The organism is Clostridioides sp. ES-S-0010-02, assembly GCA_020641055.1.
GTDB lineage: Bacteria > Bacillota > Clostridia > Peptostreptococcales > Peptostreptococcaceae > Clostridioides.
In genome coordinates, this window is record CP067345.1 from 4,176,440 (window position 1) to 4,234,110 (window position 57,671).

Genomic DNA, 57,671 nt, shown 5'->3' on the forward strand with positions numbered 1-57,671 from the left:
CTTTTTTTGTATTTTGAATTCTTATATATTGCTCAGGTGCAAACTCTCCACACACTTCACATTTAAGAGACTTAAATATTCTTGCCTTTTCTGGAAGTCTTAATTTTGTGTCTGTAATTTCAAATATATCTTCAAATTCACTTTCCAATAAGTATTTTTTATACCCTTCTCTATCCATATCAAATGGTTTTGACTTTACATATATTCTTATAGACTTTCCATTTTCCCTATTAAAAAAATGGTATACTGATTTCCCTGTCATTCTAAGCAGCAAATTCCCTTTACCCATTGTACAACTTAATACAACTTGTATACCATCTATTCCACATGCATCATTTTCAGAAATACATACAATTTCCTCATCTCCTGATTGTTTACATCCTAAATATTCTCTTGCTGCAAGTGCCGCTTTAAATCCTATAGCTAAACCTGGACATTCATGACCATGAAATTCAATTGCTTTTTTCCATAATTCCTCCACAAAACTCACGCTCCCTAATATTATTTATTTGCATACATTATTTAAACTTTTATCCTAATATTTTAAAAAGCCAGATGATTTAATATTAAATCTTCTGACTTTCTCAATACTCTTCATAGTTACTTATTATTAATATGTTTAAGTTGTCTACTTTCCTTCTTTCATCAAATATGATAAAGTAAATAAGCTTTCTGTTAGGTTTACATTTTCAACTATAACACCTTTCGGAACTTCTAAATCTAATGGTGCAAAATTCCATACACCTTTTATTCCAGCTTTTACAACTCTATTAATAACTTCTTGTGCTCCATTTTTAGGTATACATAATACAGCAATATCTATATCATTGTTTTTTATAAACTCTTCTAAAGTGTCTGAATCTAACACTTCAAATTCTCTTATCTTTAAACCTATCATTCTAGGATTTGCATCAAATAAAGCTTTTATCTCGAATCCAGCTTTTCTAAATCCTGCATAATTGGCTATAGCTTGTCCTAAGTTACCTGCTCCTACAAGAACTGCATTATATGGTCGGTCTAATCCAAGTATTTTACCTATCTCAGTATGAAGGGCCTCTACATTATAACCATACCCTTGTTGTCCAAATCCACCAAAGTTGTTCAAATCTTGTCTTATTTGAGAAGCAGTAAAACCTATTATATCACTCAATTCTTTAGAAGATATTCTTTGTATATCCCTATCTAATAAGTCTCCAAGATATCTATGATATTTTGGGAGCCTTCTTATAACTGCCATTGATATATTTTTATTTCCCAACATTTTCACCTCCTAAAAGTGTCCTCTTTTTTGTTTGATTCACAATAAAATATTTCTTTTTCAAAACTAATACATATAACCTTGATTATATTATATCAAAACATTATAATTTTAGATAGTTCAAGGAGGTAGAAATTTATGATTGTTTTGTCATGTAACAACTTAAATAAAAGTTTTGGTATAGATTCTATATTGGAAAATATTAGTTTTACAGTAAATGAAGGCGATAAAATTGGTATAATTGGCATTAATGGTACTGGAAAAACTACTTTATTTAAAATAATATCAGGAATTTATGGCTATGATAGTGGAGATATTTACACTTCTAAAGATTGTGAAATCGGATATTTAGAACAAAATACCAATTTTTATTCGGATAATACCATTTTAGAAGAAGTGTTGGAAGTTTTTAAAGATTTGATAGATATGGAGTCCTATTTAAGAGAATTGGAAGTTAAAATATCTGAGGAAAGCACAAAAACAAGCTCTCCAATTTTAGAAAAAATCATGGATGAATATTCACATAAGTTGGAATTATTTTCAGATTTAAATGGATATGGATATAAGTCTGAAGCTAAGGGAGTTTTAAAAGGATTAGGATTTAGTGACAATGATATGGATAAACCAATAAGTATACTTTCTGGTGGTGAAAAAACTAGGGTTCTTTTAGGAAAATTACTTCTTAAAAAACCAACTTTATTATTACTTGACGAGCCTACTAACCACTTAGATTCTGAAGCAATAGAATGGTTAGAAGTATTTTTAAAACAATACAAAGGTACTGTTATGCTAATATCTCATGATAGATATTTCTTAGACCAAGCTGTAAATAGAATTTTTGAAATTCACAATAAAAGACTTAGAGTATATAATGGTAACTATTCTAAATTTGTTGAACTGTCTAAAATAGAAAAAGAACTAGAACTAAAAAAATTCGAAGACCAACAAAAAGAAATAAAAAAACAAGAAGAATCTATTGAAAGACTAAAAGCGTATGGTCGGGAAAAGCACCTAAAACGTGCAAGAAGCAAAGAAAAAGCATTGGATAAAGTGGATGTTTTAGATAAGCCTGAAGCTTATAGAAAAAAAGCTCGTATACAATTTACTCCATCTGTTCAAAGTGGGAATGATGTCCTTCAAATTAGAGACGTCTCTATGGGATATGGAAAAAGAATACTTTTTAAAGATTTAAACTTAGACATATATAGAGGAGAAAAAGTTGCTCTTATAGGTGCAAATGGCATTGGTAAGTCTACATTATTTAAAATAATAACTAATGAGCTACAACCTATTAATGGTAATATTAAATTTGGAACTAATGTCCATGTTTCTTACTTCCATCAGGAACAAAAAACTCTTAATTTGGATAACACTATAATTGATGAAATTTGGGAAAACAATAATCATCTTACTCAAACCACTTTAAGAAATATGTTAGGAGCATTTTTATTTGTTGATGAAGAAGTTTTCAAGAAAATTTCTACATTAAGTGGTGGAGAAAGAGCTAGAGTGGCTATACTTAAACTTATATTATCAAATGCAAATTTCTTATTGTTAGATGAGCCTACTAACCATCTAGATATTGATTCTAAAGAGGTTCTTGAGGAAGCATTAACTAATTATGATGGTACTATATTTACAATATCACATGATAGATATTTTCTAAATACTGTTGTAGATAAGATTCTTGTTTTAGATGAAGATGGAGTTACTGAATATTTAGGTAACTATGATTATTATATTGATAAGAAAAGACAAGTTCAAGAAATGAGTATTGTTGAAGAGAAAGAAGAAAAAACAAGGACTCAAATAAAAGATGAAAAAAGAAAAGAAAGAGAGCAAAGAGAATCAGAAAAGAAAAATAGAATAAAAAGGCAAAGTATAGAAAAAGAAATTGAAAAACTAGAACTTAAAATTGAAGAATTAGATGTGCTATTGTGTCAAGAAGAAGTATACTCTAATCCTGAGAAAGCTAAAGAAGTCAGTCAAGAAAAAATCAGTTTAGAAAATGAACTTTCCTCTCTATATGATGAGTGGGAAGAGTTTATGTAAAAAGGAGAGGATTATTTGCAAGCATTGTTTTCTTTAAAGGATGAAAATAAAAGGTTTTACAAGATACTTCTATCTTTATGTATACCTATTATCATACAAAACTTAATTTCTACATCTGTAAATGTAATAGATACAGTTATGATAAGTAGTTTAGGTGAAGTATCTGTAGCTTCAGTTGGAGTTGCAAACCAATTTTTCTTTCTTTTTAATATGTCTCTGTCTGGTATTACAGGCGGGGCTGGAGTTTTTATTTCACAGTTTTATGGAAAAAAAGATATTAGTAATATAAGAAAGGTTACAGGTCTTACCTGTATATTAGCACTTGCTTTAAGCTTTGTATTTGTTATCCCTGCTCTACTAACACCAAAACCAATAATACACATATTTTCTTATGATTCAGAGGTTGTAAGACTTTGTATAGACTATTTTAGTATCGCAGTATTTAGTTATCCATTGATAGCTATAAGTACAGTGTTTAGTACTGGTTCTAGAGGTGTTAGGAATCCTAAGTTGGGTATGATTTGCAGTGCATTTGCTCTTGTAACAAATGTTATTTTAAATTATGGATTTATATTTGGTAATTTAGGGCTTCCTGCATTAGGCGTAAAAGGAGCTGCTTTAGCAACTGTAATTGCAAGAATATGCGAATTAATTTTAATGCTTACTTATGTGTATTTTTATAAAAAAGACTATATATTAAAATTTGGGTTGAAAAATCTAAAGGCTATCGATAGGATTTTTATCAAATCTTTTTCATCAAAGAGTTTCCCTATATTTGTAAATGACTCTGCATGGGCAGTTGGAACTGTCCTATATTCTGTTGCTTATTCAAGAGCAGGTACATCTGCTATAGCAGCAAGTCAAATAGCAACTAGTACAGGTAACTTCTTTATAATGACTGCTGTATGTATTGCATCTGGTGCATCTATTATGCTTGGTAATGAACTTGGTGCTGACCATATCAAAAGAGCCATTGAATATGCTAAGAAATTTTCTATACTAGTGTTTTTAGCTGGTTTAATACTTGGAGTTATTTTAATTTTAAATATCCCATTATTATTAAAGATGTTCAGTGTTTCTGATAGCTTGTCTTCTGATATAACTAAAATATTTTTTATAATGGGTATACTAATGGCTCTAAAATCATTTAATACATTAATTATAATTGGTATTTTGAGAAGTGGTGGAGATACTAAATATGCTCTATTTTTAGAATTAGGATGTATGTGGTTAGCTTCACTTCCTTTAACTTTTATAGCTGCATTCAAAGGTGCACCTATATTCATCCTTGTTCTACTCACTTACAGTGAAGAAGTTGTAAAATTTATATTTGGGGTACCTAGAGCATTATCTAAAAAATGGGCTATTAACATAGTTAAGGAAATTGATTAATAACAATAGTGTATTTTAGTAGTATATAATACTTTAAAATAGTATCACTGAAAACAGCTAAATTATTTCTAGTTTTCAGTGAAGCTATTTTTTATTTTTTATATAAATTATTATATTATATTTTAATTAAATAATAATAATATTAATAACTATTTATCTTCTAAAAATTCCTTTACTTCAAAGGCTAATCTATGTAATTTATCATAATTCAAAACTTCATATGTGCTATCTATTTTTTTAATTATACCCTTTTCAATTAAATTCAATAGGGAGTGGTATCTACTTTTTCTACTGATTGAATAAATTTCACTAAAATTACGAATATGCTTTGCTTTACATATACTATGCTCTTGTTTTTTTAAGATACAATAAGCAATAACTTCCGTACAAGAAAATAATTCTCTTACCATTCTAGTTTTGTACAACTCATATATTCTTCTTGTACATTTACTGTGAAATAATTCAATAAAATCTCTTTTAAGATATAACTCATCAAATACATCTTTTTTAAATCTAAATAATCTTATATTAGTTTTTGCAAATATATCACATTTCAAGTTATGTTCATATATATAACTAATTTTACCTATAAATTCATTTTCTGGTACAATATCAACAAGAAATTTATTTCCTCCTCTAGTGGAACATTCTACTAATGCAACTCCCTCTATTATAAAAAAGACTTCTTGCAAATCTTCATCTGATGCTACAAATCTTTGCCCTTTTTTATATTCAACAATGGATACTTGATTTAAATTATTTTTAATAATTGGGTATATGCTCGTCTCTTCTGCTTTCATTAAATTCTCCTTTTATGATATATTGTATAAAATATTCTATTCATATATTTTAATTTAGATTAATTTTTAACAAAAGATAATATAACAATTAAATTAATCTTGACAAATCTATTCTACTCAAGCAGAATAAACTTATACATATATATTTTCATATATTATTTATTTTAATATAATTCTATATTTATGAAATTGTATTATCAATAGAATTTGTTAAAATAAATTTTTTAGATGTATATTATAATTTAATCGAATAGAAATGAAAAATATACATACATTTTGAATTTTAAGCAACAATTAGGGGGATTTGGTGACAAGATTTAATTATAAGGAAGAAGGTTTCTATGTATGATTCTCAAAAAATCATATCTAGGCACCTTCTTTTTTGTATAAAACGCTATTAAATTTAAAATGTTATATATAAAGTTATTGATGTTATATAAAAAAGATATTAAAATTAAATTATTTTATAGTATTAATAATGTTTAATAGTTTAAGTATTAATATTATATAAGTTTTGTACAATTTTAGATACAATAAGATATATTGATTATGGAAATAACCTTCCTGTAAATATTATTAAAAACTATTTATTATATAAATAAGGAGAAATCAATGAAAAAATCAGTAGCTTTGGTAAATGATAGCAGAAAAGATTTAATAGATTTTTTGGAAAATAACTTAAAGTTAGTTTTTGGAGATTACATAAAAATTAACAGATACTTTATAGATGAAATAAATAATGATGATATTATAAATGATGATGTAATATTGGTAATGTCTGTAGAAAGATTAGACAAAATTATAAATAATATATTAGACAAGAAAAAAGTTATTGTAATAAGAAGAACTTTTAAGGAAGATAAAGTATATGATTTATTATCCTTACCACAAGGTACAAATGCTTTAATTGTAAATGATTCTGATGAAACTACTTTAGAGACTATAAGCTTATTTTATAAGATTGGAGTAACTAATATTAGACCAGTTCCATATATGAACGAAAATAATTATAAAGATATAAAGATAGCTATAACTCCAGGAGTTCCAGAAAAAGTCCCTAGTTCTATCTCAGATATTTTTGATTTAGGTCATAGATATATAGATATTTCTACCTTTATAGAAATAATAAACTTATTACAAATCGACTCAAAAGAAATACAATCTAATCTGGTTAAATACTCAGAAGAAATAATAAGTTTAGACACAGGTATAAAAGATAAATATAAAGAACTGTTTTTAAAGATAGAAGAATTAGATACAATATTGAACTTATCAAAAGATGGAATATTATTTACTTCAAAAGATGGTGTAATAAATACATATAATAGTAAAGTAAAAGACATCTTAAACATAAAAGAGGATATCTATGGTAAATATATTCAAGAAGTGTTTATAGATAGTTTAAAGGTTTTATTAAATGAAAAAGAGATATTGGACAAGGTTATTATATTTGATAAAAAGTATATAAATGTAAATAAAAAAAACATATACAATAAAGATGAAAAAATGGGTACATATTACAGTTTACAAGAAATAACATACATAAAAAAGCTGGAACAAAATTTAACTAAAAAATTAAGAGAAAAAGGGCAAATAGCGAAATATACATTCAAAGATATAAAAACAAATAGCCCAAAGATGCTTGAATGCATAGATTTAGCTAAAAAAGTTTCTAAATCTGATTTAAGTATACTTATTAGAGGTGAAAGTGGAACTGGTAAAGAACTCATAGCCCAATCTATACACAATAATTCAACTAGAAAAAATCAGCCATTTATAGCAGTAAATTGCGCAGCTGTTCCTGAAAACTTACTAGAAAGTCAGTTATTTGGATATGATAAAGGTACTTTTACTGGGGGTCTAAAAGAAGGAAAACAGGGATTATTTGAATTAGCAAATAATGGAACTATATTCTTAGATGAAATTGGCGACATGCCCTTAGAACTACAAACAAAGCTACTTAGAGTTCTCCAAGAAAAACAAATAATGCCTGTTGGTTCTCATAATATAATTAACATAGATGTTAGAATCATATCGGCTACTAATAAAAACCTAGAACAAATGATTGATAATAGTAGATTTAGAGAGGATTTATATTATAGATTAAATACAATTCCAATAAATATACCTCCTTTAAGGGAGAGAAAAGAAGATATCTTAATTATTATGGAAGATTTAATTAATAAAAAGTTATTTATTACACCAGAGGCAAAAGAACTTATACAAAACTATAAATGGAAAGGTAATATAAGAGAACTCCAAAATGTAACATCTTACTTAAATATTATGTGTGATGATATTGTACTTGAAAAGGACTTACCTCCAAACTTAAGGACTTTAGATAATAAGAATTCCCCATTAAAACTAAAGTATAATAAAAATGATATTTTAAATATACTAGAATTGTTGATTTTAAATAAAGAATCAGATGTTGGTATTGGTAGAGGACTAATTTTGCAAAGATTACTAGATAAAAATATTCAAATTACTGAAGGTAAAATAAAAAAAATATTTGAATATCTAAAAAAAGAAGAATTTATAATTTGTAATTCGGGAAGATATGGAAGTAAAATAACTCAAAAAGGAGAAATCTTTTATAGTAAATTAAAGTATGAAACTCTATAAGTTTATCAACTATTAAATAAAAAATCTATTAGGGAATAGTTTGTCTCCTTAGTAGATTTTTTTGTTTGCTAAATACATCAAAATTATAGTCTATTTTTATCTAATTAATAGGAATTAATAGGAATAGGATAAATAACAATTTTCCTATTTTTTTTATAAATACTCATATATAGTGCAATCTTTATCCAAAACAAAATTTTTTACTGAAAATTGCAATATAATATTTATTTTTCATACTTTTCATACAATGTAATGATTTTTTTTATTCAATATTTTTATAAAAAACAAAATTCTTAAGTAAAAAAACATGGCATAATAATTGCTTAACTATATTAACAAGACAATAAAAAGTAATTGGAGGAATAAAAATGCAACCAGCTTTAAAATTAAAAAATCAAGTTAAAGAATTAGAAAAAGATTTTGTAATAGAAAGTTGTAATTCTATGAAACCTTGGTTAATAGATGTTAGAAGAGAATTACATAGAATACCAGAATTAGCTCTTGAGGAAAATCTTACAAAACAAAAAGTCATTTCTTATTTAAAAGAAATAGGAATTGATTATATGGAATTTACAAAACACAATGGAATTATGGCATACATTTTAAAAGAAAATGCAGATAAAACTATTTGTATAAGAGCAGATATGGATGCGCTTCCTATAGAAGAAGAAAACGATATACCTTATAAATCAATACATAATGGAAAAATGCACGCTTGTGGTCATGATGCGCATACAACAATGTTACTTGGAGCATGCAAAGTACTCTATTCAATGAAAGATAATCTAAATGTAAATGTAAAATTTTTATTTCAACCAGCAGAAGAAGGTTTTGGTGGAGCAAAGTTCTTGGTTGAGGATGGGTGTTTAGAAAACCCTAAAGCTGATTATATATTTGGGCTTCATGTCATGCCACACATTAAAACAGGATTTATTGAAACGAAATACGACACATTAAATGCAAGTGTTGATACTATAGAAATAAGTGTTAAGGGTAAAAGAGCTCATGGTGCGTATCCTGAAAATGGTATTGATGCAATAGTCACAGCTTCACAAATTGTTACATCACTACAAACCATAATAAGTAGAAACCTAGAACCAAATAATGCTGCAGTTTTGACTATAGGCAAAATATATGGTGGTGATGCACATAATGTAATATGTGAAGATGTAAAATTAGAGGGTACATTGAGAACTTTAAATAGTGAGACAAGAGATTTTGTAATTAATAAGATTACTAAAATTGTTGAAGATACAGCATCTGCATTTGGATGTATTGGAACATTACACGTGAGCGATGAAAATTACCCTGCTGTTATAAATGAAAGGGAATTAGTAGATACTGTTATTTCAAGTACTAAGGAATTACTTGGAGAAGAAAAATTTATACTGAGAGCAAACCCTTCATTAGGTGGTGAAGATTTTTCTTTTTATACAGAACATTGCAAAGGAGCATTCTTCCATTTAGGGTGCAAAAACGAGGAAAAAGGACTGACTTCACCTCTTCATACCTCTAAATTTAATGTAGATGAGGATTGTCTTCCAATAGGAGTTATGATGCATGTAATGAATACTTTATATTTTAATTAATATGGTAATTAATAAAAGAATAGGAGATAAATTAATATGGAAAAAGCTAAAAAATTAGGGTTATTTAGTATGATATTATTAGGAATTAATAGTATCATAGGTTCAGGTATATTCTTACTACCAGGTAAAGTTTACAATCTAGCGAGCCAAAATAGTATATTTATATATATTTTTGCTACACTTCTGGTTCTATCAATACTTTTATGTTTTGCAGAGGCTGGAAGTATGTTTGACAAAAATGGAGGTGCATATTTATACTCCAAAAAGGCATTTGGTGATTTTATAGGTTTTGAAGTTGGTACAATGTCTTGGGTTATTAGAATCATATCATGGTCTACACTAGCAGTAGGATTTGCAACAGCTTTAGGTGCATTTTGGCCAGAAGCTGCTACTGAATATAAAGGATATATCGCAGTGGCATTAGTAACATTACTTTCAATAAACAGCTTATTTGGAATTAAAAGTACAAAGATAATGAATAATGTAATAACCATAGCTAAATTAGTACCATTAATAGTTTTTGTAATAGTAGGAATATTCTTTATAAAATTTGGTAATGTTGTTCCTTCAGGCAATGTTGTAAATTCTAGTATAGGACCAGCTATAATATTAGTATTTTACGCGTTTACTGGATTTGAATCATTTGTTGTAGCAAGTGGAGAAATGGATAATCCTAAAAAAAATCTTCCAATAGCATTAATAACTACAATATTTATATGTGCAATAATTTATATCTTAATTCAAGTTGTCTGTATGGGTATACTTGGAGACAAATTATTTGAAAATAGTATTCCAATCGCAGACGCTTCAAGCGTATTTTTAGGCAATTATGGTAAAGTATTTATATCTGTAGCAACATTAATATCTATATTTGGAATAAATATAGGTTCTTCAATAGTAACTCCCAAGTGTGGTTCTGCTCTAGCAGAAGAAGGCTCTCTTCCAGCATTTATAGGAAAAACAAATAAATATGATGCTCCATATGTAGCAATAATAATATCTTTAATCTTCTGCATACCACTTGTATTAACTGGAAGTTTTGAACAGCTTGCAGTAATGAGTGTAATTGCCAGATTTGCTCAATACATACCAACTTGTTTAGCAGTAATAGTTTTAAGAAAAAGAGCAGATATCCAGGCTTCATTTAAAATTCCTTTTGGCCCTGTTATACCAACAGTAGCTATATTAGGTAGTATATGGTTGTTACAACAAGCTTGGGTTGAAGATATGTCAAAACCTATAACTCAAAATAGAGTTTTGATAGGATTAGGAGCAATGTTATTGATAGCACCTTTATATGTACTTATGAAAAAAAACAAAAAAATTGAATGTGAGTGCAAAGATAAGTCAGAAGATTCAAAATTATATGTTCCAAGAGAAAAAATTCAGTAATATTTTATAGATTGCTTGACATTCTTTTTTATTTAAAATCTATAGAAAAAGTTAATAAAGACCTAAACTTTATTATTTACACAAAGTTTAGGCCTTTATTTTTTCTAATAAGTAACATATATCAAATACTATAATCAAACATCAAAATTCAAACAAGTTTCAGGTTCATCTTCTATTTTTGCTATTTTAAACTTACATGCAATTAATGCTAGAGATACCAATGGATTTATGATATTTAATAATGCATATGGACCATACGTTAATGCAGATACACCTAATGTTGCTGTTATATACGCTCCACATGTATTCCATGGTACCAATGGAGAACTTAAAGTTCCACTATCTTCTAAAGCTCTTGATAACATCTTAGGATGTATACCTCTCTTTTTATATTCCTTATTATACATTCTTCCTGGTATAACTATAGACAAGTATTGTTCTCCTGCTATTATGTTAGTAACTGTGCAAGTTACCATTGTACATAATACTGTTCCAAATACACCCTTTGCTAACCTTAGTAAAGAAGAAGCTACTGCTTCAAGCATGCCTGTTTTTTCTAAAATACCTCCAAGAGATAAGGCACATATTGTTAAAGATACAGTAGACATCATATTCATAATCCCACCTTTAGACAATAAAGCATCTACCTCTTCTACTTGTGTTGATGAAACATATCCATTTTGTGCTGCATCTAATATTACATTCATAGATTCTCCTTGGAAAACTACTGCAAACAATACTCCTAATACAGCACCTACTATAAGCCCTGGTATAGCAGGAACTTTGAATATAACCAATCCAATTACTATTGCTGGAGCTAATAATAATACTGGTGATAAAGTATTAAATGTAGAATCTAATGTAGACCTAATTAGCTCTATCTGTTTTATATCTAATGCTTGACCTGAATACTTCATTCCGATTACACCATAAATTACTAGGCAAATTAATAATGATGGTATAGTTGAATATAACATATATTTTATATGTGTAAACAAATCTGTTCCTGCCATTGCTGGTGCTAAGTTAGTCGTTTCAGATAAAGGTGATAGTTTATCTCCAAAGTAAGCTCCAGATATTATAGAACCCACTATTAATCCAGTTGGCATACCTAAACTTTGCCCAATTCCTAAAAGTGCCACGCCTACTGTACCCATTGTACTCCAAGATGACCCTGTTGCAAGAGACACTATTGAGCAGACTAATGTGGATGCTACTAAAAAAATATTTGGTGATAAAATTTTTAGTCCCCAGTAAATCATACATGGAACTACTCCACTTACTATCCAAGTTCCTATAAGCACACCTATTATAATTATGATTAAGATTGCTTGCATTGCCATCTTTATACTATTAAACATACTTAATTCTAGGTCTTTCCATTTAAATCCAAGCCTATATACAGCTACAAGGCCTGCTACTGCTGCAGCTCCTATTAGTGGTACATGAGGTGATGAGCCATACATTAATACCCCTAAACTTAAAAATAATATCAAGCAAGTAATTGGTATCATTGCATCAAACAGATTTGCTTTTCTACATTCTCGCTCTTTCATAAAATAATTTCCTCCTAATTATTTGAACACTATACTATAATTTTCTTTGAAACATATTCGCTTGTACTAGATGACATGATACCTCCATAAGTTAATAAAAAATCTACATTGTCGCCTAATTTATAATCACATTTTGTATTACTTACATCTAATATCATGTGGTCTGAACTTGCCCCTAATATCTCTATATCAGTGTCTATTGGAATTAAAGAGTCAATATTTATGTCCTGCTTACCTATGGCTATAATTGCCCTTTTTAAGATTCCTTTATCTTCATAAACAGGTTTATTTCTAAACGCATCAACTCCTATTTCTCCAATAGGAACTGATGGTTTTTCTTTACATTCAACTATTTGACATATTAATTTGAATACATCTTGATATGTCCCATTTATATTTTTACCGTATGCCGTTTCTCTACCAAGTAAAATAGATTCACCTATTCTCAAATTATTAATACCTTCTGGCATATTATTACTTGTCATTAAATGTATAGAACTTGAATTACCTCCTGATACTATTTCTAGATTTATTCCAAATTTACCTTCTATCTTTTGAGCTATACTTACTAGCCTACCTGTATTTTCTTTAGATGGTATAATAGCTCCATAACAAGTTAAGTTTGTAGCTATACCAATTATTTTAATATTTTTTAGTTTTACTATCTCTTTTATACTATTAAAGAGGTCTTCTTCATAAAAATACCCTTCTCGTAAATCTCCTAAGTCAAACATAAGAACTATATTATGAATAATATTTTTACTTTCACATAATTCATTTAATTTCTTTATAGTTTCTAATTCTGAGTTAAAACTTATATCACAATAATTGATAACTTCTTCTAGTTCACTTATCATGGGTATTCTAATTAGTATTTTAGGTAAATTTATATTTTGTAACTTTTTTAAGTTTTGTATTCTTGAATCTGCTATATGATCTATTCCTTCATTATATACTGCTTCTACTATTTCTTTTCGTGCACAAAATGATTTAGTTACGAAAGATACTTTAATGTTTCTTTCATGACAACTCTGTAAAATTACTTTAGCATTATGTCTTAATTTTTCTATATCTATTTCTAATCTAGGGTACATAGTCTTTCCTCCTTGAAGTTTAAACTTTTTAGTAGGAGCTTAAGAGATGCTTCTTCGTATTTTTTAGATAAAACCCCCATAGATGCCATAATATAGTCATTATCTATCAATATCTTTGTTTTTTCCTTTGGAAATAGTAATTCTTTATTTTTATTGTATTTAGTTATACCATCTAATATTTTAATTCTACTAGGGAGCCTAGTAAGTGCTCCCCCTGTACCCACTATATATCTTACTTCTGTTAAATCTTTTCCTTCTGCAATTTTGGTTTTTCCAGTTGTTCCATAAATATTTCTTATTTTCCCTGAATGCCTTAACATAGCTTTAATAACAGCTTCTTTTGTCAATCTCTCCACAAATAATATTTCTTCTTTTGATTTTGGTATTGGTGGATAATTATCTATTACTTTATCAATATCTATAGATAATTCATTTTGTAAATTTTCTTTGCCTATAACTTCTACTATATTTTTCATATTTACATATACACCTAAATCTCCCTCAACACTTCTCTTAGCTACAGGTTCAGGATTAACTAATATTTTATTAATATAGTCACTTCCATATGTAACAGAATGCACATCAGTAGTTGCTCCACCTACATCTAAAGTTAATAAATCTCCAATATTTTTATATAAAAGTTTAGAAGCTTCCATTACAGCCCCTGGAGTTGGAGTAATATTTTCATTAACCATTTCTTTAATATACTTCATTCCTGGTGCTGTAGTTATGTGGTCTTCAAATACACCTTGAATAATTTTTCTTGTAGGTTCTATATTCAATAAATCTATTTTAGGATATACATTTTCTGTTATATAAAGCTTATAATTCGTATCTTCAAATATTAACCTTACTTCTTCTTGATTTTCAACATTACCAGCATATATAACTGGTATACCTAAACTCATAGAAGCTATCATTTCAGCATTATAAATAGCTGTATCTCTTTCTCCATAGTCAACTCCACCAGCTATTAAGATTATGTTGGGATTTATTTCTTTTATTTTCTTTAAATCAGTTCTTTTAATTCTACCTGATGTTACTTGACGAATAACAGCTCCAGCTCCTAGAGCAGCTTCTTTAGCTGCTTTTACTGTCATATCATACACTAATCCATGAACAGTCATTTTTAATCCACCAGCTGCACTAGAAGTTGCAAACATATCATTATACTTTATATCATCTACAGATAATTTATTAGCTAAATCTTTAATAGCACCCGATAAGCCATTTCTTACATCGCCACCTTCAAACACTGTTGTTGGAGCCTGACCTTGACCCGAAAATACAGGATTATCAGAATCAATATTATGGAAAGCGTTTACTACAGTGGTAGTACTTCCTATTTCAGCTACCAACACATCTATTTTTAAAGAAACTTTTTTATTCTCCATTATTTATTATTCATTTCTCTTCTTTTTTCAACTAAGAAAGTGGCTACATGTATACCTTTGCTGTTTCTTCCAAATCCAGCATCTATTCCTTGTTCAATGGCTATTTCAGGTGTTACCTGTGTTCCTCCACAAGCAATCATTACTTTATCTCTTATACCTTTTTCTACACAATAATCGTGTAATTTCTTCATATTTTTATAATGAATATCATCATGACTTATTATTGTAGATGCAAGTATTGCATCTGCATTTAGCTCTATTGCTGCGTCTACTAATTTTTCTACAGGTACAGAAGTTCCCAAGTAATGACATTCTATACCATATTTTTCAATACCACCATGTTTTATATCTATTATTTCTCTTAAACCAACTGAGTGTTCGTCTTCTCCAACTGTAGCTGAAACTATTTTCATAGGCTTTTCTTCTATATCTGCTCTTATTTCTTCATCAGTTAGTACTTTAGGTTCTTCTGGTATTACTAAGTCATTTAAATCTATATCAAATGGAACTCTTCCCTTCACTTCTATCCTAGTGCCTTCGGATTCATGCATAACTTCTCTACTTATAACTTCAACTTCTTGTAAATTCATTTTTTTGACAAATTCCAATGCTGCAAACTCAGCTGTTCTTTTATCAGTAGGAAGCATCATTGTTATCATCACAATTCCATCTGCACACCATTCCATTTCAGGTTTGATTTTAGTTCCACCTCTGTATTCCTCTGATTCTTTTAGTCTATTTTCTACATTATCAAAATCATCAAGTTCATCGATATATATTATTTTGTTTGGATTTTCAAATGTACATCCATCTATTAATATTGATGGATTATCTATAGCTTTTTCATCATATTGAGCTACATTATTGTATCCAAAGTGAGCAGTTACAGGTGCTAAATAATCTTTATCTCTTTCATAAACAGTACCCTCACCAACTCCACCTTTTATTTTTCTAGATATACCATCACCATTTCTTTCTGGATAATTTCCTGAGTCAACGAAGAATCCTTGTTCTACTGATTCAAAATATCCTCCAACTTCAAAGATTTCTTCCATATATAGTACAGCTCTTTCTTTAATCTCTCTTGCTTTGTATCTTAATTCTCCAACATCTTTAAGTTCTATCATATCCATAAGACCATCCATTCCAACTAAAGCTTGCTTTGCTGTATCACATGCTTCTATGTTGTATATATGCCAAGGTACATTTCTACCTTCGTCAGGTGTTATAGTTGATTGTATGTCAGCTCTAGTTAAGACTGATGTTAATAAATTTAATACATGAGTAACTGTTGCTTCTCTAGTTGATGATTCCATATATTTAGTATTCATTTGAGCTCTCATCTTATAATCACTAAATAATTCTCTAAGTGCAACAGCATAAGGTAAATCTATTCTTAAACATGGTGCTGGAGGGGCTGTTGGTGGCACTGTTGATAAGCATATATTACTTTTATCTATTCCTATTTTTTCTGAAAATATAGAATTTAAAGCGTGTTGAACCATAAGTTCAGGCATTACCTTCCATGCTTCTCTAGCAGTAGCATTAGCATTATGTGCTCCATCTATTTGAGCTATATTTGCAAAAGCCATTATTTGCTTAGCTTCACAAGCATCTACAAAAGATCTTACCATGTTTATATTTCTATATAGAACATTATATTGTGGGTCTTGATGTGCTCCATTGACCCCTTCTTCAGCAAACATTACTGCTACTTCAGGACCCGCAACACCACTTACATATGAATGGTAATTAATAGGTCTACCAACTTCTTCTTCTATAAAGTCAAGAGCTTTTCTTTGAGCTCTTACTTGTTTTCTTGTTATTGGAACACCTCCTATACCTTGAGGGGTTCCTTCTATAAGTCCGTCAAAATGTGATTGCCCAGCAGTTCTAATGACCATTAAGTGGTCAGCACCGTGATGAGCTGCCATCCTCATTCTTCTTATATCATCTTCAAATCTTCCAGAAGCTATTTCAGTAGTAATAATTGGGCTTGGTTGAGGGTCTATATTATTAAAATATTTAGATGATGGTAACCCTACACTCTTCTTTAAAGGTTTTGTACAGTCTTTATATTCAAAAGGTCCCATTTCAAGATTTTCCAAGTGTTCTCTCCAAACCCAACCTCTTCTTTTTGGTTTATATTTATCCAAATCTTTTAATATATAGTCTATATCTAATTTTTTATTTTCCTTTAACATGATTCTACCCCTTCTCTAAATAAACATGTAACTTCATCCCAATATTCACCATTAACTAATAATAAACCAGCTTCTCTAACTGATATATTTTTAGATTTAGCAAGCTTATAAACTACATGCCCTGCTCCCTTACCTATAAGACCTCTTTCCATAACACCTTCTAAAATAGGTTTTACCTCAAGAGAAGAAAATCCCATTCTTAACAAAACAGACCTTTCTATTGATGGTGTTGTATTCTTTTTGCCAAGGTCTATCATTGGTTCTACTATCTGGGCAGCTAAACTCCAAAATCTTTCTTTTAACTCATCATCGCTCAATTTCTGAAGATGTTTTCTTCTAACCTCAAAATCATCCTCTCTTTTTTTCATGAACATTCCCCCATTCATATTAATTTAAGTGAATTTTCCAACTATTCATTTCATGGTAAATTAAAAAATAGTAATTATTATAAATTATCTAACGTATCAATAACAAAATCTCTTGAACTTTTTACTTCTTTCATTAGAAATTCTATATCTTCATTACTTAGACTATTAACATTATCAATACCATTATGAGATACACAATTTTTTATAAATGATTTTCTTATTTTATTTATGTCGATATCAACACATTTTAATAATTCTGGTCTTTCTGGTAATATTAAGTTTACTCCTGCAATTTCTTCTCTTGGATTTCCAAATTTTATATCTATTCCATTTTCTTTTGCAAATGTAAGCTGTGGACATATGTGTTTACCTGCACCTGTATACTCTGTCTCTTGTACTACTACAACTTTATCTTCATCCAATTCTTGTGCTAAGGAAAATGCTGCTGCTAAAGATGTATTTCCAGCAGGTCCTCTTTCTATACCTTCCAACTGTGCCAATAATTCAGTTGTATAGAAAACTTCTCCTTGTTTTACTAACACATATCTGTCCATATATCTAAGTGGTCTAGCTGCAGACCTAGGTACATCTGACCTATCAGGCCATGTACAGAATGGTATACCAAAACCTGTATGTCCTGTTGTAAATGATTTTTTATTAAATTGACTATCACTAGCCATGTGTAATCCTTTTAAATCAACACTTGCTCCAACTACTTTTGTGTTAAGAGAACCAGCTTTTATTAGTCCTCTTGCTGTTCCAGTGAGATTACCTCCACCTGCATTTGTACAAACAACTACATCAGGGTCTTTTTTATATTTTTCTCTAAATTGAATAGCTAGCTCATATCCTAAAGTTTCTACACCTGCAATTCCAAATGGTGAATATAACGATGCGTTAAAATAGCTTGTTTCTTCTAGTAGGACTAAGAATGTATAAAATAATTCTGGTCCAACAGTTAATTGAATAACTTCTGCACCATATGCCTCACATTTTCTTGCTTTCTCTATAATCTCAGGTTGACCTAGACCATTAGAATCATAACATTCTTGAACTATTATACATTTTAAACCCTGCATTGCTGCCTGAGATGCTACAGCTGCTCCATAGTTACCACTAGTAGCTGCTATTACACCTTTATATCCCATTTTTTTAGCATGATATACTGCAGTAGCTGCTCTTCTTGCTTTAAAACTACCAGATGCATTCATTGCTTCATCTTTTACAAATATTCTAGCACCTTTACCTTCTGGAGCACATCTTCTGGCCAACTTAGTTAAATTTTTAAGTTCTATTATAGGAGTATTTCCAACAGCATATTGTGATTGAATTGCTTCAATATCTTGTAATGTATATCCTGTTTCACCCATCATTTTTTCATAGTCAAATCCTATTCCTTCTTGTTCAAAAGATGAGTAATCCAATCCAATTGCGTTTTTCATTATTTCATTGTTTCTTCCCATGACAGCTTGATAGCTCATATCTTTCATTGATGCTGCATTATTCATTATATACACCTCCAAATAATATTTCTTTAGCCTGTATTCCTATTTGGAGTAACTCAGGTATACATTTACCATAATCATGAGTATAATATGGATTTACTTTAAGTAAATTACCTTTTACAAGTCTACCCGTAATTGTTTTAACTTCTACTAAATCACCTATAGAGGCATCCTTTTGTATAAACCCTTTAACCCACATTTCTAAGGATACTTTCTTAGTATCCTCTGGAACTTGTGGAGCTCTTTCTTCTGGAGTCAACACTATATTGTGTATAATAACCCAATCATTAATTTTAGCATCCATTTTTTCATCCCCTTATCAGCTAACTGTTATTTTATTAATTTGCTTTTGACTCTTCTTCTAACTCAATTTCTATCTGATTTCTTATATCTCCCATTATTGCTCTAGGTACTGGTATATCCAACATAGTTTTAAGGCCTGGTCTAGCATTTATTATTAATGGAATAGAGTTTACTATCATTGCATAAGTACCTACCCCTCCAGGTATTTCAGGATTTATTTGTAAATCAATATTTGGTATCCCTTTTATTGATACATAGTCTCCTGTTTTAATACCTTCTGCTTCAGGTATTATCTGTTGTGGATGCTCCATTTCAATTAAAACGTCTCCATTTACATATCCATATCCACATTGTCTACAACCAGCAACATTTCCAGCCAATGCCTCTCCGTACTTAGATTTTCTATCTACTGTAGTCATTATTGGTTCTTTTGTTTGTTCTATCTTATCTAGTTTCCACCCTAATCCATCAGCTATCATATTTATTGATTCTACAAATCCTACATGACCTGCTATAGTATTATTTTCTACACCTTTTATGAACTCTTCTTTTGTTACTCCAACACCTTGTTCTACCATAACAGATTTTCCAAATGGTGATAAATCATTTACCCTCTTCGCTTTTATACTATTAACTTCTTCACAAGTACCTGAAAGCGCTAATACTAGTAAATCTAGTACAAACCCTGGATTGATTCCTGTTCCAAGAATACTTACTCCATTCTCTTTTGCAACTTCATCCATTTTCTTAGCCAAGTCTGCATCATCAGCTTGTGGATATGCCATTTGTTCTGCTGTTGATATAACATTTATTTTTCTATTTAATAAGAACATTATTTTATCAAAAGCCTTTTTAGTAAATGAATCAGTTGCTAATAAAACAACATCTACACTTTTTTCTTTAAAAACTTCTTCATAATTTCCATTGATAATAACTTCTGTTCTTTCTCCTCTTTCAATTCCTAGGACATCATACATACTTTTACCTGAAGTACTTCTACTGCAAACAGATACTATTTCTATACCTTCTTTTTTTAAAATCATATTAGCCATGCCTATCCCCATAGCTCCAAATCCCCATATACCAACTCTTACTTTTCTCATATATACACCCTCCTAAAAATTTATATTCTTAATTATTAGTTAAAGCATGAATCGTGCCAACTTCAAAACAAAAATAAATATTTATTAGAACGTTGAAACTATAATTATCTTGTTATGTATTTTCATAAATAAAAAATAATATTTTTTCTGAGAAACAAAAAAAGAGCAAAAAAATTTGCTCTTTTATAATAATTTTGCGCCTTTATTTTTCTTTTTTATTTTACTTCTTTATAGGACTTTAATGTTATATTTTTTTATTTTATATTGTAAATTTTGCCTATTCATACCTAAAATTGATGCAGCCTTAGTTATATTATATGATGCCTTTTCTAATGATTCATATATATACTTCTCTTCTATCTCACTGAGAACATTATTAAGTGTCTTATTCTCTAAATCATTTAAAGAATAATTATTACGCTCTTTATTCTCTTTAAGATTGTAATAGTCATTTAAATTAATCATGCTTGTTTCTATTTGTATCTCGTTTTCCATCATACTCATAGTACAATAAATTATGTTTTCTAGTTCTCTTATGTTCCCTTGCCAGTCATAATTTTTTAAAACCCTGATAGCTTCATCTGAAATACCTACTACTTTTTTATTTAACTTTTTATTATACTTTGAAATAAATTTTTTGCATAATACAGATATATCCTCTTTTCTATCTCTAAGAGGAGGAATTTTTATATCTATTATGTTAAGCCTATAATATAAATCTTTTCTCATTTTATTCTCATTTAAAATAACTTTTGGACTTTCATTTGTTGTTGCAATAATTCTTACATCAACAGGTATATCCTTAGTCCCTCCAACTCTTCTTACATAACCTTCCTGCAAAACTCTTAGCAATTTAGCCTGTAACATAATAGGCATGGAGTTTATTTCATCCAATAATAATGTCCCTTTGTTAGCTTGCTCAAATAAACCTGGCCTGTCTATTGCCCCTGTAAATCCTCCCTTAGCAGTTCCAAATAGTATTCCTTCGAATAATGATTCTGGTAAAGCTGCACAATTTTGTGCTATAAATGGATAATTTTTTCTATTACTTCCATAGTGAATGGACTGGCTAAATAGCTCTTTGCCTGTCCCAGTTTCACCATATATAAATACTGAGGCATCAGATTTACAAGCTTTCTTAGATTTTGCTATTGCCTCTTTAATCAGATTACTTTCCCCTAAAATATCATCAAATTCATAACCCTTTTTTTGTTTATTGTCAACTTTATTAATTAAATTTTTTTTATAGCTTCTGTTTAATAAATTTTCTATAGTTGTCATATTCTTTGATATTTCAAGTGCCCCTACAAATTCTCCTTTAATATCAATTGGTATCGTAGTATTTATTGCTGTTATTTCTTTTCCATTTTTATCTAGATATTTTTGAATATTGTCTTTAATAATTTCCCTTTTTTCCAAAACTTCTACTAGTGTACTTCTATTTATTTTCATTTTGCTGACTATATCAAAAAATGAATTAGTTAAAACATCATGTCTATTCATTTTTTCCATTTTTTGTACAGAATCATTGTAGATTATAGTTTTCCCTTCTTTATTAACAAAATGTACCCCTTCATCAATATTTTCCAATATTTCATTCATTACTTTAAAAAATATTTCTTGGTTCAACTATATCACCCCAGTACCTAAATATATAACAACCCAAAAATAAGTAAAATATTTCTATATATTTATCTTATCACATATTTATGATATTTTTTATGTCCATTATATTTTTAATTAATACTTGATGAACTACATAGTAAAGCATGAATAGTAATGGTTATATTCTTAGTATTTTCCCTTTTGTTGATATTTCCTTATTAAAAAAAATATTCTAAATATATTATTTATACTCAAATATTATCTAAAAAAGAGTATTTGTATACCTTTATTCTCGTACATATTTTTAACTTAAAATATAAACTTTATATAAAACAAGTTAAAATATACTTAATTAAAATACGTAAAAAAGAGCTATCACAGAACAAATTTAATTTACTCATGCGATAACTCGATTCTACAAACTAATATTTAATTTTCATAATATTTATTTCTAAAAAGCAGTCTCATGCCCAACATAACAGGCTATGCCATTATCTAAAAATATGTCCTGTAATTCTTCAAGATGCTCTTCATCAACATCTCCTTTATCAGAATACTCATATTCTTTACCTAATTGAATCCATTTTGACTCTCCTAGTCTATGAAATGGTAACAGATTAATTTCTACTAAATTATTTTTATGCATAAAAGATATAATATCATTTATATTTTCTATACTATCATTAAATCCTGAAATAACTGGTACTCTAAGTACTAATCTTCCACCCCAGTCAGAGTTCACAAGATTTGATATGTTTTCTAATACTAAATCATTATACACACCTGTTTGTTCCTTATGCTTTTCTCTATCCATATGTTTTATATCAATAAATGCAAAGTCGATATCCTTAAATATATTATTAAAAATTTCATTTGAAACACATGCACTCGTTTCAATAGCAGTGTGCACATTTGTTTCATGACATTTTAATAGCACTTCATGTAAAAATTCATGTTGAAGTAGTGGCTCTCCTCCACTAAATGTTACTCCTCCATTACTTCTCCAGTTATTAGAATCACGCTTAATCACCTTTACAAGTTCCTCTACAGTATATGGCTTTGCACATAATTTAAACGCATTATAATAACACGAGTTGACACATTCAAAACTCTCACAATTCTTACATATGCCCCAATCTATGACTGGCTTATTGTCAAGGTCAAAACTCAATGCACCATTTTTACATTTACCATGACATACAGTACATCCATTTTCATATTGACAAGACAACTCACTAAACATCATATGTGGTCTAACAGTCCAACTTTCAGGATTTGCACACCACTTACAACTAAGTGGACATCCATTTAAAAACACAGTTGTTCTACAACCTGGCCCATCATGAACTGAAAAGCTTTGTATATCAAAAATCATTCCTTCTAATTGTCTTTGACTATTCATTAAACACATGCCCTTCACAAGTAATTGCGTTTAATGTTGAGTATACCCAATCTTCATTCTCTAGCCCAACACATTTACCTATACCTTCATCATTAGCATCAACAAAATTTTTACAATTTTTACATTTTGGCATTACTTTTATTTCTGAACATGCTTCATCATCTAAATTAATCATTTGTTTTGATAATCTACAAATCCCTTTAGTCGCATCTACTGCGCAAAAATTCATACAATCACTATGTTTTCTCATATTTTACACCCCTTCATACTCTGTTCTAGCAATTACTTCATCTTGTATTGGTTTACCTAGTTCACACCAGTATTGAGTAAATCCAGCAACACGTACCATTAGTTGACGATAATTATCAGGATTTTTTTGTGCGTCTTTCAAAGTTTCTGAGTCCACAACATTGTATTGAATATGGAATCCACCTTTTCTCAAGTAACTTCTTGTTAAATCTAACAGTTTTTTTGTTCCTTGTTGTCCTCTAATAGTTGTAGGATGAAGTTTTAAATTCATTTGAGAATTTTGAACTACTGCTTGATCCCAAATAGTCGCAGATTCAAATAATGCATACACACCATTTTTATCTGTTCCTGCATATGCAGAAACTGAACCATCTGAATATGTTGTTCCACTTAATCTACCATCTGGGGTAGCTAAAGTAGCAGCTCCTTGTGGTCCATGTGTAGATACAGAAATTTGACAAGGATACATTTTTTTAGCATATAAAGATTGTGCTTCTTCACACACTTTTGCTAGCCATATTTCATAATTTTTAAGAATCATATCTGCATACAAATCATTGTTTCCATATTTAGGTGCATCAAGACAGGCCTTATAAATAGCATCATATTTGCCAGTCTTATCCACTTTTACTTGGTCTGCCATAGAATAATTACCAACTTCTAATGCATCTTTAAATCCAAAATTATTTAATACAGCATCCTTCATTTCTTCAACTGTAAAAGCTTTGTCATCATATACAAGTTTTTTAAGTGCAGCAAATGAGTTAACCATAGTAACAGTTCCACAAGTTTCTACATTTAATGTTGCATTATAACGATATCCCATATTTCCTATATGTTGACCTTTATCTAAACAGTCTGGTTTTAATAGAGAATTTATTATAGAAGTATCAAACTTTCTCCATATATCTAACTCAATATTATTTGCTCTCTCAAGAACATTTATTGCTTGTTTATAATAGTCTTTAAATACTTCTACAACTTCTTCATAAGTATCTAATGGCTTATTATGAGGTTCAAATACTTGTATATTCATACGATGGTCTTTACCATTCATGAGAACAAGTTCTAATATTTTAGGATTAGCAATAAAGTGAACTCCAGAACCAGCAGATTGTCCTGCTCCACCTGCAATAGAATATGTCTTTCCATTTAAAGTCAGTTGTTTCCAGCATCCTGGAGATGTTTCCAGACATCCACCTAATGCAAATGCTCTAGCTTCTTCAACAGTCATTCCTTCATCAGCAAATTGCTTCATCATAAATGTTGTCCCATTTGAATTGTTTACCCATGCTGGATAACCAGAACCAAGTTTTGTACATTCAACAGCTTTCATTAAAAAATCTTCTGGAAGTTTTTCATCATATAACATAGTTAAGCTAGGCTGAGGAGTTCTACATCTCATACTTGCCTCTAATAATAATTCTTCTAATTCATTAGCTCCTGTAGAACCATCTTCTCTTAAGCCACCTATAGATAAAGTATTGAATGTATTTCCTGATAAGACTCCTCCATTTACACCTGCTGAAGCAAAACAGTCAATACAAGTGATTTTTATTCTATAAAGTTCTAATAATTCAATAACTTCTTCTTTTGTAATTAGTCCTTTTTCCATATCCTGTTCATACCAAGGATATAAAATTTGACCAAAACGACCTATAGACATACCAGATATAGCATCTTCATTTACTGATGCTATATGAATTGTATAAGTCAATTGAAGAGCTTCTCTAAATGTACGAGGTTGTTTATGTGCAATATGTTCTAATATCTCTACTAAATCTGAATATTCTTTTTTTGATTCTAAATCTGTTTCTATACTCTCTAAATATTTTGCATGTTTTGCATAGTTTAAAATCCAAGCTTGTAACCCTTCAATGACTTGAATAACAGCTTCATAAAAATATAGACGATCCATTCCGATAAGCCCATCTCCAGATGCATTTCCTGCAACTGCTTTTTTACATTCTTTTGCCATTTCTATAATTCCATCTAATCCATAATTTAAAGGATAAAAATAGTTTATAACTTCTCTACCTTGAGGAAGTGTATATCCTGAATCAAACATACATATAAGTGTACTCATTAAATTTTCTTTTAAATCATAATCTGGCATCATCTTTTCATAGTGAAATCCTAAATCTTCAACTGATTTTCCAACCCATTCCTTTGCCATTTTTACAAGAACAGGTACTTCTTCTTTTCTCATTCCAAATTTACCAGCTATTGAAACAACATTTCCAAAACTTTCAGTTACATTTCCTCCACCAGAACCAAATTTTGTAAGCTCATCTGCTGTATTACTAGCTAATTTCTTTGCTTCTTCTTTCATTTGTTCTCCCTGAGCAACAAAGAAACTTTCACTTACCCAAGGCATTGGGAAAGAACCTCTATAATGGCGTGTTTTTTGCATTACTATCTTCTCACCAGGTATTATATTTGGTGTCATATGAGAAAAAGCAGCTTTAAGAGCTTTAGCTCTTCTAACTACTGCTATATCCCCATCTGATTTTCTATATTCTCTATTGTACCAATATGGAAATTCCATATCAGCTGTAGACAATGTATTGTAATATACATTCAATAAATCATCTGCTCTTTTACTTGCTTTTTTTTCACTAAGTTCATCTAAATTTTCCTGATTTTGAAAATTTGCTTTAATATTTTTTGCTTCTAAAATACTTCTTATTTTATCTTCTTTACTTTGACTCATTTCTTCCCCTCCTTAAACTTTCTATACTTAGTATAAAACTTTTTAAGAAGGGAAAAAAAGAGTCTATTACCCACTTTCTAAAATAATCTTTCTACAAAAAAATAAAACTTAAAACATTTTAGACCATAAATTTACCTTATATCTAAATATCTAAAAACCTACTGATTTATTAAAATATAAAGATTGTCCATTGTCTTGTTTTAAGCTTTAACATATACTATATTTAATTTTATAAAAATACTTAATCAATATATTTTTAAACTTAGTTTATATTACTGGTTTATCTTAAGATTCGGAACTGCATTCAGACTCATATCATGTGTTTTATTGTTTATAAAATTATAATATCCTGCGCAACCTATCATAGCAGCATTATCTGTACATAAAATTAAAGGAGGATATTTAACTATAATTCCACTCTCTTTTGCAAGTTCTGTTATTTTAGCTCTAAGACCAGAGTTGGAAGCAACTCCACCAGAAAGAGTTATAACATCATAACCTTTATCTTTTGTCGCTTTTAATGCTTTAGTAGCTAAAACTTCAACTACTGCTTCTTGAAAAGATGCAGCAACATCTTCAACTACTATTTCTTCGTTTTTCATCCTTTTTCCATTTAAATAATTTAATACAGAAGATTTTAGACCACTAAAACTAAAGTCATAGCTATCATCTTCTAAATAAGCTCTTGGAAATTCTATAGCATGCTTATTCCCTTTTTTAGCTAAATTATCAATAATAGGTCCTCCTGGATACCCCAAATTCATAGCCCTTGAAATCTTATCAAAGGCTTCTCCAGATGCATCATCTTTAGTCTTTCCTAAAATTTCATATTTACCATAATCTTTAACTTCTACTAAGTGAGTATGACCTCCAGATACTATTAATGTTATAAAAGGAGGTTTTAAATCTTTATGCTCTATATAGTTTGCACTTAGATGTCCTTCAATATGATTTACTCCTACAAGAGGAATATCCAATGTATATGCAAGTGCTTTAGCATAAGATAATCCTACTAATAAAGCCCCTACTAGTCCTGGGCCATATGTAACTGCAATGTGGTCTATATCATTAAATCCTATATTTGCCCCATCTAAAGCTTCTTGAACAACTATATCAATATTTTCAACGTGTTTTCTTGAAGCCACCTCTGGTACTACTCCGCCAAACTTTTTATGTGTTTCTATTTGAGTAGAGATTATGTTTGAAAGTACTTCTCTACCATTTTTTAAAACTGATGCAGCTGTTTCATCACAGCTACTCTCTATAGCTAATGTTATTATATCACCCATAAACTCTACACCTCTTTTAATTGATTCCACATTATAATTGCATCTTCTTTGTTATCATTATAGTATTCTTTTCTGATTCCACCCATTTTAAATCCATATTTTCTATATAGATTTTGTGCTATTTTATTTGATGCTCTAACTTCTAATGTCATAGACGCAATATTATTATCTTTACATAAATCAACTAATCTTTTTATTAACTTATCTCCTATTTTTTTGCCTCTATAGTCACTATGAACAGCCACATTATTTATATGACCTTCATCAAGTATAAGCCAAATTCCAACATATCCAACTACTTTTCCATCTAGTTTTGCTACTATATACTTTGCTACTTCATTAGATAACTCTTTTCTAAAAGATTCTTTTGACCAATAATCTTCAAAACAATTTTTTTCCACTTCAAAAACTTCATCTATATCTTTAATAGTCATTTCTTCTATTTTTACATCATCTATTATTTGTTTTGTATTATCTTTCATTATTTATCCTCTTCATTTTTTCGTCATATTGTACTTCGGCCTGAGATTTTCTGATATACATAGGGTTTATTGTATAACAAGTATGTACATCTATATTTTTACTATATTTATTTAGTGCTACAGAACATAAGCTTCCTGCTTTAGATACATTATGAGCTGGTGAAGGTATCTTTATATTTTTTACGTTTTCTAGCTCATCCTTATATTTATAAACAGCTTCTCCAACTATTATAAATTCTTCATCACTTGATTTAATTTCCTTTAGTAAAGTTTCAAATTCTACAACATCGACACTATCTAACTCTATTAACTCTCCATCTTCAAACTTATATTTAGCTGAATACACCTGATTTTTTTGTGCATCTAATATAGAGCATATTTTTCTTTCACATAAATTCATATTACCTGCTAAAGATTCTAAAGAATTTACTGCTATTATTGGTAGATTATTTACATGGGCTATAGCTTTTACTGTAGCCATACCTATTCTAAGACCTGTAAATGAACCAGGGCCTATACATATAGCTAACAAATCCATCTCTTTTATGTTTAAATCACTTATATCCAACATATTTTCTATCATTGGCATAAGCTTTTGTGAATGAGTTTTTTTGTTATTTACTGTAAACTCACAGATTAAATTATCATCTTCAACAACTGCTACACTTGCTGCCATAGAAGATGTATCTATACCTAATATCTTCATTATTTAATCAACTCCTCAACTATACTTTTATAATAATCTCCTTTTGGAGTTAATATCATTTCTCTTCCTTCATCTTTGTACCTTAATTCTATGTTTAAATATTCTTTTGGAAGTATATCTTCTATTAAATTACCCCATTCAATTATACAGATTCCATTTGAATTTATATATTCATCATATCCAATATCATACATTTCATCACTACTACCAATTCTATAAACATCAAAATGATACAAAGGTATTTTTCCTTCATATTCGTTTATTATAGTAAAAGTTGGGCTTGTTATATAATCATTTATACCTAATGAGTCTGCTAAGCTTTGTGTCATTGTGGTCTTTCCAGATCCTAAATCCCCCACTAAACAAATTACACTACCTCCTTTTAATAATTTACCTAATTTATATCCTATTTCTCTAGTTTTACTTTCATTTTCTAAATATATTTTTGCCATTAATTCATCTCCATCTTGATATAATCGTCGTGTGAATTTATATCACTGCTTAATTAATTATAGTATAAGCCCCAACTATTATAAAGTACTTCTATTTATCTTTTTTGTTTATCTTTCAATATTAATGATTCTATTAAAACTTATATATAATCATCAATAGCAATCCTTACATATTCTTTTGCCTTACAATTTTGTTTCAGGGCTTCTTTACATATTTCCTCTGATTGCTCTTTTACATACTTGAGAGATTTATAATTTTCTTTTACTGCTTCAATGCACATTTTTTCTGTTTGATTCTTTATATACATAAGCATCTTTCCATTTTGTCTTACAATCTCTGTACATATCTCTTCTGTATAGTTATCTATGTAATTTAGTACATCTTTAATATTGTACTTTTTATCCAAGTATCTTATAGCTCTTATACATGTTTCTTCTGTCTTATTATTAACAAATTGTAGGCTTCTTCCATCTTGTTTAACTGCTTCTAAACATATTCTTTCTGTTTGCTGATTTACATATTGTAATGCCATACCATTTTGACTTACAGCTTCAATACACATTTTTTCTGTTTGGTTTTGTACATATTTAAGTGCTTTATAGTTTCGTTTTATTGCTTCTATACATAATTCTTCACTTTGTTCTCTAACATATGCAAGACACCTGCCATCTTTTTTAATTGCTTCTAAACATATTTTTCTTGTTTGAACCTCTAAAGCTTTTAATATACTTACAACATCTATATTAGAAGAACATCTTATTGCTTTTATAATAAGTTCTTCTGTTTGACTTCTTACATACTTAAGTGCATTGCAATCTTTTTTTATTGCTTCAAGGCATATATACTCAGTTTGTTCTTTTACATATTCAAGTGCTCTATAATTGTACCTTATAGCTTCTAAACATAATTCTTCTGTTTGCTCTTTTACATACTTCAAAGCTTTATAATTCTGTCTTATAGCTAAAATACACATACCATCTGTTTGATTATTTATATTTTCTAATTCATGATAGTCATACTTCACTCTTTCCATATTTTCAATATATTCATTCGTAATATACTTTAAAGAATCTCCTAACATTTTACTATCAATGCCTATATGAATATTTTCCCAATCACTATTAAAATAATACCCTTTATCGTCTAAAAATACTTTTTTCATTTTTTTACATACTTTCATAAATCTACTCTCCTATCATCATTAAATTAGTTATTATTAAGAATTACAATTCAAAACATTATTTATTCTTAATAATAACTTTATTTTTTGTCTATTATGAATTCGCTCTGCATATTGTAGATACCTTTTTAGTATTTTAATAGTTAATCGTTTTAATTCTTCCTTTATTTTAAAAATTAAATCTGTCTAAATATTTCTTATTTTAAATACATTTTTTGATAAATTAATAAAGCCATAATGTATTTAATACATCAATCACAACATGAGACTGAAGTTATAAATAAATTATGGCTTTCCAATATATTTAATTTTAAAATTTTATATTTTCTTGTCTGATTATTTTTTTATTACATTTCCCATTTTTTTATAAAGTGGTAATGTTACTAAAGATATTATCACAGCTTTTAGTACATTAAATGGAGCTATCATCCAAATTACAAAAGTAAATAGGTCATGAATCTTAGGATTTATAGCTGAACCTAACCCTATTATAGCATCTAGTCCCATAAATTGACCATAAAGTGGTAACATTACAAAGTAATTTAACACTGAGCCAATTATAGTCATAGCTATTGTTCCTAATACAAATCCAATTAATATGCCTTTTAAATCTTTACTTTTCTTATATGAATAACAAAGTATCATTACATAAGAACCACCAATTAATATATTTGCAAACTCTCCTACTCCTCCAGTTGTTGTTGCTGTAATCGCTTGTAGTATATTTTTTACTACAACTATTCCAAATCCAACTAATGGTCCTAAAGACATCCCTCCAAATATTGCTGGAATATCTGATAAGTCAATTTTTAAGAAATCTGGAAATATACCTGGTATTGGTGCTTGAATAAACATTAGTAAATAAGATATTGCTGATAAAATTGACATTACTACTAAAGTTCTTGTTGAAATCATATTACTTCTTTTTGCTGTACTTTGCATAATTATTATCCTCCTAATAAATATATTTATATTTTTTTAGGAAAAACAAAAAACTCGAAGACCTTATCTTCGAGTTTTTATGGATATAGTTTAAACAAACTAAAATAAACTTATTTATATTCCATAAATATCTTCTCTCATCCAGACTTTACTGTCGGCTTTGGAATTTCACCAAATCAACCACATAAGTAGTTCGCGGGCTATACCGCCGGTAGGGAATCTCACCCTGCCCCGAAGATCTTCTTTGATTTTTTAATTTTCCTTACACTCTTATATTAGTTAATTTTTTAATAATTGTCAAGTTATTTTTTTTCATACACTACTTTCCCATTTATTATAGTGTAAAGTACATTACTTTGAATCTCTAGTGGAGAATTATCCCAAATTACTATATCTGCATCTTTACCAACTTCTATAGAACCTACTCTATCTTCAATTCCTAGAGTCTTAGCTGGATTTATTGTAATGGATTCTATTGCTTTTTCTTCTTTCATTCCATGCTTAACTGCTATCCCTGCACATATTGGAAGATATTGAACTGGTATTACTGGATGGTCTGTCATTATACATACATCAAGTCCTGCATTTGAAAGTATTCCAGCTGTATTAAACGTTAAATTTCTAAGTTCAAATTTAGACCTTTCTGATAATGATGGCCCTACTATTACAGGAAATCCTTCTTCCAATAGCTCCTCCACTATAAGATGACCTTCTGTACAATGGTCTAATGTAAGCTTTAAATTAAACTCTTTTGCAATCCTTATGGCTGTGAACATATCATCAGCTCTATGGGCATGTGCTTTAAAAGGAATTTCTCCTCTTAAAACGGGTATTAAACTTTCCATTTTTATATCATATTCAGGTTTTTCACAATCTTCATCATCATGACTTTCATACAGGTCGACTTCCTCTAAATATTCTTCTGCTTTTTTAAGATTCTCTCTAAGTAATGAAGCTATTGCCATTCTAGTTTGTGGAGATTTATCATCTTGACCATAACAGCTTTTTGGATTTTCTCCAAAGGCTATTTTAGATGCTACTGGATTTTTTATTACCATTTTATCAATTCTTTTCCCATAGGTCTTTATAGCTATACATTGACCTCCCATAACATTTGCACTTCCAGGAGTTGTACATACAGAAGTTATACCACCTTCAAAAGCTTCTTTAAATGTTCTGTCCATTGGATTAATCCCATCTATAGGATTTAATTGTGGTGTTATTGGGTCAGTTTCTTCATTTCCATCTGCTCCTTCAAATCCTATACCATCTTCCCACAATCCTAAATGAGTATGGGCATCTATAAACCCTGGAAACACAAATTTACCACTTGCATCTATCACCTCTACATCTAAAGGTGCTATTAAGTCTTTTCCTATCTCTATTATTTTTCCTTGGTCTATAAGTATATCTCCCTGAATTATTCCATTTGTTATGGTATTTATATTACCATTTTTTATAAAAACCATTCATTTTCCTCCTGATTTTCAATACTATACTAACTATTTTAAATATTATCTCTTTACAGTCTCATTTCATAATTTCTTAAATTTTTTATTATGCTACTTACATTTATAATTGTTACACATAAGTATCATAACTAAACATAAATTAACCTATTTTTTCATTGATAATGCAACTCTTTTTTTATTTAAATCAATTCCAATTACCTTTACATCTACTATATCACCTACTGTAACAATACTCATAGGGTCTTTTACAAAGCTATTACTCATTTCTGATTTATGAACTAGCCCATCATTTTTTATTCCAATATCTACAAATGCTCCAAAATCTACAACATTTCTTATTGTACCTTTTAAAGACATCCCTTCTTGTATATCTTCAATTTTTAGGACATCAGTTCTAAGTATAGGCTTTATTCCTTCTTCTCTTGGGTCTCTTCCTGGTTTTTTAATCTCAGCTATGATATCTCTTAAAGTAACTTGGCCTACTTCCAATTTTTCACTTAATTCTCTCAAACCAATTTCCTTAACTTTTTCATCTATTTCTTCTATATTTTTATTTTTTACATCATCCAAAGAATATCCTATTATTTCAATCATTTTTTTGCATATATCATAACTTTCAGGATGTACACCTGTATTATCTAGAGGATTCTTTCCATCTAAGATTCTCATAAATCCAGCACATTGAGTAAATGCTTGAGGGCCAAGTCTTTTTACTTTTTTCAGTTGTACTCTTGATGTAAAGTCTCCATTTTCTTCTCTATATGCTATTATATTTTTTGCGATAACCTTACTTATTCCTGCAATATGCTCTAATAGAGAATATGATGCAGTATTTAAATCTACTCCAACACTATTTACGGAATCCTCAACAACTCCATTTAATACTTCTTCTAATCTCTTCTTATTTAAGTCATGTTGATATTGGCCTACACCTATACTCTTAGGGTCTATTTTCACAAGTTCTGCTAAGGGGTCTTGTAGTCTTCTCGCTATAGATATAGCTCCTCTTATTGATACATTTATATCTGGATGTTCTTCATTTGCGAGTTCAGATGCTGAGTAAACTGATGCACCAGCTTCGCTGACTATAACATATTGAATGTCTCTATCTATCTCTTTTATCATTTCTGACACAAATGTTTCTGACTCTCTTGATGCTGTCCCATTTCCTATTGAAATTATGTCTATATTATATTTTTCAATTAATTCTTTTAAAGTCTTCTTGGCCCCTTCTACATTATTTTGAGGGTCTGTTGGATATACTGTTGTATAGTCCAATAATTTACCATTTTTATCTACAACCGCTATTTTGCAACCAGTTCTAAATGCAGGGTCAAATCCCATAACTACTTTATCTTTAACTGGTGGTTGAAGTAATAAACTTTTAACATTTTTTCCAAATACACTTATAGCCCTTTCTTGAGCTATTTCTGTCAGATGATTTCTTATTTCTCTTTCTATCGATGGGAAAATTAATCTTTTATATGAATCTTCTATTGAATTTACAATTTCATCTTTATTCTTAAAGTTTTTATCATTTACATATTCATTTACTATATAATTTAAAACTTTATCATTATTTATTTCTAATTTAACTTTTAAAAAATTCTCTTTTTCTCCTCTATTTATTGCTAAAACTCTATGTGGAGCCATACTTTTCACTGCTTCACTATAATCGTAATACATATCATAAACTGATTTCTCATCAGTAGAACTTTTACTAACTATCATTCCTTCTCTTAAAGCAAGCTCTCTTATGTATTTTCTAATCTTCGCATCATCTGAAACTGTTTCTGCAATTATATCTCTTGCACCTTTTAAGGCATCCTCAACAGAAGTTACTTCTTTTTCTTCATTTATATAACTCTTCGCCTCTAAATCTATATTATCTAGATTACTCTCTAGTATTGATACTGCTAGATTTTCTAACCCTTTTTCTTTTGCTATTGTTGCTCTAGTTCTTTTCTTTTGTTTATATGGAGCATATATATCTTCTACTTCTTGTAGTGTTTTTGCTTTTTCTATATTTTGTGTTATCTCATCTGTTAATTTTCCTTGTTCATCTATTAATCTAACTACATCATCTTTTCTACTTTGAAGGTTTCTTAGATACATCAATTTTTCATAGAATTCCCTTAATGTGACATCACTCATCTCACCAGTCATTTCTTTTCTGTATCTAGCTATAAATGGTATTGTATTTCCTTCATCAATAAGCTTTAGCGTATTATTTATTTGTTCATCTTTGAGATTAAATTCATTTTTTAAGATTTGATTTATATCCAATTTTTTTCACTCCTAATGTTAGTTTTTTCATAAGTATAACAAACAGAACGAAGGCTGAGGGTTGTAGTCCTCAGCCTAAGTGCTGTAAAGTGCATAGTAAGCACTAACCTTCTTATATATCTATCCTAATTACTGTACATTGTTTATTAAACTGTCTTATTCATTTTTAAGTATTCGTTGATAAACAAGTCTATATTTCCATTCATCACACTATCTACATTTCCAAACTCAGCATTTGTCCTATGGTCTTTGACTAACTTATATGGTTGGAAAACATAGGACCTAATTTGGCTACCCCACGTTATTTGTGAGTATTTGCCTTGTATATCTTCTATTTTTTCCTTTTGCTCTAATTCTTTTAACTCTATCAATTTTGCCATCAAAAGTCTCATAGCTCTATCTTTATTTAAATGTTGAGACCTTTCATTTTGACACTGAACCACTACACCAGTAGGAATATGTGTTATTCTAACAGCTGAATCAGTTGTGTTTACATGTTGTCCTCCAGCACCAGACGCTCTATATGTGTCTATCTTCAAATCTGATGAATTAATTTCTACTTCTATATTTTCATCTAACTCTGGTGTTACATCTATAGAAGCAAATGAAGTATGTCTCTTTCCTGATGGGTCAAATGGAGATATTCTTACCAATCTATGAACCCCTTTTTCACTTTTTAAATATCCATAAGTGTTGGTTCCTTCTACAAGAATTGTAGCTGTCTTTATTCCCGCTTCAGGGTCTGATATTATATCTAAAAGCTTAACTTTATAACCCTTACCTTCTGCCCATCTTATATACATTCTTAAAAGCATCTGAGCCCAATCTTGAGCATCTAGACCCCCAGTTCCAGCATTTATAGATAATATAGCATTATTTTTATCATACTCGCCATTTAAAAGAGTTTTTATTTTCATCTCAGATAATTTTTCTTCTATTGATTCTATAGACATTTCTATATCCTTTTCAACAGAATCATCCTCTTCTTCTAGGCCTATTTCAATCAATACTTCTACATCTTCTAATAAGTTTTTTAGACTTTCATATTCATCTATAGTTTCTTTTAAAGCTTTGTTTTCTTGAAGTACTTTTTGCGCTACTTCATTGTCATTCCAAAAATCTTGTTTATTTATCTTCTCTTCATTAATTTTTATCTTTTCCATCAATGAAGCTACGTCAAAGAGAAACCCTCAATTCTTCTAAATTTGAAGCTATTTGCTCCACACTATGTCTATACTCTTGTATCTTTAACATTTAATCCTCCAAAACTATCTTCCACAACAGTTTTTATATTTCTTACCACTTCCACAAGGACATAAATCATTTCTTCCAACTTTTTCATCTTTTTTAATAGTTTTGCTTGTTGGAAGAGTTCCATCTGAGGGAGAAGTTAGATTTTCAACATCTACAACTGCTTTTCTTTCTACTGGAGCCTCTATTGTTATATTAAATAAATATCTTACAGTATCTTCTTTAATATGTTTATTCATCTCATCAAACATATCAAAACCTTCCATTTTATAAGCAATAACTGGGTCTTGTTGACCTACAGCACGAAGCCCTATACCTTGACGTAATTGATCCATTGCATCTATATGGTCTATCCAATGATTATCAACAGCTTGAAGTAAGATAACTCTCTCAACTTCTCTCATTCTTTCATAACCTATTTGTTCTTCTTTTGCAGTATATATCTTCATAGCTATTTCATAAACTTTTTCTGTTATTTCAACTGGATTAAGCTTTTCTATCTCTGGGATTTCTATACTACCTTTTGGTAAGAACAGATTATACATATGTTCCTTAAATCCTTCTTCATCAAATCCTTTATCTTTTGTATAAAGAGTCACTGATTCTTCTATTATAGAATGAGTCATTGATTGTACTTGCTCTTGTAAATCTTCACCTTCTAATACACGTTTTCTCTCTGCATATATTATTTCTCTTTGCTTATTCATAACATCATCATATTGAAGTACATGTTTTCTTATTCCAAAGTTTTTACCTTCGACTTTCTTTTGTGCACCTTCAATAGACTTAGATAATATTCTATGTTCTATAGGCATGTCTTCTTCAAGACCTATTTTATTTACGATTCCAGATATTCTATCGCTTCCAAACAATCTCATAAGGTCATCATCAAGACCTATATAAAATCTTGAGCTACCTGGGTCACCTTGACGACCAGCACGACCTCTTAACTGGTTATCTATTCTTCGAGATTCATGTCTTTCTGTACCAATTATAGCAAGTCCACCTGCTTCTACTACTTGTTTTTGTTCGTCTTCTGTTTGTTGCTTAAATTGTTTATATAATCTTTCGTACTCTGCTCTAGCTTCAAATAAAATTTCATTTCCTGCCACAGGTATTCCTTCTATTGGAGTATCAACTCTATTTACTACATCTTCTTTAAATCCATTTCTTCTCATTTCTCTCTTAGTTAAGAAATCTGGATTCCCACCTAAAACTATATCAGTACCACGACCAGCCATGTTAGTAGCTATTGTAACAGCTCCAAGTCTACCTGCTTGAGCTATTATTTCTGCTTCTTTATCATGGTGTTTAGCATTTAATACTTCATGTCTAATACCTTTTTTCTTTAATATTTGTGATAGTAGTTCTGACTTTTCTATCGAAACTGTACCTACAAGTATTGGTTGATTAACTTTATGTCTTTCAATTATTTCTTCAGCTACAGCATTAAATTTACCTATCTCACTTTTATATACACAATCTGGCAAGTCTTCTCTTACCATAAGCTTATTAGTAGGCACTTGGAAGACATCCATTTTATATATTGCTTTAAACTCTTCTTCTTCTGTTTTTGCTGTACCAGTCATACCTGAAAGTTTTTTATACATTCTAAAGTAATTTTGGAATGTTACAGTAGCTAGTGTTTTAGATTCTCTCTGTATTTTAAGACCTTCTTTTGCTTCTATTGCTTGATGCAAGCCTTCTGAATATCTTCTACCAAACATAAGTCTACCAGTAAACTCGTCAACTATTACTATTTCTCCATCTTTAGCAACATAATCAACATCTTTTTTCATTATTACATGTGCCCTTAAAGCCTGATTTATATGGTGATATAACTCTGTATGAGATATATCTGTTATATTATCAACATTAAAATATACTTCTGCTTTTTGTATACCTGATGCTGTTAGAGATACAGCCTTATCTTTTTCTTCTAATTCATAGTCATCAGGTTTTAAAGTTAACACAAATGTATTTGCATCTGAATATAGGTGAGTTGATTTATCTCCAGGGCCAGATATAATAAGTGGTGTTCTAGCCTCATCTATAAGTATAGAGTCGACCTCATCCACTATCGCATAATTTAATCCTCTTTGAACTCTTTGCTCTTTGTGTATTACCATATTGTCTTTTAAGTAGTCAAATCCATATTCATTATTTGTACCATAAGTTATATCACAATCATATTGTTCTTTTCTAACTTTTGGATTTTGACCATGTACAATAACACCTACACTCATTCCTAAAAACTCATAAACTTTTGCCATTTGGTCTCTATCACGTTTTGCAAGATAATCATTTACCGTTACAACATGTACACCTTTTCCAGTAAGAGCATTCAAATAAACAGGAGCAGTTGCAACCAAAGTTTTACCTTCACCTGTTTTCATCTCAGCTATTCTTCCTTGATGTAATACTATACCTCCAATCATTTGAACTCTGTAGTGTCTAAGACCTAATACTCTTTTAGAAGTCTCTCTGACTACTGCAAATGCTTCTGGAAGTATATCATCTATACTTTCTCCATTTTCTAATCTTTCTTTAAATGTATTTGTCATATTTTTAAGTTCCGAGTCTGCCATAGATTCAAATTTAGGTTCTAATGAATCTATTATATCAACAGTCTTATTGAACTTTTTCAATTCTTTTTTATCTGCCATGTTGAATAAACTATCCATAAAGCTCATATTTTACATCTCTCCTCGTTCTTTATTGTACTATTATTCATTTTACCATAAAAACTATACTTTTAATATTAATTTAAAAAGCTATCGATAAATAATTTATCGATAGCTAATATGATTAAATCTAAATTGCTTTATTCATGTTCTATTATACCATATCCGCCATTATGACGTTTATAAACTACAGCTATTTCATCTGAATCTATATTCTTGAACATATAGAAATCATGTCCTACTAATTCCATTTGTAATACAGCTTCTTCTTCGCTCATTGGCTTAACACTAAATTTCTTACGTCTTTGAATTACTATATCTTGATTTTCATCTTCATAATCTTCTTGTTCATCTGCTAGATTTATCTCTGCATCTTGGAATCTTATACTCTTATTGTCTTGATGCTTATCTTGTAATCTCTTTTTATATTTTTTTAATTGTTTGCTTAATTTATCATATACAACATCTATAGCTGTGTATAAATTCTCCTGCATATCTTCTGCTCTAATTATAGGACCATTTACAGTAGCTATTGTTACTTCTATTTTTTGTCTTGTTTTTTTAGCACTTACTGTAACCTTTACATCAGTGTCTGGATGAATGTAATTATCTAACTTACTTAACTTGCTTTCGATTTTATTTTTTATTGCATCAGTTAATTCGATTTGTTTTCCAGATATAATTATGTTCATAAGTACATCTCCCTTCAATTATGCCAGTATAAGAAAATTTATACTTAAATAATATATTCTACACGAAATCTCATAATCCTTCTTTTATTATTAACTTTTATGATTTTTTCTATTCAATTGATAGAATTATTTTTCATTTTTAATCACCTTAATGCTTATGTGGATTAATATTATAACAATACCCTGTGGATAATGTGGATAAAACTGTTAATAACTCTTGTTCCTGTGTATTTAAAGCTATTTTTATTATCCTTTCTATCCACAAATATCTCCAATAATTGTTTATTAATATGTGAATTCATGTCATAAAGTGGTAATTTTAGGAAATTATATGTATTATATGTTACTTAACTTTTATAAATTTTTCATAGTTATCCACCTTCTAAGACCTCCATATTTCATTTTTTCTTTCACTATTTAGTTTAACTTCAAAATTATCTAAAAATAGTAAAGCATCATAACAATAATTTCTTAATCAATACTCATAATATTCATATACCCAAACTACAATTGACTAACACTCTTTATTTAATCTAATAAGTTATATAAATTATATATGTTTATATTATTTCGAAATTATATCCACTAATTGTTTTAGCTTTTGTCTGTCTATATCTTCAAATGGATTTTTATCTATTCTAACAGCTGTACCAAAATGAAAATTATTTGCCTTAGTTACTCCCTTTATTTCAACTATATTATTAAAATTAAGACCTCCACCTAAAAGAATTTTTATATTATTAGAGTTAAGCATCATATCTTTTATAATTTTTATATTCTCTCTTATACTTCCCTTTCCCCCTGACGTTAATATATTTGTAATTCTGTCATAATTCTTTAAAAGATTAACACTTTCTATTGTATTTGATTCATCTATTGCTCTATGAAATGTAACATCAAGATTATCGCAATATTGCAACAAAAAATTTAAATTTTCTTCATCTATATTATTATTCTTGTCTAACATTCCAAATACAACTCCATTAGCTCCAATCTTTTTGACTGTATTTATATCTTTTAACATTATATTTATGTCTTCTTTACTATATACAAAGCTTTTAGCATGTGGTCTTATCATTACGTTCACAGGTATCTTTACACTGTTAACAACACTTTCTATAAGTCCAAAACTTGGTGTTAGCCCTCCTTCAGTTAAAGCACTAACTAATTCTATTCTATCTGCGCCACAATCTTCTATAATCTTAGCGTCTTCTACTGTCATTCCTATTATCTCTAGCATAACTACTCCTTTGCTAATTCATATATTGCATTTGAAAATATCTTTGCATTTAAGATTATATCATCTATATCCATATATTCGTCAGGATTATGTGCTATTCCTTTTTGTCCTGGAAACGAAGGTCCAAATGGAACTATATTTGGCATTACTTTTGCATATGTACCTCCATTAGTTGTTACTGGAGTACCATCTAATGATGTTACTCTTTCATAAGCTATTTGAAGTTTTTTAACAAGCTCACTATCCTTATCAAAATATACAGGATTAAAATTAGAAATTACTTCTATCTCTGTACCATTGGGAAAATTAGATTTTATTTCATCTAAGACATCTTCTAGTTTATAACTAAATTCATATTTTACCTTTATCTCCAGTATTATGTAACTATTCTCTTTATGTAACTCTTGATTTGTGACAATCACCTTTTCAGACATATTTTCTATAAAGCTTAGAAATGTATCTTCCTTATAGTTACAGTTATTTTTGATTATAATTTTCGCCATACCTTTTTCACCATATACAACAGGATATTTACAATCTGGTGTGAACCCCATTATAGGAGGTTTTTCCTTTTTTAAATAATATGGTATATCTTTAAATCCACTTTCTTCATTTGTGCCAAAAATTATCCTAACTTTTTTATCTAACTTTAAACCTAATTCCTTAATAACATATAATCCATATAAAGCACACATTATAGGTCCTTTATTATCTAATACCCCTCTACCATAGATTTTTCCATTATATATTTCTCCTCCATAAGGTTGATATATCCAATTTTCCCCTTCATGTACTACATCTACGTGGCCAATTACACAGATATAATCTTCGCTATCTCCATATTCTGCATAACCAATATAATTGTCTAAGTTTCTAACTTTAAATCCTAATTTTCTTGAAATTTCTAGTGCTTTATTGAGTGCTTTTCCTACCTTTTCGCCAAAAGGGAAGTCATTTTCTGACTCCCCTTCAACGCTAGGTATTTTTACAATATCTACAATATCACTTAATAAATGTTCTTTTATCTCGTCTACTTTATTGTTTATAATATTCATAAAAATCTCCTTTTAAATATTAAAGACTCTACTTTACTGCATAAATACAAACTTTATTCACTTACTTCTATTGGAGCCTTTATCCTAGCTTCATATGCTTCCATCCACTCGTTTGACACAACCTTATGTATAGTTTTACCATCTATTCTATTTGATATATACACTGTAGGTGCTTCTGCTTTAGTAGCTACTGAGAATGTAAAGTCAGCTATGTTTGTAGCTACTCCCCATTCTCCTTTATTATTCATAGCAACTAATGATAAGTCTCCAGCTTTTCCTCGTCTTTTGATAAGTTGTTCATCTAACTCATTTACTGCTATATCACATGCCTCTTGTGGATGTTTTCCTTCTTTCATAAGTCTAACTATCTCATATGATATACACCCTTTCATCAAATCTTCTCCAAGACCAGTAGCTGTAGCCCCTCCTATGTTACTATCAACGAAAAACCCTGAACCAGATAGTGCAGAATCTCCTATTCTACCTCTTTTCTTCATAAATAGACCACTTGTTGAGGTTGCTGCACACATCTTTCCATCTCTATCTAAAGATATCATCCCAACAGTATCATGACCAGCATATGGGCTTAATCCTTTATCTAAAGTTTCTTTTTTTCTCTTCTTATAATGTAGTTTCGCTCTATCTGTTAACATATTTTTTCTTTCAAATCCATTTTTATGGGCATATTCTTCAGCTCCTATTCCAACTAAGAAATTATTCACTTTCTCATAACTTAGTTTTCTAGCTATGCTGACAGGGTTAGAATAATCTCTTATACCTGCAACTGCTCCTATATCTAATGTGTTTCCATCCATAAATGCAGCATCAAGTTCTACTTCACAATTTTCATTTGGAAGTCCTCCATATCCAACCGATTTATAGAATGGATAATCTTCGACTCTTCTTACAGCAAGTTCTACAGCATCTCCTGCTTCCATTCCTTTTTCTAAATGTTCTGATGCTTCAGTGATTCCTTCTATAGCCATTCTCCATGTTGCTATCATTCCCCACATATCAGAAAATCCCTCCTTAATTATAGAAACTCTATCCACATACTTTAATGTAAATAATATTTTACTTAAACCTGTCCCCTAGTAAAGTGTTAATTAATAACAAAATTCTTCTTTCATTAAAGTTATGTCTTCTTTATTTGCTATTGAATTTGCTAATTTACATATATTGTTTAGTGAATCATTAAGACCAATTCCACCTTTTTTAGGTGTCTTAACTATACATATATCATTTTTGTATTCGTTTATTACGTATGTATTTTCTTCTGACATAGCTGCAAAAGCTGGTATATCTGTTTTATTATTTATATTTTTAGATAATATTGCTGACATCTTAGAAAAATTTTCATAGTTAAAACTTGGTCCACAAATTACTACATCAGGATTTAACTTTTTAACCATAGCTATCATTTTATTTGTCACTTCTTCTTCATTGTTTATAAAAAATTCATCCCCACAGAAAAGTGTCGCTATTACTTTAGATTCTTTTAAAAATGGTTCCATCATTACACCTGGACCTAATGGACTTGATTTTCCAGCAGGAGGTATATTGCTTTTTTCTTTCCCACCTGCACCTGCTTGTATTTGATCCAATATCATAACTATTTTCTTCATAATTTTCCTCCTATAATACTAAATCATCAAAAGATATATCATCATCTTCCTCTTCAACATTTGTTTTTTCTTCTTTTAAATATTGTTTATCTAACATCTTTATAAATGGCATGTACATAAATATTCCTAGTACAAGAAGTATTATTTGTAATAAAGCACCTTGCCATCCTGTTGTTAGAAATCCAGAGAATATAATTGGAGTTGTCCATGGTAATTGAACTCCATTTGTAAGTGGTACTAATCCTGCTGACATACAGAAATAGGCTATTATTATGTTTATTGTTGGAACTATTGCAAATGGTATCAATAATATTGGGTTAAGCATTATTGGTAGACCAAATATTAATGGCTCATTTATTCCAAATATCCCTGGTAAAATTGATAATTTACCCATTGATTTTATACGTTTACTTTTGCATATAAGTAACATAGCTATAATTAAGGATAGTGTACTACCTGCCCCACCAAATGTTGCAAACATATCCTGGAATTGACCAGTTATTATGTTTGGTATTTTTGAACCAGCTTGAAAAGCCGCTAAATTTTCAGCTGATAAAATTTTTAATATTGGATTATAGACAGCTCCAACAACACTACTACCATTTATTCCAAAGAACCAGAATAAATGTAAGAATATATAAGCTATTGCCATAGCACCTAAACTATTTCCTAATTTTAATAATGGCATTTGTAAAAACTTAAATATAAATTCATGTATACTTCCATATGGTGTAGCTTCAAAAGCAATCTTAACTAAAAAGAAAACTACCATAACTATTGCACTTGGTATTAATGCAGCAAATGATTTTGAAACAGTTGGAGGAACTCCATCTGGCATCTTCAATGTCCACCCTTTTTTGACAACTACTGCAAATAACTTAACAGATGTTATTGCGGTTATCATTCCTACAAACATTCCCTTAGAACCCATCCAACCTAATGGGATACCAGTTACCATATAGACTGCCTTTGTTCCTTCTGGTGTATATGGTATTACAAATGGTGTAACTATAAAAAAGGCGACTATTGCAACTGCTGCTGATGCAATTGGGTCTACATCTATTTGTTTAGCATAAGAGTAACCAATTCCTAAAACTGCAAGTAAAGTCATTACTTCAAAAGTCGCTATAGTTGGCTGTTGTAATTTTACTGCCCAATCTGGACCAAAAATTTGACCTACAAATTCGTCCCATCCTTTTATTGGGAAGTTTGCTACTAATAAAAATAATGACCCTATTATCAATAATGGTGATGATACTAAAAAACCATCTCTAATTGCAATTAATAATTTATTTTTACCTATTTTTTCAGCCAACGGCATAAGTATTCTTTCCAATTTATTCATCTATCCACCCTCATTTCTCAGTATCTTTTTACTATATTTTAAGCTTGTTTAGATTTTATTAATTTTATAGCAAGCTTTAGTACTTTTTCTCCATTCATAGTTCCATAATCAGTTTCATTTATTATATCCACAGGTTTTCCTTGAGCTTCAAACTTTGGCTTTAACTCCTTTAGCATGTATTTAACTTGAGGTCCTAACAATATACAATCTGGATTCTTCTCTGCAACTATCTTATCAATTTCTGCTATTGGAAATGCTTCTACTTCTATTGGTAAATTGTGTTCATCTGCTACTTTCTGCATCTTTCCTGCAAGTAAGCTTGTTGACATACCAAAACTACAAAATAAATATACTTTTCTCTTCATTATCTTAAATCCCCCTTAATTACTTTTTATTTTAATTTTTGAATTTCTTTTCTTAGCACTATCATTTCTTTTATAAGGTTTCTTTCACTCATACAAGTCATTAAATGGTCTTGAGAGTGAATTAGTAAAATAGATATATCTGATTTATTTCCTCCTGCTTCCTTTTGTATAAGTTCTGTTTGTACTTTATGTGCTTTTAATATTTCTTCATTTGCACTTTCGATTAATTCATCAGCCTTTTCAAAATCGTTTTCCTTTGCACAATCAAGAGCTTCATAAAGCATAGATTTTGCATTTCCAGCATGAATTATAATCTTTAATACTATTTCTTCCATTTCTTCCTCCTAAATTACTTGTCTACTTTTAACTGATTTCTATCTGATAGATATATAATATCTTATAAAAACAAAAAAACATGCACAACTTTTTCCACTACATGGAAAATTTTGTGCTTATTCACATTTTGATATAAATTTATATAAGAATATTTTTTATATTTTTAATATCACAATTACTTAGCACATCAAGCATATTTTCATCTTCTGTCAATTTAGATATTTCTTTGAATAATTCTCTAAATACTTTTCTATCATCCTCTTTTTTATAAGCTAATAAAAGTATAATCTTTATGTATTTTCCATTTCTAATTTTTATTGGTGTTTTCAATCTTGCAAAACATAAGACAGATTGTTTTATATACTTCATATCTCCATGAGGAAATAATATTCCTTTCCCAACATTAGTTGGATATGCCTTTTCTCTTTCTATAATAGAATTTAAATATTCTTTATCTGCATAATGCTTTTCGATTAATAAATTAGTTAAGTATGCTATAGCCTCATAAATATCATTATGTTCTAGCTCTCTTATTAAATAATCAGACATCATTAATCTATTCATAAGTTTATATGATGTATCTTTTTCTTTTATTTTGTTGGTAAATTCTTTGAGTTTATTTTCATCTTCATCAGTAAATAGTGGTGTTGTTATAAAAATTGGCTTTTGTACATTTTCATATTCTTGAAATGCAATTATAAAATCTATCATTTTATTGAAGTTATCTCTTCTTAAATCTTCTTCCCTTAGTGTTTCAACTATTTCTATATTATTAAATCTCTTTTCTATCTTTACTTTTAGTAACATACTTACTCCAAAACTAAATGGGCACACGATACTTGCTTTTTTAGTTGATTCTCTCTTATTACTTTTTCTTTCTAAAGATGTTTGAAAGTGAAGAGTAAGATAACCTATTTCATCTTCAGTTATTTGTGTTCCTTTTTGCTCAATTCCTATTGAATTTGAAATTACTGTAAATAAAAAACAAAATTTATTTTTTATATTATCTAAAAGTGGATTTTCCAAATAAACGTTACTTTGCATTTGGTGCATTGTAACATTTAAGTGACATATTAATTGGTCATAAAGCAATATATCATTATTAAAGTTTATACCCGATTCTTCTGATACCAGATTTATAATTCTTTTTGTATACTCTGATAATTCTTCATTAAGGTATAGTGATTTTTTAGTATCTTTACTATTTATTTGTTTATTCATGCCAAGTATTAGTGATTCTATAAATAATTTTTCTTCATGGTTTAATACTATAGATAGACTGGATTTCAACTCATTTTCTATATCTAATATAAGAATTTCTAACTTTAATTCTTTTTTAATATTTACTATTTCAAAAGAATTCCCCAACCTTATTCGTATGATATTTATAAGTAAAAATAACATCAATTGCCTGAATGAAACATCTGTAAGTCTTATATCCATTTTATCTTCTATTATAGACATTATATTTTTGACAACTATTATGTCTACTATATGGAAATATTCTATTTCATCCATGTTTAGTCTGTATTTATCTATATATTTAAATAAAAATGCCACTAACATTATTCTTATGTCTTTCTCATTTCCCTCAATACATATACCACTGCCCGTTTTAGTTGAAATTTTCAAATTATAATTACTTAATTCTACTGATAATGTATTTATTTCTTCCCTAACAATATTTTTATTTATATACAATTTATTGGACAAATCATTTAAGGTAATCTTCTTATTATTGCAAAGTAATAGATTCAATATCTCAACTTGTTTATGGAGTTCACTATTTACTCTTTTAACTTCACCTCTTAACTTCTGGTTTACTATTATTTTATCTGTATCATCTCCACTAAACTTAATTCCTATTTTAGGCTTTCTTTTAATATAAGCACTACAAAAAGTAGACAACCATTCATCAATGTACTTACAATCATTTCTTATTGTTCTCTCTGAGCACTCAAAATCGTTAGCAATGTCATTGATATTTATAAATTCTTCTTTCAATAGCAATACTGTCAACAAGTTCTCTTGTCTTTTGTTCATATATATCACCTCTTTATGATTCAATCTAAATTTATTATATATAAAAAAGAGCTACACATAAAAACATTATGCTAGCTCTCTTTTAATATGATATTTAGCTGACCTGGTCTTTGACCCCACACTCGCCTACTGGAGGGTTCGCTTGGGTTCGCCGCACTACTACTCTCTCTCGATTTTATTATCGGTAGGTCTTACTTCTAAGCCGCACCATGCTCATTAACCCAATTTTTAGTGTTAACTTACGTGGATCCTTTTGCCTGCGACTGGCTTGGACTTTCAACCACAGACCTAAATATCACTTATTCATTTTAATATTTTAAAGTAAAATTGTCAATATATAAGATTATTCCATAACGTAGTTGTCATTTGCTCTTGTAAGCAACGTCATTACAAAAACCTTATTAACACCAGATAACTTTAAAATCTTAGATATTTCATTTGTTGTCACGCCAGTTGTAAATATATCATCTATCAAAAGTACATTTTTATTATTTATTAATTTAATATTTTTGTTAACAGCAAACACATTTTTTAATTCCTTTTTTCTCTCTTGTTTACTTAACTTATAAAGCATCCTTGTATTTTTTTCCCTGGATATACAATCTAACATTGGAACATTGATTATTTTACTCAAACTCAAAGCTATTTTTTGTGCTTGGTTAAATCCTCTTTTATTAAGTCTTTTCTTATGAAGTGGAACAAATAATATATAATCAAACTTCACATTTTCTAAATCCAACTTTTCTTTCATTATTTGCGCTATGTATTTAGCCATAAATGTTTTTTGATTGTACTTTAATCCTAATATTATTTTTTTAGTTATCTCGTTGTATTCAATACAGGAGATTGACTTGTCAAAATAAAAACTTTTATCAAAACAATAGCTACATCCTTCAATAAATTCTTTTTCAAGTGAATGATGTATTATTGGCTTTCCACATTTTATACACCCATTTAGTATAAAATTCATTTCATTAAAACAACTTTTACAGACTGAATAGGTATTAGTTTTTTTTATTGATTTATCACAAATTATGCAATTTATATTTTCAGGATAAATAAAATCCAGACATTTATTAATTAGATTTCTAAGACTCTTAATAAAATTATCATTGCATATTTTCATATTTACTCTATCAACAGCCCTTCTTGTTTGAATTTGTTTAACTTATATCCTAAGTTTGAATATCTTTGATTTACTCTGTTATTTTTTATCATATATTCCAAATATTTGACATCTCCAACTAACACAACTAATTTTTTTGCTCTTGTCACTGCTGTATATAATAAATTACGACTTAGTAACATAGGAGGAGCCCAAGTTATTGGTATCACTACGACTGGGAATTCACTTCCTTGACTTTTATGTATGGTTGTACAAAAACTATGGTCAATCTCATCTAATTCATCATATAAGTATGATACAATTTTAGTTTGGTCAAATAGTACATAAATAGTTTTCTTATCCTTATCTATATGATATACATAGCCTATATCTCCATTATATATACCTTCCCCACTTTCCTTTTGGTCTTCTGTCTCCCACTTTTTTGTATAATTATTTTTTACTTGCATTACCTTGTCACCAACTCTAAACAACCTTTTAGAAAAACTTTCTTCTACTTTAAACTTCTCCTTTTTGTTAAGATACTTTTGTAACTCTATATTAAGATTGGTAACTCCTAGCTCTCCTTTTCTCATTGAAGATAACACTTGTATATCTTTTAGTTTATCAACATTATAAAATTTAGGTAATCTTTCATTTACCAAACCTATTATTTCATTTAATATCTCTTCATTTGTTGATTTTCTTATAAAAAAGAAGTCTTTTCCCTTTGTATTTAAATGAAGTGGTTCTCCATTATTTATCTTATGCGCATTCACAATTATCATACTTTGTTGAGCTTGTCTAAATATTTCATTTAATTTGACTACATTTATAATATTTGAATCTATCATGTCCTTAAGTACATTGCCTGCACCTACAGAAGGTAATTGGTCGCTATCCCCAACTAATATTACTCTTGTTCCTAATTTTATTGCTCTAAGTAAATTATACATTAAGATAATATCTACCATTGATACTTCATCGACTATTATTACATCTGAATTTATTGGGTCTTCTTCATCTTTAAAAAATGTTAAATCATCATCTGTTGAAAATCCCATTTCTAATAATCTATGTATAGTCTTTGCTTCTTTATTAGAAGTTTCACTCATTCTCTTAGCTGCTCTTCCCGTTGGAGCAGCTAAAGTTACACTTTTCCCATTATTTTCAAATATATCTATAATTGCATTAATAGTGGTAGTTTTTCCAGTACCTGGCCCACCAGTTATAATTAATACGCCACTGTTCACAGATTCTTTAACTGCTAAAACTTGCTTCTCTGCTAACTTAATATTCTTATCATCTTCTAAAATTTTAATTTCATTTTCTATATCTATATTCAAATCTTCAAATTCATACTGCGACAATTTTACTATTTGACTACATACTCCATTTTCAGACAAATAGTAGGGCATAAGATATATGAGATTTTCATTATTTACTTTTTCTATATGTATTTTTTGATTATATACCAACATCATTACACATTCTTTTACTATGTCTCCACTTAACTCCAACAATTTTTCCGAATCTTGTATTAGAATATGTTCTGGCAAATATGTATGCCCATTACTTAGTGATTTATTTAAGGTATATAATATTCCTTGGCATATTCTATCTTTAGAATTCTTATCTATACCAATTTTATTAGCTATACTATCAGCTACTTTAAACCCTATTCCTCTTATGTCTTCAGCAAGCTGATATGGATTTTTATTTATAATTTCTATTGCACTACTTTTATATTTTTTATATATTTTTAGACAGTAATTGGGTGTTATTCCAAAAGGAGATAGTTCAATTATTATGTTTCTTAGTTCTCTATCTTCTTCATAACTCTTTACTATTTGCTTTACCTTTTTACTACCTATCCCCTCTACTTCTTGTAATTTTTCTGGGTAGTTTTGTATTATATCTAGTGTGTCAACACCAAACTTATCAATTATTCTCTTAGCCATTTTTTCGCCAATTCCATGTATCATACCAGAAGATAAGTAAACATAAATTCCTTCCAAAGATGATGGTGTCACTGGCATAAAACTATTCACTTCAAATTGAGTTCCATAAATTTTGTGGTTTACCCATTTACCTTCAACCTCTATACTCTCTCCCATTGCTAAAGTAGGCATACATCCTACAACAACAATTTCATCATTTTCATTTACCAGATGAGCTATTGTATAGCCATTATCTTCATTTTTAAAGACTATTTCACTTATCATTCCTTCTAATTTTTCCATTTTTATCTCCTAAAAATACTAATAATTGTTCCGTTCGTATGTTAGTATACTTAAATATATTAAGTTCTATGATAGGATTCTATCAGAAAATTTTTCTATATTTTTATACTTAACTTAATTTCTAACTATTATACATTTTATCAGAAACAAAAAAAATCTGCACCCTAAAAATATGGTACCTTAAAGTAAAGGTACCATATATAAATAATTATTTTATTTCAACCAGCTTACTTCTAAAACATAGATTAAATTTCACAAATTTATTTTGATATTAATTTACCTCAGATTTATTTTCCTTGTATCCTTCAGTTTTGGTAATTCTTCGATAAAGCATACATAGTAAAATTAAAATTCCCATATAACCTGTATATGGATATAATGTCCCTACAAGCTTATCAAATGGTAATAATCCTCCTATACATGCTAATATGCTTACTACTACTGTTATTATTTTAAATTTAGGATGGTCATCTTCCACAAATCTATTAGTTACTGACCATAATAATGGTACAGCTGTAGTATATATTCCTAATAAAAGTACTACTGAGAATAAAATACCTATAATTGGAGATATCTTGTCAGCTAAATAAAGAGCTGGTATTTCTTTTGTGTATATATTTCCTACATCTGAAAGTAATGCTAGATTCATCATTATAGCAGCTGCCATAAGGGCTACTCCACCTACTATACCTCCCCATACAGCATCTTTCTTATTTTTTGCTGAAGCTCCCATTCCAGTTAAAAATGTTATTACTATTATTACATTATAGCAAGTATAAAGTACACCTGAGAAATATCCATTTGATGTAGCAGTTTTAACGTTTAGACTATCAATTATAGCTCCTGCATTTGATAAAGCACCAATATTACTAAATAGACTAATTGCTCCTACTAAAAGTGTAAATATTATTATTATAGGACCTATATTACCTAGTATCTTTGAAAGCCTTGTCAAACCTAGAGATACAGTTATTAGGGAAACGATTGCCATACCAATTCTACCTACATATGGATTTAGACCATAATACTCTGATAATGTAGCTCCTGCTCCTGCAATCATTATTACTAATGTACCAAACAAAAACAATGGTCCAAACCACTCAAAAAATGTACCAAGATATTTTCCACAATATACCTGATAAATCTTTATTGGTTCTTTAAGCTTTAATTCTCTCCCTTTTTCTATAACTTCTGCTCCAAACCATGAGAATAATACCATAGATATTATTCCTCCTATAATTCCAGCATACCCATAAAACGTAAAGAATTGTACTATCTCTTGACCAGTTGCAAATCCAGAACCTATTACAGTCGCTACATATGCTCCAGCAAAACTTATAACCATTTTGATGTTTATTTTATCCGACATACACACTACTCCCTCCTAAATAAAATAAATTTTTTAATAAGTAAAATTTAATGTAAGTTTATTAAGACTATATTAGTTGTATTATTGATGCTTTTCAATATTTTTTGAATTATTTAACATTACTTAACGAAATCTTAACCAGTTTTTAACATATTCCTTCTACTATGTATTAATTTAATGCAATATTATATAATGAAATATATTAATCTCACTAAATAATGTTTATTTATTATATGATTTAAAATTAGTATTTATTAAATATATTTAATCATAAAATAAAAAACTGCTAAAACGTAATTTTAAAATTACATTCTAGCAGCTCCTTATCTAAGCATTATTCACCTAATGCGTCTTTTCTTAATTGTTCTACTTTATCAGTTCTTTCCCATGGTAAATCTATATCCGTTCTACCAAAGTGACCATAAGCAGCAACCTTTTTGTAAAGAGGCTTTCTTAAATCTAAATCTCTTATTATTGCTCCTGGTCTTAAATCAAAGTGTTTGTTTACTAGTTCAACAAGCTTCTCTTCTGAAACTTTACCTGTCCCAAAAGTATCTATAAATATAGATAATGGTCTAGCTATACCTATAGCATATGCAAGTTCTATCTCACATTTATCTGCAAGTCCAGCCGCAACAATATTTTTAGCAACATATCTAGCAGCATAAGCAGCAGATCTATCAACTTTTGTAGGGTCTTTTCCTGAAAAAGCTCCTCCACCATGTCTAGAATATCCTCCATAAGTGTCTATTATTATTTTTCTTCCTGTAAGACCTGTATCCCCTTGAGGTCCTCCTATAACGAATCTGCCTGTTGGGTTTATATAAATTTTAGTATCTTCATCAAGTAATTCAGCTGGTATAACTGATTTTATAACATGCTCAATTAAATCTTGTCTTATCTTATCATTTGATACTGTTTCACAATGCTGAGCTGATATAAGAACTGTATGTACTCTTACAGCTTTATTTCCTTCATATTCAACAGTAACTTGAGTTTTTCCATCTGGTCTTAAATAATCAACTAAACCTGTCTTTCTAACTTCTGTAAGTCTTCTTGATAATTTATGAGCTAATGATATTGGAAGTGGCATTAATTCTGGAGTTTCATTACATGCAAATCCAAACATTATACCTTGGTCTCCAGCTCCTACTTTTTCTATTTCTTGTTCTATTTCTTCTCCAGTCTTACTTTCTAGACCTTCATCAACTCCCATAGCTATATCTCCAGATTGTTCATCTATAGAAGTTATAACTGCACAAGTGTCACAGTCAAATCCATATTTTGCTCTTGTATATCCAATTTCTTTTACTGTTTCTCTTACTAATTTAGGTATATCTACATAAGCAGATGTACTTATTTCTCCAGCTACTAAAACTAAGCCTGTTGTTACTGTAGTTTCACAAGCTACTCTAGATTGTGGGTCTTTTTCTAACAATGCATCTAATATTGAATCTGATATTTGGTCACATATCTTATCAGGATGTCCTTCTGTAACTGATTCTGACGTAAATAAATGTCTTGCCATTTTTGTTCCTCCTTATTCATTCTTAATTTTTATTATAGATTTTACCTTATCTTCAATTCTTAGAAATTTTACTCAAAATAAAAAACCTCTCCTTATAAGAAGAGGTTAATAATCGTAATCGCATACTAATTAACTGACCTCATCTTTCAAGACTTTTGTCTTGTAGGAATTAGCACCTTTTCCCATTTGGGTGGTTGCTGGGCTTCACAGGGCCTATCCCTCAGCCGCTCTTGATAAGGTAATCAAGATTTAAGTTTTATTTTACTTTATTAGCTTACTATTTTTTTAAAATTTTGTCAAGATTTTTAGCCATATTTTTGCCATTACTTTTTTTGTGAGACAAATAAAATATTATCTCTATCTGAAATTTAAAGTTAGGTCTTTTTAGTGTTTTTTATTCATATATTTTTTTGAAGGGGGTGTTCCTATTGTATTTAGCTAAAGTAAATTACAGCGATGATGATGTTATACAGATGCTAAGTTCAGTTCTCAAAACCATAATTAATGAAAATACGATTGTTGTTTGCATAGGAACAGACAGGGCTATAGGTGATACTTTAGGCCCTTTAGTTGGAACAATACTTAAAAACAGTAAATTTAAATACCCCGTTTACGGTACACTAGATAACCCTATTCACGCCTTAAATATATATGAGTCTTTAGATACTATAAAAAATACACATATGCAAGGTAACTTCTTGGCTATAGATGCTTGCTTGGGGTCACAGAGTAACATAGGCAATATACAGATTAGAGAAGGACCTATCCTGCCCGGAAAAGGTGTGGGAAAAAAACTACCTCAAATAGGAAATTATTCTATAGTAGGGATTGTAGATAAAATTGATGAAAATAACAGACTTTCATTTAATAATATACGTCTTAGCTTTATACTAGACTTAGCTGAAACAATAGCCTTAGCACTATTGGTATCTACTTAAATCTTATATAAGGTAACTGATAAAATTTTTTGTATTAAAAAGGTAGATACTATAGAGTATTTAATTTAATAAATACTCCAAATTATCTACCTTTTTATTTTGATATTTATTCTTCTGTTTTAATGCTTTTCATTTTTAAAAATTTTATTTTTCTACTAGAGCAAACATTAACTCACCTTTACAGACAAGTTCTTCACCAACATAAGCTTTAGCATCTGCTTTTGCTATATTTCTTCTAAGCGTTGTCATTTCAACTTCCATAGTCAATGTATCTCCTGGTCTTACTTCTCTCTTGATTCTAACTTTATCAATACCAGCAAATACACCTAATTTCCCTTTATTTTCTTCCAAAGACATCATTGCTACTCCACACACTTGTGCTAGAGCTTCTACTATCAGCACTCCTGGCATCAATGGGTAATTTGGAAAATGACCTTGAAAAAATGGTTCATTAACTGTTACATTTTTTATACCAACAGCTCTTTTTCCAACTTCTAACTCTGTAATCTTGTCCACTAATAAAAATGGATATCTATGTGGTATTAGTTCTTTTATTTCATCTATATTTAACATTTTAAACTCTCCTAATTATTTTCTTTTGAAAGACCCACCTGTTTCAAGTAAATCTATTGAGCCCAAAGCAATCCCTGTTCCTTTCGCAACACAAGATAGTGGTTCATCTGCTATTGTAACAGTTATTCCTGTTCTCTGTTCTATTATCTTATCTAATCCATATAATAATGAGCCTCCGCCAGTCATTATTATACCAACATCACCTATGTCTGCTGCTAATTCAGGTGGTGTTTTTTCTAAAACAGCATGAGTTGCAACAACTATTTGTTCAACACATTCTCTAAGGGCTTCTAACATTTCTGCTGAGTTTATAGTTATAGAACTAGGAAGACCTGTAATCAGATTTCTTCCTGTTATTTTCATATACTTTTCTTCTTCTCTCTTAAATGCAGAACCAATTTCAAACTTAATTTTTTCTGCGGTTCTTTCTCCAATAAGAAGATTATGTTGTTTTTTCATGTACTTAACTATAGCATCATCAAATCGGTCTCCGCCAACTTTTATAGATTCACTTACAACTGCTCCCCCTAGTGATATTACGGCTATATCTACAGTTCCTCCACCAATATCTATAATCATATTACCATTAGGTTGTGATATGTCTACACCAGCTCCTATAGCTGCTGCTATTGGCTCTTCTATGATATACACTTCTCTAGCCCCAGCTTGTCTAGTAGCATCCTCTACTGCTCTCTTTTCTACTTCTGTAACACCTGTTGGCACACATACCATAATTCTAGGCATGAAAAATCTTCCAAATCCCTTTTTATCAACTATCTTATCTATAAAAGATTTTAACATCTTCTCAGTTACATCATAATCTGAAATTACACCATCTCTTAAAGGTCTTATTGCAACTATATTTCCTGGTGTTCTTCCTATCATTTTTTTAGCCTCTTCTCCTACAGCTAAAACAGAATCTGTTCTGTTGTCTATTGCAACAACAGATGGTTCTTCTAAAACGATTCCCTTACCACTAACATAAACAAGTACATTTGCAGTACCTAAATCTATGCCTATATCAGCTCCAGCCATTTTTTCAACTCCTTCATTTATATATTAGATTATATTATAAGCCTATTTATTAATACTCCTATAATAAAGCATATACAAAAATCTCGCTTTAATCAAGAGAAAATAAATGTTTTGAGAGTATTATTCTTTTGCTATTTATAATTATATAATATATTTCTTACAATAATTTAATGTAATAAAAAAAGTAGGTTTTTAACCTACATTTTTTTATGTTCCTTCTCATACTTTAATTTCGTTGCTAATCCCCCTCTAATATGTCTCTCTGATTTATTTTTGTCTAGCACACTTTTAACTTCTTTGGCAAGGGATGGATTTATTTCCTTTAATCTTTCTGTAACATCCTTGTGAATTGTACTCTTACTTACTCCAAATGTCTTGGCTGTTTGTCTTACTGTAGTGTTTTTTTCAAGTATATATTTTGCTACCACTATGGCTCTTTCCTCTATATGAGATCTCAAAGATTACCCCCCTCACATAATAGCTTTAATGATATATATGTAAAAACACCAAAAAATATAACAAGCTTAACCAAATATGATTAAACTTGTTATACTTTTACTTAATTAGACTCATTGGGTCTATAGATTTTTCTCCATTATATGCTTCTAAATGCACATGTATACCCTCTTCACTTTCTATCTGAGAAGTACTTCCTACAGTCCCTAATGATTGTCCTTCTGTTACTTTCTGATTCTTCTTAACACTAACATTTTCATCTAGATTTGAATATACTACTACAGTATTATTGTCGCTTTTTATTTTTACTGATTTTCCATATTCTTCATCATCAAATACATCTACTACCATTCCGTTTAATAGAGATTTTATTT

The 57,671-nt window shown here is 29.4% G+C and carries 48 protein-coding genes and 2 riboswitches (2 of these 50 running past the window's edge); of the genes, 6 read left to right on the forward strand and 42 right to left on the reverse strand.

Annotated features, from left to right (window positions below):
* Together JJC01_19550 and JJC01_19555 are read right to left on the reverse strand one after the other, a co-directional pair.
* Positions 1 to 490, reverse strand: partial view of a TraR/DksA C4-type zinc finger protein gene (locus tag JJC01_19550; GenBank protein ID UDN58317.1) — the 5' portion only. 50 nt of this gene lie to the left of the window's left edge; only the first 490 of its 540 coding nucleotides appear in the window; it begins with the start codon at positions 488 to 490; the stop codon falls past the left edge of the window.
* Between the two features lie 138 nt (positions 491 to 628).
* Complete coding sequence (locus JJC01_19555) at positions 629 to 1,261, reverse strand: redox-sensing transcriptional repressor Rex (protein ID UDN58318.1); 633 nt, start codon at positions 1,259 to 1,261, stop codon at positions 629 to 631.
* Between the two features lie 135 nt (positions 1,262 to 1,396).
* On the opposite strand from JJC01_19555, the gene JJC01_19560 reads away from it, so the two are divergent.
* Positions 1,397 to 3,310: an ABC-F family ATP-binding cassette domain-containing protein gene (locus JJC01_19560; GenBank protein ID UDN58319.1), complete on the forward strand. Its 1,914-nt coding sequence runs from the start codon at positions 1,397 to 1,399 to the stop codon at positions 3,308 to 3,310.
* Between the two features lie 15 nt (positions 3,311 to 3,325).
* Entirely contained in the window at positions 3,326 to 4,702 is a 1,377-nt protein-coding gene (locus JJC01_19565) for an MATE family efflux transporter (GenBank protein ID UDN58320.1), read from the forward strand.
* Positions 4,703 to 4,851: 149 nt separating this feature from the next.
* Here JJC01_19565 and JJC01_19570 read toward each other — a convergent pair whose 3' ends face one another.
* Complete coding sequence (locus tag JJC01_19570; protein ID UDN58321.1) at positions 4,852 to 5,502, reverse strand: cyclic nucleotide-binding domain-containing protein; 651 nt, start codon at positions 5,500 to 5,502, stop codon at positions 4,852 to 4,854.
* A 612-nt stretch (positions 5,503 to 6,114) separates the two neighbouring features.
* On the opposite strand from JJC01_19570, the gene JJC01_19575 reads away from it, so the two are divergent.
* The 3 genes from JJC01_19575 (at position 6,115) to JJC01_19585 (ending at position 11,108) form a co-directional block, all read left to right on the forward strand.
* Positions 6,115 to 8,127 carry a sigma 54-interacting transcriptional regulator gene (locus JJC01_19575; protein ID UDN58322.1) on the forward strand — a complete coding sequence of 671 codons (2,013 nt, stop codon included), beginning with the start codon at positions 6,115 to 6,117 and terminating at the stop codon, positions 8,125 to 8,127.
* A 368-nt stretch (positions 8,128 to 8,495) separates the two neighbouring features.
* Positions 8,496 to 9,716, forward strand: a complete 1,221-nt coding sequence (locus JJC01_19580; GenBank protein UDN58323.1) for an amidohydrolase — start codon at positions 8,496 to 8,498, stop codon at positions 9,714 to 9,716.
* A 36-nt stretch (positions 9,717 to 9,752) separates the two neighbouring features.
* Positions 9,753 to 11,108, forward strand: a complete 1,356-nt coding sequence (locus JJC01_19585; protein UDN58324.1) for an amino acid permease — start codon at positions 9,753 to 9,755, stop codon at positions 11,106 to 11,108.
* Between the two features lie 134 nt (positions 11,109 to 11,242).
* Here JJC01_19585 and nhaC read toward each other — a convergent pair whose 3' ends face one another.
* The 35 genes from nhaC to JJC01_19760 all read right to left on the reverse strand — a co-directional run bounded on the left by nhaC (position 11,243) and on the right by JJC01_19760 (position 54,295).
* A complete protein-coding gene (gene nhaC, locus JJC01_19590) occupies positions 11,243 to 12,664 on the reverse strand; it encodes a Na+/H+ antiporter NhaC (GenBank protein UDN58325.1) in 1,422 nt (473 codons plus the stop codon).
* Between the two features lie 29 nt (positions 12,665 to 12,693).
* A complete protein-coding gene (locus JJC01_19595) occupies positions 12,694 to 13,758 on the reverse strand; it encodes an alanine/ornithine racemase family PLP-dependent enzyme (protein UDN58326.1) in 1,065 nt (354 codons plus the stop codon).
* Entirely contained in the window at positions 13,743 to 15,152 is a 1,410-nt protein-coding gene (locus JJC01_19600) for a glutamate mutase L (protein UDN58327.1), read from the reverse strand. Before JJC01_19600 ends, JJC01_19595 begins: the two co-directional genes overlap by 16 nt.
* The gene (locus JJC01_19605) at positions 15,152 to 17,356 is read right to left on the reverse strand and encodes a cobalamin-dependent protein (GenBank protein ID UDN58328.1); all 2,205 of its coding nucleotides are present in this window, start codon (positions 17,354 to 17,356) and stop codon (positions 15,152 to 15,154) included. Before JJC01_19605 ends, JJC01_19600 begins: the two co-directional genes overlap by 1 nt.
* Complete coding sequence (locus JJC01_19610; protein ID UDN58329.1) at positions 17,350 to 17,724, reverse strand: ornithine aminomutase subunit alpha; 375 nt, start codon at positions 17,722 to 17,724, stop codon at positions 17,350 to 17,352. The genes JJC01_19605 and JJC01_19610 overlap by 7 nt, the downstream gene beginning before the upstream one ends.
* Positions 17,725 to 17,801: 77 nt before the next feature.
* Positions 17,802 to 19,232 (reverse strand): PLP-dependent lyase/thiolase, encoded by a 1,431-nt coding sequence (locus tag JJC01_19615; GenBank protein UDN58330.1) that lies wholly within the window; start codon positions 19,230 to 19,232, stop codon positions 17,802 to 17,804.
* On the reverse strand, positions 19,225 to 19,533 hold the full coding sequence (locus JJC01_19620) for a 2-amino-4-ketopentanoate thiolase (protein ID UDN58331.1): 309 nt from the start codon (positions 19,531 to 19,533) through the stop codon (positions 19,225 to 19,227). Before JJC01_19620 ends, JJC01_19615 begins: the two co-directional genes overlap by 8 nt.
* Positions 19,534 to 19,567: 34 nt before the next feature.
* Positions 19,568 to 20,635, reverse strand: coding sequence for an NADP-binding protein (locus JJC01_19625; GenBank protein ID UDN58332.1), 1,068 nt, complete (start codon positions 20,633 to 20,635; stop codon positions 19,568 to 19,570).
* 228 nt (positions 20,636 to 20,863) lie between these two features.
* Positions 20,864 to 22,237 carry a sigma 54-interacting transcriptional regulator gene (locus tag JJC01_19630; protein ID UDN60223.1) on the reverse strand — a complete coding sequence of 458 codons (1,374 nt, stop codon included), beginning with the start codon at positions 22,235 to 22,237 and terminating at the stop codon, positions 20,864 to 20,866.
* A 454-nt stretch (positions 22,238 to 22,691) separates the two neighbouring features.
* Entirely contained in the window at positions 22,692 to 23,642 is a 951-nt protein-coding gene (hpdA, locus tag JJC01_19635) for a 4-hydroxyphenylacetate decarboxylase activase (GenBank protein ID UDN58333.1), read from the reverse strand.
* A complete protein-coding gene (gene hpdC / locus JJC01_19640) occupies positions 23,635 to 23,892 on the reverse strand; it encodes a 4-hydroxyphenylacetate decarboxylase small subunit (GenBank protein ID UDN58334.1) in 258 nt (85 codons plus the stop codon). The genes hpdA and hpdC overlap by 8 nt, the downstream gene beginning before the upstream one ends.
* A gap of 3 nt (positions 23,893 to 23,895) precedes the next feature.
* Positions 23,896 to 26,604, reverse strand: coding sequence for a 4-hydroxyphenylacetate decarboxylase large subunit (gene hpdB / locus JJC01_19645; GenBank protein UDN58335.1), 2,709 nt, complete (start codon positions 26,602 to 26,604; stop codon positions 23,896 to 23,898).
* A gap of 272 nt (positions 26,605 to 26,876) precedes the next feature.
* Positions 26,877 to 27,893, reverse strand: a complete 1,017-nt coding sequence (gene tsaD / locus JJC01_19650; GenBank protein UDN58336.1) for a tRNA (adenosine(37)-N6)-threonylcarbamoyltransferase complex transferase subunit TsaD — start codon at positions 27,891 to 27,893, stop codon at positions 26,877 to 26,879.
* A 5-nt stretch (positions 27,894 to 27,898) separates the two neighbouring features.
* Positions 27,899 to 28,375, reverse strand: coding sequence for a ribosomal protein S18-alanine N-acetyltransferase (gene rimI, locus JJC01_19655; GenBank protein UDN58337.1), 477 nt, complete (start codon positions 28,373 to 28,375; stop codon positions 27,899 to 27,901).
* Entirely contained in the window at positions 28,365 to 29,081 is a 717-nt protein-coding gene (gene tsaB, locus JJC01_19660; GenBank protein ID UDN58338.1) for a tRNA (adenosine(37)-N6)-threonylcarbamoyltransferase complex dimerization subunit type 1 TsaB, read from the reverse strand. The genes rimI and tsaB overlap by 11 nt, the downstream gene beginning before the upstream one ends.
* Positions 29,081 to 29,533, reverse strand: coding sequence for a tRNA (adenosine(37)-N6)-threonylcarbamoyltransferase complex ATPase subunit type 1 TsaE (gene tsaE / locus JJC01_19665; GenBank protein UDN58339.1), 453 nt, complete (start codon positions 29,531 to 29,533; stop codon positions 29,081 to 29,083). Before tsaE ends, tsaB begins: the two co-directional genes overlap by 1 nt.
* Positions 29,534 to 29,673: 140 nt before the next feature.
* Positions 29,674 to 30,714: a DUF4116 domain-containing protein gene (locus tag JJC01_19670; GenBank protein UDN58340.1), complete on the reverse strand. Its 1,041-nt coding sequence runs from the start codon at positions 30,712 to 30,714 to the stop codon at positions 29,674 to 29,676.
* A 336-nt stretch (positions 30,715 to 31,050) separates the two neighbouring features.
* Positions 31,051 to 31,656, reverse strand: a complete 606-nt coding sequence (locus JJC01_19675; GenBank protein ID UDN58341.1) for an ECF transporter S component — start codon at positions 31,654 to 31,656, stop codon at positions 31,051 to 31,053.
* Between the two features lie 125 nt (positions 31,657 to 31,781).
* A riboswitch (FMN riboswitch) is annotated at positions 31,782 to 31,899 on the reverse strand.
* A 59-nt stretch (positions 31,900 to 31,958) separates the two neighbouring features.
* Complete coding sequence (locus JJC01_19680; protein ID UDN58342.1) at positions 31,959 to 33,125, reverse strand: amidohydrolase; 1,167 nt, start codon at positions 33,123 to 33,125, stop codon at positions 31,959 to 31,961.
* Between the two features lie 147 nt (positions 33,126 to 33,272).
* Complete coding sequence (locus JJC01_19685) at positions 33,273 to 35,414, reverse strand: RNA-binding transcriptional accessory protein (GenBank protein UDN58343.1); 2,142 nt, start codon at positions 35,412 to 35,414, stop codon at positions 33,273 to 33,275.
* Positions 35,415 to 35,560: 146 nt separating this feature from the next.
* Positions 35,561 to 36,668, reverse strand: a protein-coding gene (gene prfB, locus JJC01_19690; protein ID UDN58344.1) for a peptide chain release factor 2 whose coding sequence is annotated in 2 segments (ribosomal slippage) — positions 35,561 to 36,592 and positions 36,594 to 36,668 — 1,107 coding nt in all. Because the reading frame shifts where the segments join, the coding sequence is not laid out codon by codon here.
* Positions 36,669 to 36,682: 14 nt separating this feature from the next.
* Positions 36,683 to 39,358 carry a preprotein translocase subunit SecA gene (gene secA, locus JJC01_19695; GenBank protein ID UDN58345.1) on the reverse strand — a complete coding sequence of 892 codons (2,676 nt, stop codon included), beginning with the start codon at positions 39,356 to 39,358 and terminating at the stop codon, positions 36,683 to 36,685.
* Positions 39,359 to 39,489: 131 nt separating this feature from the next.
* Positions 39,490 to 40,041, reverse strand: a complete 552-nt coding sequence (gene raiA / locus JJC01_19700; protein ID UDN58346.1) for a ribosome-associated translation inhibitor RaiA — start codon at positions 40,039 to 40,041, stop codon at positions 39,490 to 39,492.
* 565 nt (positions 40,042 to 40,606) lie between these two features.
* Entirely contained in the window at positions 40,607 to 41,281 is a 675-nt protein-coding gene (locus JJC01_19705) for a copper homeostasis protein CutC (protein UDN58347.1), read from the reverse strand.
* 2 nt (positions 41,282 to 41,283) lie between these two features.
* Positions 41,284 to 42,336, reverse strand: a complete 1,053-nt coding sequence (locus JJC01_19710; protein ID UDN58348.1) for a Sapep family Mn(2+)-dependent dipeptidase — start codon at positions 42,334 to 42,336, stop codon at positions 41,284 to 41,286.
* A 53-nt stretch (positions 42,337 to 42,389) separates the two neighbouring features.
* Positions 42,390 to 43,349 (reverse strand): N(4)-(beta-N-acetylglucosaminyl)-L-asparaginase, encoded by a 960-nt coding sequence (locus JJC01_19715; GenBank protein UDN58349.1) that lies wholly within the window; start codon positions 43,347 to 43,349, stop codon positions 42,390 to 42,392.
* Positions 43,350 to 43,442: 93 nt separating this feature from the next.
* Complete coding sequence (locus JJC01_19720; GenBank protein UDN58350.1) at positions 43,443 to 43,961, reverse strand: glycine/betaine/sarcosine/D-proline family reductase selenoprotein B; 519 nt, start codon at positions 43,959 to 43,961, stop codon at positions 43,443 to 43,445.
* A 10-nt stretch (positions 43,962 to 43,971) separates the two neighbouring features.
* Positions 43,972 to 45,306: a PTS cellobiose transporter subunit IIC gene (gene celB, locus JJC01_19725; GenBank protein UDN58351.1), complete on the reverse strand. Its 1,335-nt coding sequence runs from the start codon at positions 45,304 to 45,306 to the stop codon at positions 43,972 to 43,974.
* A 38-nt stretch (positions 45,307 to 45,344) separates the two neighbouring features.
* Entirely contained in the window at positions 45,345 to 45,671 is a 327-nt protein-coding gene (locus tag JJC01_19730) for a PTS sugar transporter subunit IIB (GenBank protein ID UDN58352.1), read from the reverse strand.
* Between the two features lie 26 nt (positions 45,672 to 45,697).
* The gene (locus tag JJC01_19735) at positions 45,698 to 46,006 is read right to left on the reverse strand and encodes a PTS lactose/cellobiose transporter subunit IIA (protein ID UDN58353.1); all 309 of its coding nucleotides are present in this window, start codon (positions 46,004 to 46,006) and stop codon (positions 45,698 to 45,700) included.
* A 139-nt stretch (positions 46,007 to 46,145) separates the two neighbouring features.
* Entirely contained in the window at positions 46,146 to 48,050 is a 1,905-nt protein-coding gene (locus JJC01_19740) for a transcription antiterminator (GenBank protein ID UDN58354.1), read from the reverse strand.
* A 343-nt stretch (positions 48,051 to 48,393) separates the two neighbouring features.
* Positions 48,394 to 49,176, reverse strand: a complete 783-nt coding sequence (locus JJC01_19745) for a ComF family protein (protein ID UDN58355.1) — start codon at positions 49,174 to 49,176, stop codon at positions 48,394 to 48,396.
* A gap of 2 nt (positions 49,177 to 49,178) precedes the next feature.
* Positions 49,179 to 51,398, reverse strand: coding sequence for an ATP-dependent RecD-like DNA helicase (locus JJC01_19750; GenBank protein ID UDN58356.1), 2,220 nt, complete (start codon positions 51,396 to 51,398; stop codon positions 49,179 to 49,181).
* A gap of 271 nt (positions 51,399 to 51,669) precedes the next feature.
* Complete coding sequence (locus JJC01_19755; GenBank protein UDN58357.1) at positions 51,670 to 52,767, reverse strand: hypothetical protein; 1,098 nt, start codon at positions 52,765 to 52,767, stop codon at positions 51,670 to 51,672.
* Between the two features lie 334 nt (positions 52,768 to 53,101).
* Positions 53,102 to 54,295: a methionine adenosyltransferase gene (locus tag JJC01_19760; GenBank protein ID UDN58358.1), complete on the reverse strand. Its 1,194-nt coding sequence runs from the start codon at positions 54,293 to 54,295 to the stop codon at positions 53,102 to 53,104.
* Between the two features lie 136 nt (positions 54,296 to 54,431).
* Positions 54,432 to 54,535, reverse strand: a riboswitch (SAM riboswitch).
* Positions 54,536 to 54,723: 188 nt separating this feature from the next.
* On the opposite strand from JJC01_19760, the gene yyaC reads away from it, so the two are divergent.
* A complete protein-coding gene (gene yyaC / locus JJC01_19765) occupies positions 54,724 to 55,233 on the forward strand; it encodes a spore protease YyaC (protein UDN58359.1) in 510 nt (169 codons plus the stop codon).
* 144 nt (positions 55,234 to 55,377) lie between these two features.
* On the opposite strand, the gene fabZ is transcribed toward yyaC, so the two are convergent.
* From fabZ to JJC01_19785, 4 genes are all read right to left on the reverse strand, one after another.
* Complete coding sequence (gene fabZ / locus JJC01_19770) at positions 55,378 to 55,806, reverse strand: 3-hydroxyacyl-ACP dehydratase FabZ (protein UDN58360.1); 429 nt, start codon at positions 55,804 to 55,806, stop codon at positions 55,378 to 55,380.
* Positions 55,807 to 55,821: 15 nt separating this feature from the next.
* Positions 55,822 to 56,841 (reverse strand): rod shape-determining protein, encoded by a 1,020-nt coding sequence (locus JJC01_19775; GenBank protein UDN58361.1) that lies wholly within the window; start codon positions 56,839 to 56,841, stop codon positions 55,822 to 55,824.
* A gap of 197 nt (positions 56,842 to 57,038) precedes the next feature.
* Positions 57,039 to 57,299 (reverse strand): sporulation transcriptional regulator SpoIIID, encoded by a 261-nt coding sequence (spoIIID, locus tag JJC01_19780; GenBank protein ID UDN58362.1) that lies wholly within the window; start codon positions 57,297 to 57,299, stop codon positions 57,039 to 57,041.
* A 97-nt stretch (positions 57,300 to 57,396) separates the two neighbouring features.
* Positions 57,397 to 57,671, reverse strand: partial view of a M23 family metallopeptidase gene (locus tag JJC01_19785; GenBank protein ID UDN58363.1) — the end only. It continues 394 nt past the right edge of the window; only the last 275 of its 669 coding nucleotides appear in the window; its start codon lies beyond the right edge, outside the window; its stop codon occupies positions 57,397 to 57,399.

What these genes read in the sequence shown, in the direction of transcription:
- fabZ (UDN58360.1), bottom strand. Translation starts at nt 55,806, where the DNA reads ATGTTAAATATAGATGAAATAAAAGAACTAATACCACATAGATATCCA.
- JJC01_19625 (UDN58332.1), bottom strand. Translation starts at nt 20,635, where the DNA reads ATGAGAAAAGTAAGAGTTGGTATATGGGGATTTGGAGCTATGGGGATA.
- raiA (UDN58346.1), bottom strand. Translation starts at nt 40,041, where the DNA reads ATGAACATAATTATATCTGGAAAACAAATCGAATTAACTGATGCAATA.
- JJC01_19750 (UDN58356.1), bottom strand. Translation starts at nt 51,398, where the DNA reads ATGGAAAAATTAGAAGGAATGATAAGTGAAATAGTCTTTAAAAATGAA.
- celB (UDN58351.1), bottom strand. Translation starts at nt 45,306, where the DNA reads ATGAATAAATTGGAAAGAATACTTATGCCGTTGGCTGAAAAAATAGGT.
- tsaE (UDN58339.1), bottom strand. Translation starts at nt 29,533, where the DNA reads ATGGCAAAAATATATTTAGAAAATGAAAGTAAAACTAGAGAAATAGGA.
- nhaC (UDN58325.1), bottom strand. Translation starts at nt 12,664, where the DNA reads ATGAAAGAGCGAGAATGTAGAAAAGCAAATCTGTTTGATGCAATGATA.
- JJC01_19620 (UDN58331.1), bottom strand. Translation starts at nt 19,533, where the DNA reads ATGGATGCTAAAATTAATGATTGGGTTATTATACACAATATAGTGTTG.
- JJC01_19755 (UDN58357.1), bottom strand. Translation starts at nt 52,767, where the DNA reads ATGTCGGATAAAATAAACATCAAAATGGTTATAAGTTTTGCTGGAGCA.
- JJC01_19745 (UDN58355.1), bottom strand. Translation starts at nt 49,176, where the DNA reads ATGAAAATATGCAATGATAATTTTATTAAGAGTCTTAGAAATCTAATT.
- JJC01_19600 (UDN58327.1), bottom strand. Translation starts at nt 15,152, where the DNA reads ATGGAGAATAAAAAAGTTTCTTTAAAAATAGATGTGTTGGTAGCTGAA.
- JJC01_19675 (UDN58341.1), bottom strand. Translation starts at nt 31,656, where the DNA reads ATGCAAAGTACAGCAAAAAGAAGTAATATGATTTCAACAAGAACTTTA.
- hpdC (UDN58334.1), bottom strand. Translation starts at nt 23,892, where the DNA reads ATGAGAAAACATAGTGATTGTATGAATTTTTGCGCAGTAGATGCGACT.
- JJC01_19735 (UDN58353.1), bottom strand. Translation starts at nt 46,006, where the DNA reads ATGGAAGAAATAGTATTAAAGATTATAATTCATGCTGGAAATGCAAAA.
- JJC01_19730 (UDN58352.1), bottom strand. Translation starts at nt 45,671, where the DNA reads ATGAAGAGAAAAGTATATTTATTTTGTAGTTTTGGTATGTCAACAAGC.
- secA (UDN58345.1), bottom strand. Translation starts at nt 39,358, where the DNA reads ATGAGCTTTATGGATAGTTTATTCAACATGGCAGATAAAAAAGAATTG.
- hpdA (UDN58333.1), bottom strand. Translation starts at nt 23,642, where the DNA reads ATGAATAGTCAAAGACAATTAGAAGGAATGATTTTTGATATACAAAGC.
- JJC01_19720 (UDN58350.1), bottom strand. Translation starts at nt 43,961, where the DNA reads ATGAAGAAAATAGTTATGATATTGGATCAAATACAAGCAGGTGCAGGT.
- JJC01_19740 (UDN58354.1), bottom strand. Translation starts at nt 48,050, where the DNA reads ATGAACAAAAGACAAGAGAACTTGTTGACAGTATTGCTATTGAAAGAA.
- JJC01_19610 (UDN58329.1), bottom strand. Translation starts at nt 17,724, where the DNA reads ATGAAAAAAAGAGAGGATGATTTTGAGGTTAGAAGAAAACATCTTCAG.
- JJC01_19775 (UDN58361.1), bottom strand. Translation starts at nt 56,841, where the DNA reads ATGGCTGGAGCTGATATAGGCATAGATTTAGGTACTGCAAATGTACTT.
- JJC01_19605 (UDN58328.1), bottom strand. Translation starts at nt 17,356, where the DNA reads ATGTTAAAGGAAAATAAAAAATTAGATATAGACTATATATTAAAAGAT.
- JJC01_19715 (UDN58349.1), bottom strand. Translation starts at nt 43,349, where the DNA reads ATGTGGGGAATGATAGCAACATGGAGAATGGCTATAGAAGGAATCACT.
- tsaB (UDN58338.1), bottom strand. Translation starts at nt 29,081, where the DNA reads ATGAAGATATTAGGTATAGATACATCTTCTATGGCAGCAAGTGTAGCA.
- JJC01_19630 (UDN60223.1), bottom strand. Translation starts at nt 22,237, where the DNA reads ATGAATGAAATATTGGAAAATATTGATGAAGGGGTACATTTTGTTAAT.
- tsaD (UDN58336.1), bottom strand. Translation starts at nt 27,893, where the DNA reads ATGGGTGATATAATAACATTAGCTATAGAGAGTAGCTGTGATGAAACA.
- JJC01_19560 (UDN58319.1), top strand. Translation starts at nt 1,397, where the DNA reads ATGATTGTTTTGTCATGTAACAACTTAAATAAAAGTTTTGGTATAGAT.
- JJC01_19705 (UDN58347.1), bottom strand. Translation starts at nt 41,281, where the DNA reads ATGCTAGAGATAATAGGAATGACAGTAGAAGACGCTAAGATTATAGAA.
- JJC01_19570 (UDN58321.1), bottom strand. Translation starts at nt 5,502, where the DNA reads ATGAAAGCAGAAGAGACGAGCATATACCCAATTATTAAAAATAATTTA.
- JJC01_19595 (UDN58326.1), bottom strand. Translation starts at nt 13,758, where the DNA reads ATGTACCCTAGATTAGAAATAGATATAGAAAAATTAAGACATAATGCT.
- JJC01_19580 (UDN58323.1), top strand. Translation starts at nt 8,496, where the DNA reads ATGCAACCAGCTTTAAAATTAAAAAATCAAGTTAAAGAATTAGAAAAA.
- JJC01_19575 (UDN58322.1), top strand. Translation starts at nt 6,115, where the DNA reads ATGAAAAAATCAGTAGCTTTGGTAAATGATAGCAGAAAAGATTTAATA.
- hpdB (UDN58335.1), bottom strand. Translation starts at nt 26,604, where the DNA reads ATGAGTCAAAGTAAAGAAGATAAAATAAGAAGTATTTTAGAAGCAAAA.
- JJC01_19615 (UDN58330.1), bottom strand. Translation starts at nt 19,232, where the DNA reads ATGAATAATGCAGCATCAATGAAAGATATGAGCTATCAAGCTGTCATG.
- JJC01_19760 (UDN58358.1), bottom strand. Translation starts at nt 54,295, where the DNA reads ATGGCAAGACATTTATTTACGTCAGAATCAGTTACAGAAGGACATCCT.
- JJC01_19710 (UDN58348.1), bottom strand. Translation starts at nt 42,336, where the DNA reads ATGAATATTATAAACAATAAAGTAGACGAGATAAAAGAACATTTATTA.
- rimI (UDN58337.1), bottom strand. Translation starts at nt 28,375, where the DNA reads ATGAAAGATAATACAAAACAAATAATAGATGATGTAAAAATAGAAGAA.
- JJC01_19555 (UDN58318.1), bottom strand. Translation starts at nt 1,261, where the DNA reads ATGTTGGGAAATAAAAATATATCAATGGCAGTTATAAGAAGGCTCCCA.
- JJC01_19670 (UDN58340.1), bottom strand. Translation starts at nt 30,714, where the DNA reads ATGAAAGTATGTAAAAAAATGAAAAAAGTATTTTTAGACGATAAAGGG.
- JJC01_19680 (UDN58342.1), bottom strand. Translation starts at nt 33,125, where the DNA reads ATGGTTTTTATAAAAAATGGTAATATAAATACCATAACAAATGGAATA.
- JJC01_19585 (UDN58324.1), top strand. Translation starts at nt 9,753, where the DNA reads ATGGAAAAAGCTAAAAAATTAGGGTTATTTAGTATGATATTATTAGGA.